This window comes from Collinsella sp. HCP28S3_B9, assembly GCF_052066095.1.
Classification (GTDB): Bacteria; Actinomycetota; Coriobacteriia; order Coriobacteriales; family Coriobacteriaceae; genus Collinsella.
The window spans coordinates 1-57,382 of record NZ_JBQHST010000008.1 but is presented as its reverse complement, the minus strand read 5'-3'; the positions used below and the strand labels follow the sequence as shown (position 1 = coordinate 57,382).

General features: G+C 60.9%; 54 protein-coding genes and 1 pseudogene (1 of these 55 cut by a window edge). 38 read left to right on the top strand and 17 right to left on the bottom strand.

Annotated features, from left to right (window positions below; translation table 11 throughout):
- On the top strand, positions 1–1,400 hold the 3' portion of the coding sequence (locus ACTNBB_RS03270; RefSeq protein WP_441057289.1) for a sensor histidine kinase. The gene continues 100 nt to the left of window position 1, outside the view; the window shows 1,400 of its 1,500 coding nt (coding positions 101–1,500); the start codon falls outside the window, past its left edge; the stop codon is at positions 1,398–1,400.
- A complete protein-coding gene (locus ACTNBB_RS03265; protein WP_427795575.1) occupies positions 1,397–2,020 on the top strand; it encodes a response regulator transcription factor in 624 nt (207 codons plus the stop codon). The genes ACTNBB_RS03270 and ACTNBB_RS03265 overlap by 4 nt, the downstream gene beginning before the upstream one ends.
- 192 nt (positions 2,021–2,212) lie before the next feature.
- On the opposite strand, the gene ACTNBB_RS03260 is transcribed toward ACTNBB_RS03265, so the two are convergent.
- From ACTNBB_RS03260 to ACTNBB_RS03245, 4 genes are all read right to left on the bottom strand, one after another.
- Positions 2,213–3,055 (bottom strand): hypothetical protein, encoded by an 843-nt coding sequence (locus tag ACTNBB_RS03260; RefSeq protein ID WP_441057291.1) that lies wholly within the window; start codon positions 3,053–3,055, stop codon positions 2,213–2,215.
- 80 nt (positions 3,056–3,135) lie between these two features.
- Complete coding sequence (locus ACTNBB_RS03255) at positions 3,136–4,377, bottom strand: SPFH domain-containing protein (RefSeq protein ID WP_441057293.1); 1,242 nt, start codon at positions 4,375–4,377, stop codon at positions 3,136–3,138.
- Positions 4,378–4,425: 48 nt separating this feature from the next.
- On the bottom strand, positions 4,426–5,748 hold the full coding sequence (locus ACTNBB_RS03250) for a hypothetical protein (RefSeq protein ID WP_441057295.1): 1,323 nt from the start codon (positions 5,746–5,748) through the stop codon (positions 4,426–4,428).
- A gap of 24 nt (positions 5,749–5,772) precedes the next feature.
- Positions 5,773–6,510 carry a DUF4428 domain-containing protein gene (locus tag ACTNBB_RS03245; RefSeq protein WP_154518194.1) on the bottom strand — a complete coding sequence of 246 codons (738 nt, stop codon included), beginning with the start codon at positions 6,508–6,510 and terminating at the stop codon, positions 5,773–5,775.
- 489 nt (positions 6,511–6,999) lie between these two features.
- Between ACTNBB_RS03245 and ACTNBB_RS03240 the strand changes: the two genes are divergently transcribed.
- The 4 genes and pseudogenes from ACTNBB_RS03240 (at position 7,000) to ACTNBB_RS03225 (ending at position 10,839) form a co-directional block, all read left to right on the top strand.
- A complete protein-coding gene (locus tag ACTNBB_RS03240; protein WP_441057297.1) occupies positions 7,000–8,544 on the top strand; it encodes a LuxR C-terminal-related transcriptional regulator in 1,545 nt (514 codons plus the stop codon).
- 121 nt (positions 8,545–8,665) lie between these two features.
- Positions 8,666–9,349 (top strand): orotate phosphoribosyltransferase, encoded by a 684-nt coding sequence (pyrE, locus tag ACTNBB_RS03235; protein ID WP_441057299.1) that lies wholly within the window; start codon positions 8,666–8,668, stop codon positions 9,347–9,349.
- A 284-nt stretch (positions 9,350–9,633) separates the two neighbouring features.
- Positions 9,634–10,038, top strand: a pseudogene (locus ACTNBB_RS03230) (family 1 glycosylhydrolase); the annotation flags it as partial.
- 264 nt (positions 10,039–10,302) lie between these two features.
- A complete protein-coding gene (locus tag ACTNBB_RS03225) occupies positions 10,303–10,839 on the top strand; it encodes a PTS sugar transporter subunit IIA (RefSeq protein WP_441015348.1) in 537 nt (178 codons plus the stop codon).
- Positions 10,840–11,003: 164 nt separating this feature from the next.
- Here ACTNBB_RS03225 and ACTNBB_RS03220 read toward each other — a convergent pair whose 3' ends face one another.
- From ACTNBB_RS03220 to trxA, 9 genes are all read right to left on the bottom strand, one after another.
- Positions 11,004–11,705, bottom strand: a complete 702-nt coding sequence (locus ACTNBB_RS03220) for a hypothetical protein (RefSeq protein WP_441071026.1) — start codon at positions 11,703–11,705, stop codon at positions 11,004–11,006.
- 72 nt (positions 11,706–11,777) lie between these two features.
- Positions 11,778–12,446, bottom strand: coding sequence for an HAD family hydrolase (locus ACTNBB_RS03215; RefSeq protein ID WP_229770728.1), 669 nt, complete (start codon positions 12,444–12,446; stop codon positions 11,778–11,780).
- Between the two features lie 124 nt (positions 12,447–12,570).
- On the bottom strand, positions 12,571–13,605 hold the full coding sequence (gene hypE / locus ACTNBB_RS03210; protein ID WP_441057303.1) for a hydrogenase expression/formation protein HypE: 1,035 nt from the start codon (positions 13,603–13,605) through the stop codon (positions 12,571–12,573).
- 81 nt (positions 13,606–13,686) lie between these two features.
- Complete coding sequence (gene hypD / locus ACTNBB_RS03205; protein ID WP_441057305.1) at positions 13,687–14,802, bottom strand: hydrogenase formation protein HypD; 1,116 nt, start codon at positions 14,800–14,802, stop codon at positions 13,687–13,689.
- Positions 14,802–15,062 carry a HypC/HybG/HupF family hydrogenase formation chaperone gene (locus ACTNBB_RS03200; protein WP_427727316.1) on the bottom strand — a complete coding sequence of 87 codons (261 nt, stop codon included), beginning with the start codon at positions 15,060–15,062 and terminating at the stop codon, positions 14,802–14,804. Before ACTNBB_RS03200 ends, hypD begins: the two co-directional genes overlap by 1 nt.
- Before the next feature lie 134 nt (positions 15,063–15,196).
- Positions 15,197–17,860, bottom strand: coding sequence for a carbamoyltransferase HypF (gene hypF / locus ACTNBB_RS03195; protein ID WP_441057306.1), 2,664 nt, complete (start codon positions 17,858–17,860; stop codon positions 15,197–15,199).
- 117 nt (positions 17,861–17,977) lie between these two features.
- The gene (nikR, locus tag ACTNBB_RS03190) at positions 17,978–18,484 is read right to left on the bottom strand and encodes a nickel-responsive transcriptional regulator NikR (RefSeq protein ID WP_427795236.1); all 507 of its coding nucleotides are present in this window, start codon (positions 18,482–18,484) and stop codon (positions 17,978–17,980) included.
- Between the two features lies 1 nt (position 18,485).
- The gene (locus tag ACTNBB_RS03185) at positions 18,486–18,734 is read right to left on the bottom strand and encodes a hypothetical protein (protein WP_006235225.1); all 249 of its coding nucleotides are present in this window, start codon (positions 18,732–18,734) and stop codon (positions 18,486–18,488) included.
- Between the two features lie 219 nt (positions 18,735–18,953).
- Positions 18,954–19,274 carry a thioredoxin gene (trxA, locus tag ACTNBB_RS03180; protein WP_154518161.1) on the bottom strand — a complete coding sequence of 107 codons (321 nt, stop codon included), beginning with the start codon at positions 19,272–19,274 and terminating at the stop codon, positions 18,954–18,956.
- Positions 19,275–19,410: 136 nt separating this feature from the next.
- Here trxA and ACTNBB_RS03175 point away from each other — a divergent pair, with 136 nt between their 5' ends.
- On the top strand, positions 19,411–19,986 hold the full coding sequence (locus tag ACTNBB_RS03175) for a hypothetical protein (protein ID WP_154518158.1): 576 nt from the start codon (positions 19,411–19,413) through the stop codon (positions 19,984–19,986).
- A 60-nt stretch (positions 19,987–20,046) separates the two neighbouring features.
- On the opposite strand, the gene ACTNBB_RS03170 is transcribed toward ACTNBB_RS03175, so the two are convergent.
- Together ACTNBB_RS03170 and ACTNBB_RS03165 are read right to left on the bottom strand one after the other, a co-directional pair.
- Positions 20,047–21,324, bottom strand: a complete 1,278-nt coding sequence (locus ACTNBB_RS03170; RefSeq protein WP_441057307.1) for a sensor histidine kinase — start codon at positions 21,322–21,324, stop codon at positions 20,047–20,049.
- The gene (locus ACTNBB_RS03165; RefSeq protein ID WP_441057309.1) at positions 21,324–22,046 is read right to left on the bottom strand and encodes a LytR/AlgR family response regulator transcription factor; all 723 of its coding nucleotides are present in this window, start codon (positions 22,044–22,046) and stop codon (positions 21,324–21,326) included. The genes ACTNBB_RS03170 and ACTNBB_RS03165 overlap by 1 nt, the downstream gene beginning before the upstream one ends.
- 292 nt (positions 22,047–22,338) lie before the next feature.
- Here ACTNBB_RS03165 and nadA point away from each other — a divergent pair, with 292 nt between their 5' ends.
- From nadA to ACTNBB_RS03145, 4 genes are read left to right on the top strand one after another with little or no spacing between them, the layout of a single operon-like run.
- Complete coding sequence (gene nadA / locus ACTNBB_RS03160) at positions 22,339–23,364, top strand: quinolinate synthase NadA (RefSeq protein WP_441057311.1); 1,026 nt, start codon at positions 22,339–22,341, stop codon at positions 23,362–23,364.
- Positions 23,365–23,420: 56 nt separating this feature from the next.
- Complete coding sequence (locus tag ACTNBB_RS03155) at positions 23,421–24,797, top strand: L-aspartate oxidase (protein WP_441057313.1); 1,377 nt, start codon at positions 23,421–23,423, stop codon at positions 24,795–24,797.
- A 3-nt stretch (positions 24,798–24,800) separates the two neighbouring features.
- The gene (gene nadC, locus ACTNBB_RS03150; RefSeq protein ID WP_427794080.1) at positions 24,801–25,661 is read left to right on the top strand and encodes a carboxylating nicotinate-nucleotide diphosphorylase; all 861 of its coding nucleotides are present in this window, start codon (positions 24,801–24,803) and stop codon (positions 25,659–25,661) included.
- Positions 25,661–26,206, top strand: a complete 546-nt coding sequence (locus tag ACTNBB_RS03145; RefSeq protein WP_441057315.1) for a transcription repressor NadR — start codon at positions 25,661–25,663, stop codon at positions 26,204–26,206. Before nadC ends, ACTNBB_RS03145 begins: the two co-directional genes overlap by 1 nt.
- A 237-nt stretch (positions 26,207–26,443) precedes the next feature.
- Here ACTNBB_RS03145 and ACTNBB_RS03140 read toward each other — a convergent pair whose 3' ends face one another.
- Positions 26,444–26,695, bottom strand: a complete 252-nt coding sequence (locus ACTNBB_RS03140; RefSeq protein ID WP_158564522.1) for an indolepyruvate ferredoxin oxidoreductase subunit alpha — start codon at positions 26,693–26,695, stop codon at positions 26,444–26,446.
- Positions 26,696–27,285: 590 nt separating this feature from the next.
- Here ACTNBB_RS03140 and dnaK point away from each other — a divergent pair.
- From dnaK to ACTNBB_RS03020, 24 genes are all read left to right on the top strand, one after another.
- A complete protein-coding gene (dnaK, locus tag ACTNBB_RS03135; RefSeq protein ID WP_154518137.1) occupies positions 27,286–29,178 on the top strand; it encodes a molecular chaperone DnaK in 1,893 nt (630 codons plus the stop codon).
- 2 nt (positions 29,179–29,180) lie between these two features.
- The gene (locus tag ACTNBB_RS03130) at positions 29,181–30,023 is read left to right on the top strand and encodes a nucleotide exchange factor GrpE (RefSeq protein WP_441057317.1); all 843 of its coding nucleotides are present in this window, start codon (positions 29,181–29,183) and stop codon (positions 30,021–30,023) included.
- Between the two features lie 107 nt (positions 30,024–30,130).
- Positions 30,131–31,096, top strand: a complete 966-nt coding sequence (locus tag ACTNBB_RS03125; RefSeq protein ID WP_154518131.1) for a DnaJ C-terminal domain-containing protein — start codon at positions 30,131–30,133, stop codon at positions 31,094–31,096.
- A 72-nt stretch (positions 31,097–31,168) separates the two neighbouring features.
- Entirely contained in the window at positions 31,169–31,585 is a 417-nt protein-coding gene (locus ACTNBB_RS03120; protein ID WP_427719306.1) for a heat shock protein transcriptional repressor HspR, read from the top strand.
- A gap of 337 nt (positions 31,586–31,922) precedes the next feature.
- The gene (locus ACTNBB_RS03115; RefSeq protein ID WP_441041446.1) at positions 31,923–32,849 is read left to right on the top strand and encodes a transporter substrate-binding domain-containing protein; all 927 of its coding nucleotides are present in this window, start codon (positions 31,923–31,925) and stop codon (positions 32,847–32,849) included.
- Positions 32,850–32,858: 9 nt separating this feature from the next.
- Complete coding sequence (locus ACTNBB_RS03110; RefSeq protein WP_441057440.1) at positions 32,859–34,007, top strand: amino acid ABC transporter permease; 1,149 nt, start codon at positions 32,859–32,861, stop codon at positions 34,005–34,007.
- Between the two features lie 22 nt (positions 34,008–34,029).
- Entirely contained in the window at positions 34,030–34,815 is a 786-nt protein-coding gene (locus tag ACTNBB_RS03105) for an amino acid ABC transporter ATP-binding protein (RefSeq protein ID WP_427794051.1), read from the top strand.
- 72 nt (positions 34,816–34,887) lie between these two features.
- On the top strand, positions 34,888–36,315 hold the full coding sequence (locus ACTNBB_RS03100; protein WP_441057438.1) for a M20/M25/M40 family metallo-hydrolase: 1,428 nt from the start codon (positions 34,888–34,890) through the stop codon (positions 36,313–36,315).
- Positions 36,316–36,614: 299 nt separating this feature from the next.
- On the top strand, positions 36,615–37,682 hold the full coding sequence (gene prfA, locus ACTNBB_RS03095) for a peptide chain release factor 1 (RefSeq protein WP_154518366.1): 1,068 nt from the start codon (positions 36,615–36,617) through the stop codon (positions 37,680–37,682).
- A 631-nt stretch (positions 37,683–38,313) separates the two neighbouring features.
- Positions 38,314–39,564: a N5-glutamine methyltransferase family protein gene (locus tag ACTNBB_RS03090; protein WP_441031993.1), complete on the top strand. Its 1,251-nt coding sequence runs from the start codon at positions 38,314–38,316 to the stop codon at positions 39,562–39,564.
- 209 nt (positions 39,565–39,773) lie between these two features.
- A complete protein-coding gene (locus ACTNBB_RS03085; protein ID WP_441057436.1) occupies positions 39,774–40,526 on the top strand; it encodes an L-threonylcarbamoyladenylate synthase in 753 nt (250 codons plus the stop codon).
- A 3-nt stretch (positions 40,527–40,529) separates the two neighbouring features.
- A complete protein-coding gene (glpK, locus tag ACTNBB_RS03080) occupies positions 40,530–42,071 on the top strand; it encodes a glycerol kinase GlpK (RefSeq protein WP_427796111.1) in 1,542 nt (513 codons plus the stop codon).
- A gap of 121 nt (positions 42,072–42,192) precedes the next feature.
- Positions 42,193–42,840, top strand: a complete 648-nt coding sequence (upp, locus tag ACTNBB_RS03075; RefSeq protein ID WP_040359658.1) for a uracil phosphoribosyltransferase — start codon at positions 42,193–42,195, stop codon at positions 42,838–42,840.
- A 281-nt stretch (positions 42,841–43,121) separates the two neighbouring features.
- A complete protein-coding gene (locus tag ACTNBB_RS03070) occupies positions 43,122–43,433 on the top strand; it encodes a hypothetical protein (RefSeq protein ID WP_441071024.1) in 312 nt (103 codons plus the stop codon).
- A gap of 3 nt (positions 43,434–43,436) precedes the next feature.
- Entirely contained in the window at positions 43,437–44,240 is an 804-nt protein-coding gene (atpB, locus tag ACTNBB_RS03065; RefSeq protein WP_271737353.1) for a F0F1 ATP synthase subunit A, read from the top strand.
- Positions 44,241–44,364: 124 nt separating this feature from the next.
- Positions 44,365–44,559 carry an ATP synthase subunit C gene (locus ACTNBB_RS03060; RefSeq protein ID WP_022094262.1) on the top strand — a complete coding sequence of 65 codons (195 nt, stop codon included), beginning with the start codon at positions 44,365–44,367 and terminating at the stop codon, positions 44,557–44,559.
- A 15-nt stretch (positions 44,560–44,574) separates the two neighbouring features.
- On the top strand, positions 44,575–45,177 hold the full coding sequence (gene atpF / locus ACTNBB_RS03055; RefSeq protein ID WP_117716380.1) for a F0F1 ATP synthase subunit B: 603 nt from the start codon (positions 44,575–44,577) through the stop codon (positions 45,175–45,177).
- Positions 45,167–45,643 (top strand): F0F1 ATP synthase subunit delta, encoded by a 477-nt coding sequence (locus ACTNBB_RS03050; RefSeq protein ID WP_154518375.1) that lies wholly within the window; start codon positions 45,167–45,169, stop codon positions 45,641–45,643. The genes atpF and ACTNBB_RS03050 overlap by 11 nt, the downstream gene beginning before the upstream one ends.
- The gene (gene atpA, locus ACTNBB_RS03045) at positions 45,643–47,241 is read left to right on the top strand and encodes a F0F1 ATP synthase subunit alpha (RefSeq protein ID WP_154518378.1); all 1,599 of its coding nucleotides are present in this window, start codon (positions 45,643–45,645) and stop codon (positions 47,239–47,241) included. Before ACTNBB_RS03050 ends, atpA begins: the two co-directional genes overlap by 1 nt.
- A 5-nt stretch (positions 47,242–47,246) precedes the next feature.
- Entirely contained in the window at positions 47,247–48,155 is a 909-nt protein-coding gene (atpG, locus tag ACTNBB_RS03040) for an ATP synthase F1 subunit gamma (RefSeq protein ID WP_427747818.1), read from the top strand.
- Positions 48,155–49,609 (top strand): F0F1 ATP synthase subunit beta, encoded by a 1,455-nt coding sequence (gene atpD, locus ACTNBB_RS03035; protein WP_055286334.1) that lies wholly within the window; start codon positions 48,155–48,157, stop codon positions 49,607–49,609. Before atpG ends, atpD begins: the two co-directional genes overlap by 1 nt.
- Positions 49,610–49,612: 3 nt before the next feature.
- The gene (gene atpC, locus ACTNBB_RS03030) at positions 49,613–50,005 is read left to right on the top strand and encodes an ATP synthase F1 subunit epsilon (RefSeq protein WP_441057431.1); all 393 of its coding nucleotides are present in this window, start codon (positions 49,613–49,615) and stop codon (positions 50,003–50,005) included.
- Between the two features lie 88 nt (positions 50,006–50,093).
- Positions 50,094–51,377 carry a UDP-N-acetylglucosamine 1-carboxyvinyltransferase gene (murA, locus tag ACTNBB_RS03025; protein ID WP_441057429.1) on the top strand — a complete coding sequence of 428 codons (1,284 nt, stop codon included), beginning with the start codon at positions 50,094–50,096 and terminating at the stop codon, positions 51,375–51,377.
- 12 nt (positions 51,378–51,389) lie between these two features.
- Positions 51,390–52,643, top strand: a complete 1,254-nt coding sequence (locus ACTNBB_RS03020; protein WP_441057427.1) for an LCP family protein — start codon at positions 51,390–51,392, stop codon at positions 52,641–52,643.
- A gap of 255 nt (positions 52,644–52,898) precedes the next feature.
- Here ACTNBB_RS03020 and pepT read toward each other — a convergent pair whose 3' ends face one another.
- The gene (pepT, locus tag ACTNBB_RS03015; RefSeq protein ID WP_427719695.1) at positions 52,899–54,146 is read right to left on the bottom strand and encodes a peptidase T; all 1,248 of its coding nucleotides are present in this window, start codon (positions 54,144–54,146) and stop codon (positions 52,899–52,901) included.
- A gap of 120 nt (positions 54,147–54,266) precedes the next feature.
- Between pepT and ACTNBB_RS03010 the strand changes: the two genes are divergently transcribed.
- The 3 genes from ACTNBB_RS03010 (at position 54,267) to ACTNBB_RS03000 (ending at position 57,171) form a co-directional block, all read left to right on the top strand.
- Positions 54,267–54,689, top strand: a complete 423-nt coding sequence (locus ACTNBB_RS03010) for a metal-dependent transcriptional regulator (RefSeq protein WP_154518396.1) — start codon at positions 54,267–54,269, stop codon at positions 54,687–54,689.
- Positions 54,690–54,701: 12 nt separating this feature from the next.
- Entirely contained in the window at positions 54,702–55,595 is an 894-nt protein-coding gene (locus ACTNBB_RS03005; protein ID WP_154518399.1) for a homocysteine S-methyltransferase family protein, read from the top strand.
- Between the two features lie 175 nt (positions 55,596–55,770).
- Positions 55,771–57,171 (top strand): phosphoglucomutase/phosphomannomutase family protein, encoded by a 1,401-nt coding sequence (locus ACTNBB_RS03000; protein ID WP_441057425.1) that lies wholly within the window; start codon positions 55,771–55,773, stop codon positions 57,169–57,171.
- The last annotated feature ends 211 nt before the right edge of the window (positions 57,172–57,382 follow it).

Below are 57,382 nucleotides of genomic sequence, written 5' to 3'. Positions count from 1 at the left end.
CATCGCGCCGCTCGTCCTATAACCGTAAGGTGATTTGCGCCTACGAGGCGAGTCTTGTGCTTCACCTGATGATTTCGGCGCTCATCTTGTTCACGTCGTCTGGCTCGTATCTGGTGGCGCCGCTTGACGTTTGCGCCAGGGCAATGGGCGGAGCGTTGTGGCTCAATGCCGCAATCTTTGCCTATGGCGTGGTACTTATGGTGCACTATCGTCGTCCCGTCATGCTGGTCGAGCTGTTGCTTGTTGTCGCCGTTACACCACCGGTGGTTTTTGCCATGGGCTCGGCGTGGACCGCTGTCCTTATCGCAGAGGGAGCGTTCTTCCTGTTCCGTTCCATCGCGGCGCTCTTGATGGACGTCCGTAACCGCCAAGAGGATATCACCATGTTCTCGACGATCGAGACCATCAGCGTGATTCCCGTGGGCATCCTGTATCTAGACCCGAGGGGCCGTCCGCTGCTCATGAACCGCTGCATGCGCAAAAACCTCGTAGAGCTCCATATGCCCACCGACCTGGGCGACATGAGCAGCACATGGAACGACCTGCGCAAACTGAGCATGCAAATGCCCGAAAGCAGCGCTAATCGCGCCCATATCGACCTTGATCGCTTTGGTAGGGATCGCTCCGTGGTCGAGATCTCTCCTTCCGAGATTCGTCTGTTCGTGCGTGACTCCGTTACGGTCTCGAGCCATCCGTTCGAGCGCGTCGTCGGCCTGGACGTGACGGAATACGCACACGCCTACGACCGTCTGGCGCAAGCCAACCACCTGCTTGAGCGTGCTGGCCAAGAGCTCCAGGCCCAGATCGAAGAAGCCAAAAAGGTTGCCGACAATGCGGCCTACCTACGTATGCGTGCCCGCGTTCACGATGTGATCGGCCAGCGCCTGTCCATTCTTCATCGCTATTTGGAGGAGGGACGTCTGGATGATGAGTCGCTCGAGCAGATTGACCCGTTGCTGCGCTCAATCGCCGCCGATTTGCGCAGTGGCGGTGCCAGCGAGCCTGCAGAGCAGCTGAGCGATATCGTCCACGCCTTTGGCTTGGTGAGTGTGCAGATCGATGTTGAGGGTGCGCTGCCTGAGGACGCGCGTGTCGCCGCCGCATTTTTGCAGATTATCCGCGAGGCCTCGACCAATGCCACCAGGCATGCGCAGGCGCATCGGGTCCACGTGCGCCTGTGGCAGGAGGGGACGAATGCTAGCGCCGTCGCGCGCATGACGATTTCTAACGACGGGTCCCCGGCCCCCGTATCGTATCGCGAGGGAACGGGTATCCCAGGTATGAGGCATGTCGCGCAAGATTTGGGCGGCGGCCTGGAAGTCCACGCCGCCCAGCCCTTTACGCTTGCGGTGTCCATCCCGCTGAGCCCCAACGCCACGGTCCAAAGGAGAAGTTCATGATCCGCGTGTTAATTGTCGAAGATCAGGCCATTCTGCGCGAAAGCCTGGCGCGCTCCGTTGGCGACCAGCCCGATATGACCGTCGTCGCCGCGATCGCCGATGCCTCCGAGGCCTTGGGTGTCGCGCTCAAGGAGCACCCGGACATGATACTGATGGACGTGTGCACCGAACACGATTCAAACGGCATCGTGGCGGCGGCGCGCATCAAGGAGCAGCTGCCCGAGTGCCGCGTCATCATCATGACCGGCATGCCCGAGATCACCTTTGTCGATCAGGCTCGCGAGGCGGGCGTCGATAGCTTTGTGTACAAGAACGTTGGTATCGACGAGCTGTTCGCCGTGATGCGCTCCACGCTGGCTGGCTACTGCACGTTTCCCAAGCCGCCCGAAAGCATTTTTTCGGGCACGGCGGCACTCGACGATGTCGAGCTGTCGATTTTGCGCCTTGCCTGCGAGGGCAAAAGCCGCCGCGAGATCGCGGCCGAGCTGTTTATGAGTGAGGGTACCATCAAGCGTCGCATCTCGGAGATTCTGAGCAAGACCGGCTACGACAACATCATGCGTCTTGCCGTGCGCGCGGTAACGGAGGGCAGCATCGTCCCCAACATGGAGCGCCCGTAATCGACGCGCTCGCCGTGTTCCGGCGCCGTAAAGATAGGCCGCCCGCCGTTTTGCATCAGAAAACGACGGTCGGCCTGCTTGTGCGGCTGTGCTGTCGGCATAAAAACGACGGGGCCGCAGGATCAACTCCTGCGGCCCCGCCTGGCAAGTGCGCGGATGCGTCCGCCAATCCGCGGCTGATGTTACGTGCCGCTACGCGATGGTTGCGGTGTAGGAGGCGACGTCCTCGTAGGAATCGGTCAGGTAGGCGTCGATGCCGATGGTCGTGTTGACCAGGTCGTTAAGGCTGTCAAGCTCGCCGCTCGAGAACGTGAATTCCTCGGTGGCGTTGGTGCCGGGCATCAGGTTAGCCGAGAACCAGGGTTCCTTCATGGTGCCGTTGACGTTGGTCTTGCCGGAGGGAGCGTAGAAGGTCAGGTCCTTGTCGCTCTTGTTGGTGATGTTGACGACAAAGCCGATGTCGCCCCATTCGTCCTTGAACTTCTCGGTGATGGTGATGGTGCACAGATCGTCATCGGCGACGGTGACGGCGGGGGAGATTTCGACGCTCTGGACGTCGTCGTCTTCGACGGCCTCATCGATCTCCTCTTCCTTCTCGGCCGCCTCGCGATCCTTTTTTATCGTACCGGACAGATCCTTGTCGGACTTCGTAAAGATAAGCTTGTCGCCTTCCACCTCGAGGACGAGCTTGCCGTCCTTGAGTTTCATGTCCTGCGAATCGCCGTCGGCGGTGATGGTTGCAGTGGTGGCGTCCTTGGCCTCCCATTTCAGGTCGGCGACCTCAAGGAACATGTCGAGGACGCCCGTGCCGTCTTCGTCGAGGATCAGGATACAGTTGAGGCCCCACTCCTTGAGCATATCCATGTACTCATCGGTGAGCTCTTCGCCCTCCAGGGTTCCACCCGAGAGTTCCCAGCTGCCGACGAAGTTGGCCTTGGGGTCCTTGCCGCCGCCGCTGCAGCCCGTCAGGGCAAAGGCGAGCGCCAGGACGCATGTCAGAAATGCGAGTACGGACTTTTTGAACGTTGTCTTCATGGTGTCCTCCTTTATCGAACGAAACCCATAGAAGCAAATGCGGGGGTGGCGGACCCCCCGCCAATTACCAGATAGAGGGGCTAGGGCCTGGGCGTTCCACAGTTGCTGCAGAACTTGCCGCCGTTTTCGCTGCCGCAGTTGGGGCAGAACCACTTGGTCGGTGCCGGGGCGGGTGCGGGACTGCCACACTCGGGGCAGAACTTGCCGGTGTTGGTGGCACCGCAACTGCAGGTCCACGTGCCGGCCGCGGGGGCAGCGGCAGGAGTCGGTGCGGGGGCGGGTGCCGGAGCCGGCTGTGGGGTGGCCTGCTGCTGTGCCTGGCCGGCGGCGAACAGCTGGCTGGCGTTCATGCCGCCCATGCCGCCCGCCATACCCATGCCCATAAAGCCGGCCATCGCGCCGTTGGGGTTGGCGGCTGCCGCGCGCATCGCATCGCTCTGGGCGCTGGCGATGTTGGCGGCTGCCATGGTGGGATCGCGCATGACCGCGGCCTTCTGCAGGTCCTTGATCATTTGCTCGTCTTCTTGCGAGGCGGCGATGGAGTTGACGCCAAAGCTCACGATCTCGACGCCGCGCAGGTCGCGCCAGTCGGCGGAGAGAACCTCGTTGAGCGCGCGGGCGAGCTCGGTGGTGTGGCCGGGGATAGCGCTGTAGCGGATGCCCATCTCCGAGATCTTGGCAAAGGCGGGTTGCAGAGCGGTGAGCAGCTCGGACTTAAGCTGGCTATCGATCTTATCGCGCGTGTAGCTATCGGTCACGTTGCCGCACACGTTGGTGTAGAACAGCAGCGGGTTGGTGATGCGGTACGAATACTCGCCGTTGCAGCGAACGGAGATGTCGACATCCAGGCCAATGTTGTTATCGACCACGCGGAAGGGCACAGGCGAGGCGGTGCCGTACTTGTTGCCGATGATCTCCTTGGTGTTGATGAAGTAGACGCGCTGGTCTTTGCCCGCGTCGCCGCCAAAGGTAAAACGGCTGCCGATATTGGCGAACGTCTCCTTGATGGAGTCGCCCAGGTTGCCGCTAAAGACGCTCGGCTCGCTGCCGGTGTCAAAGACAAACTCGCCGGGCTCCAGCGCGACCTCGATGATCTTGCCGTTTTGCACCACGAGCATGCCCTGGCCGTCGTTGACGGCGATGACCGAGCCGTTGGAGATGACGTTGTCCTCGCCGCGCGTGTTGGAGCTGCGGCCGCCGGTGCGCTTGCTGCCCTTGCAGGCCAAGACGTCAGCGGGCATCGATTCGCAATAGATATATTCCTTCCACTGGTCGGCCATGACGCCGCCGGCAGCACCCAATCCAGCTTTCAAGAGTCCCATGGTGATCTTCCTTTCTCGTCAAAGGCCGGGTGGTATTGGTCAGAATGGCTAATCGTCCTTGTTGTCCTTCATGACAACGGTGGTCTCGGTGTGGCTGAAGGTGTCGTGCTTCTCGGTCAAGTCGAGCTCGCCGCAGTAGCAATCGGCGTGGGTGGCCTCGTTGGCCGTCTTGAGCTGGCCTACCAGCAGCACGTCTCCGATGATTACGATGATCAGCGGTGCGACGATGTTGATGAGGATGCCCTCGATATCAAAGGTAAGGTAGTCCGGATCGAAGGCGTTCTCGCCCATAAAGAGAATCTGGGAGAGGACAAACCCGATTACAAAGAACAGCACCGAGGCGATGGCGAGCTTGGGCTTGGAGCAGGGCAGCTCGCCGACCATGCGGCCGGTTTGGCCGTTCATGGCAAACAGGTAACTCTTGCCGTTCCACGAGGTGGAAAGCATCCACACGGGGAACAGAGCGTAGTTGCTGTCTTCCCAGGCGTAGTCGAGCTGCTTGCTTTCGACCGTGGCATCGTCATATTCGTCGACGACGGTCTCGCGCAGGGCCGAAATCGTACTTTCTTCCATACGACGCTCGGCGCGCGCCTTGCAGGTCTCGCAATCCTCATCGTAGCGGTTGGCGATGTAGCCGGGCATATACGCGACCGAGAACGGGCGCAGCGCATCGTAGTCAAACGGCTCGATGGCATCCATATGGCCGTCGGGCATCTTGGACGATCCGTCGACGGGCACGCGCTCAAACGAGATTTTGCCCTTACGGTAGGCGTCGTAGTGGTCGGTGGTCGTGACGGTGCGGTCGGATTCCTCGGTCACGGTCTCGTTGGTCGCATCAAAGTGCACTTCGCCGTCCACACGGGCGCCGTAGAGCCAAAACGGCACGTAAACGCCTTGGACCTCGTCGATGTGGTTGCCGGTGACAAAGCTCTTGGGCAGCAGGATTTTGCCCTTGTAGTGCTCTTTGAGTGCTGCCATGACATCATCGCGCCCGAGCTTAAACGGAATCACCAGGTCGGGTGAGAAGTCGCCCGAGAGCTGGCCGGGCGCCACGGCGGAGTTGCCGCAGTATGGGCAGGTGGTAACGGCGACGGTGCCGTCCGAGACCAGCTCGGCGCCGCACGACGAGCAGATGTAGCCGGCGTTTTGGGCCAGATCCTGCACGGCATCGTCGACAGCAGGTTTGGGGGCCGCGGCTGCGGCATCGGCTTTGGCATCTGCCTTGTCCTGGCGCTCGCGATAGAGGGCCTCGACTTCCTCGACTTCAAAACGCGAATCGCAGTAGTCGCAGACAAGCTTTTGTTCGGCACTGGCAAAGTGAAGGGGGCCGCCACACGCGGGGCACTGATAGTTGACACTCTCGAAGGCCATGATCGGTCCTTTCCGTGCCGGAGGCTATGCGCCGATGGCGCCGCCGCAGTATTCGCAGCGTCCACTGGCATCGGGAATGGTGGTTGCACCGCAGAAGGGGCAGGTGACCGCGGTCTTGGGGGCCTTGGCGGCCACGACGCTGTCGCGTGTCTCCTGACGCAGCTGTACCAGCGCATCGCGGACTTCGGTTGCCTGGCGCTTGGCCTCGCGATATTCGATGGAGCCACGCTGATCGATGGTGGAGTCGTTCACGCGCAGGTTGATCTCGGTAAAGTACGGCGTGTTGACGTGGATGGTCAGGTTAAAGTCGTAATCCAGGTCGTAGCGCGGCGGGTTGTAGCTCTCGCGCTCGCCGTCCTTGGTCTCGCGATAGATCTCGGTGCGATGCTCGTCGATATCCATATCGCAGCCGAGTACCTGTGAGAACTCGATGATGTCGGGATTGGCGTCGCGCCAGCGGCTCTGCGAAGTGATGATCAGCAGGCCCGCGTCCTCATCGAGCATGATGTTGGTGCGTCCGGCAGAGAGCGTGCGCGTGGGGTTGAACGAGGCCAGGCGCTCGGCGTTGGCCTCGCGGTAGGCGAGTTGCTCGCGGATATCGTCCGCGGTGCTGGAGCGCCAACCACTAAAGAAGGGGGAGAGCTTGCCTGCGCACTCTTTGCACAGGTAGCCTTCGTTGATTTTGGTCTTTCCCAAAATCCCCAGTTCGGTACCGCAAATCGCGCACTCTTTCTTCTCGAACATCTTGTCAAAGAAGCCCATGGCTGCCTCCCATCAACAGGTAGCGTGTGTCACTTTTGATGATGGGTGAGCGCGCGATCTTTCACGATACCCAGACGGCTCAACGAGTCTCCACAACTGGGACACATGGCCCATTTTCGGCCACTCATTGGCCACTCATTGGGGACGTACTTAAATGAGTGGCAGTTGGGGATGCTCCATGCCGAATGTGGGCGCCGCCCCTGCTACGCCACGGTCACGGCAACCTGGGCGTAGCGGCTGCAGGGGCGCTCGGCGCGCGTCTGCACAGAAGGTACTCCTCATTGGGGACGTACTTAAATGAGTACAGTTGGAGACACTCCTAGCCGAGCTAGAGGTCTCGCGTGTCCCTTCTGGTCCATGCGGCTCAAAATCGCGGCGTGATGTGGACGGTGGGCTCGAAATGAGCGGCATTTCGAGCCTGGCTTCGATATTGAGACTGGTTCTGTTTTAAAATAGATTTCCAGACAATTGAGCGGCTGGGGGTTAACCATGAGAGGCACGGGAGACACAACCGCATGTCTGCGTCGGGGCATTCAGGAGATTATATGCCTGGCTCTGTTCTTCTTCACGTTTTTGGCGTGCGAGTATCTCTTTGATGTGCGCATGGCCGAGTTCGTGTCTCCGAACGAGGTCGTTATTTATGAGAGCCTTGTCCTCGGCGCAAGTGTGATTGGCTTTCTTGTGCGTCCCGTTCTGTACTATCGCCGTCCCCATGCCATCGATGCAACGAGTGACGTTACGGGTGTTTTGCTGGTGGCGGCATTCCTGCTGTTGATTATGGCGGTTCGGACTGAGGTGGTAATCGCCGGCGGTTTGGTGGCGTGCTGCGCGCTGGGCTACTGCGGATCGACTGCCCATGCAAACTTTGCGCGGCGCTTTGCGCGGACGCCCTGCTTGGCGCGCGCCGCCGCACTTTCTTACGCCATGGGCGTTCTGGTGCAGGTCTTCAACCATATGGTGATACCTGCCGGCATTCCTCAGCAGGCTGTTCTGGTCGTCGGTGCGATCGCGCAGGTGGCGTTGCTTCACGGTGCCCGACGCGCCAAACTGCGCGATGAGTCCGATCCCAACTTTGAACCCAGTGCTGCCGGGCTTTCGGTAGATGCTTTGGAATATGGCGCCAAGTGGCATGACGAGCCCGAGACAAAGGCGGCATTCCGCCGCGCCGTAGTTCGCCTGACCGTGGCGACGGCGTATCTTTCCGGCGTATTCGCCGCTCTCAACGCGGGCCTCACAACCCTGCATGCTACCGGAGCCGTTGATTTGGGTGATTGGCCGCGCCTGCTGCTTGTTGCGAGTTCGTTGGCCGCCGGCGCCCTATTTGACCTGAGCGGCCGTTCGTATATGAATATCGGCATGACATGTGTCGCCATGCTGTCCACGCTTTCGTTCTTTGTGCTCATCGTCGATGGCAATGGCGGTAACGAGCTTGCTGCCACGATCATCTTTTATCTGGGCTCGGGCTTCTTTGTGGTGTTCTTTACCACAAAATTCGCGGCTATCTCGCTCTATGCGCACTGGTCATATTTTTGGCCGTGCATGGGTCGCGTCGTCAATAACGTGTGCTCGATGCTCGTGACGGCGCCGGCGGTAGCGATTATCTCGAGTCAAAACGTGCTGGCTGCAGTCGGCGCGGCACTCGTGATGTTTGTGGGTATTGCGATTACGCTGTTGGGACAGTTGGGGCAACGGGCCGATGATGCCGTGATGCAGGACGGGCTGGCGCTTGCTGCCGACAATCTTGGTGGAGATCTTGCGCCCGCATGTTCCGACCCCGCGCTTGTGGAGGCAGCGGAGCCCACGCCCGATGAACGCCTCGATGCCTTCGTCACCACCTTTGGGCTTACAGAGCGCGAGCGCGATATTCTTGAGGCCTTGGTCGTTTCGGATCGGAGCGTTCAGGACATTGCCGCAACGCTTTTCCTTTCGCGCTCTACGCTCTACCGCCACATTTCCTCGATCAACAGAAAGACCGGTACCGCCTCGCGTGTGGCCCTTATCAACTTCTTCTGGTCCTGGGCACCCAAGGACTAGCGTATGAGCCGCCGCCCAGTTCCTTACTCTAACGGGGGGATGTGGCTCCAAAGCGCACCCGCATCGACGCTTCGCCTGCGCTAAACTGGAGAGCACGTACGCGATTACGAGAGGAGCCCGCATGGAGGCTTACAAGCAAGAGTTCATCAAGTTTATGGTTGAGTCCGACGTCCTTAAGTTCGGCAGCTTTACGCTCAAGAGCGGCCGTCAGTCCCCGTTCTTTATGAACGCCGGCGCTTACGTGACGGGCTATCAGCTCAAGAAGCTGGGCGAGTATTACGCCCAGGCCATCCACGATAACTTTGGCGACGACTTTGATGTGCTGTTTGGACCGGCCTACAAGGGTATTCCGCTGGCCGTCGTGACCGCGATTGCCTACCACGAGCTGTACGGCAAGGAGGTCAAGTACTGCTGCGACCGCAAGGAGGCCAAGGACCACGGTGCCGATAAGGGCAACCTGCTGGGTTATGAGCCCAAGGACGGCGACCGCGTGGTCATGGTCGAGGACGTTACTACCAGCGGCAAGTCCATCGACGAGACCTATCCCAAGGTTAAGGCTGCCGCCGACGTCGAAATCAAGGGCCTGATTGTGTCCCTCAACCGCATGGAGGTCGGTAAGGGTGGCGTGACCACCGCTCAGAAGGAGATCGAGGCAAAGTACGGTTTCCCCGTCGCGAGCATCGTCTCCATGGCCGAGGTCGTCGAGACCCTCTACAACCACGAGATCGATGGCAAGGTCGTCATCGATGACGAGCTTAAGGCCGCCATCGACGCCTACTACGAGCAGTATGGAGCACAGGAGTAGTTACGGCGTTGTACCAAACGCCGTAACCGGCCGACGCTGCGCGCCGCCCAGGGAGACAATTTGTCATTCAAAAGGCGAGGCATGACCAGAAGGTCAATGCCTCGCCTTTTTCATGCCAACTTGTTCTCCCTGGACGTCGCTCGCTGTCCGTCCTCTACTTGCGGCGTTGTCTTGCTCCGGATGCGGCCCGCTCGCTGCCGTTGCCAGAGTAGCCATTGGGGACGTTCTTAAACGACTAGTCGTTGGGGACATTCTTGTTTGACTAGTCGTTTAAGAACGTCCCCACCGACTGGGGCTGGCAGATCGATCCGCTGGGCCTGCGCATCGCCCTCAACGAGATTTACGCCCGCTACGAGATTCCGCTGATGGTGGTCGAGAACGGCATGGGCGCCTACGACGAGGTCGAGGAGGACGGCTCCATCCATGACCCGTATCGCATCGCCTACCTGCAGAGCCACATCAAGGCCATGGGCGAGGCCATTGCCGATGGCGTTGACCTGATAGCCTACACCTGGTGGGGTCCCATCGACCTGGTTTCCGCCGGCACTGGCGAGATGCGCAAGCGCTACGGCTTCATTCACGTCGATAAGTACGACGACGGCACCGGTACCTACGAGCGCCGCCGCAAGGACAGCTTCTTCGCATACCAGAAGATCATCAAGTCCAACGGCACCGAGGGCTTGGAATAATTGAGCCCCGGCGTTCCGCCGAACGCCGGACCGGCCGCCGACTACGTGACCACCGACGTCGATGACGACGGCATCTGGAACGCTTTTGTTCACCCGGGGCTTATCGAGGCTTAATCGACAATATGAGTGCCACTGGGGAAAAGGTTTTGGAAGGGCTTGGAAGGGCTTGTGATTCGGGCCCTTGCCTTAGCATTTTGGCCATTTGGCACTATAATCACCATAGGTATGCGCATAACGTTGCGCTTAATCAAGAGGAGAAAACGTATGGGTCTGTTTGATATGTTCAAGAAGAAGGCTGAGCCCGTGGCTGCCGCTGCTCCGGCCTCCATTTCTGCTTCTGCCGGCGCCGACGTGCTGTGTTCGCCCGTCAAGGGCAAGGTCATCAAGATGGCCGACGTGCCCGATCCCGTCTTTGCTGGCGAGGTTTTGGGCAAGGGCTGCGCCGTGTGGCCCGAGGACGACCTGGTCTACGCTCCCTCCGACGGCAAGGTGACCGTCACCATGGGTCACGCCGTGGGCCTGCAGTCCGATAGCGGCATCGAGGTTCTGGTGCACGTTGGCGTCGATACCGTCAACATGAATGGCGACGGCTTCGAGGGCTTCGTCAAGGCCGACGACGTCGTGAAGGCCGGCCAGCCCTTGCTCAAGATCGACCGCGCCAAGATCGCTGCCGCCGGTTACAAGGACTGCGTCGTCGTGGCCGTGTCCAACACCGCCGAGTTTGCCGATGTCGAGCTCGCCGTCGAGGCCGAGTCTGCCGTCGCCGCCGGTGACGCCATCGTTAAGGTCGTCCGCAAGTAGTCTGCGGCATCCAGAAGATGCACAAGGGTGGTCGGGTTATCCGGCCACCCTTTTTTAGTAGGCCGAGTAGGCGCATTTTATTGCAGGGGGCTTGCTTTATGGGCCATTCACTCGTCAAATTGAGCCGCCTACGCTTTTGCGACGTAGGGGGTTGAACGGAGCCGCTAATATGGACCTACTGTTACGACGTGCGCTGCGCGGGAAACGCAGCGCCGCTTGTTTGGAGGAATGTCATGAAAAAGAAGCTGCTGCTTGCGCCCCTGATGGCTGCCCTGGTCGCGTGCGTGGTTTTGCTTTCCGGCTGCGGAGGGCCTTCGGTGGAGGAGCTCATCACCGACGACCTTACGAGTCAGTTTGACGAGATCAAGAACGGCGGCGATGATTTCCTCTCCGGCCTGGAAGAGGCTTCGGGCGACGAGTTTGAGCAGCTGGGCATCGATCCCGAGGAGTATGCCAAGAGCTATCTCGAGGGTTTTGATTACAAGATCGGTGATGTGACGGTCGATGAGGACAAGGGCACCGCGACCGCCGAGGTCACCATCACCTGCAAGTCCATGAACAAGATCGTCGAAGATTTCGCCACCCAGTATCAGGAGAAGATCGCCGCACTCGATACGATGCCTTCCGAGGACGAGCTGTACAAGATGGCCGGCCAGGTGATGGTCGACGTGACCAAGGCCGCTAAGACCAAGGACACCAAGGTCACCTTTAAGTATTCCGCCAACGAGGATAACGAGTGGTCTGCCGACGAATCCGCAACCACCGATATTATGATTGCTTTTTTCAAATTTTTGGTTGGGGGTTTTAACCAACCGCCGCAACTGCTCGACGCTGCGTGGGCACCAGAGCGACAACTTGTCATTCAAAGAGGACGGCATGACCAGAAGGTCTATGCCGTCCTCTTTTCATGCCAATTTGTTCGCTCTGGTGCCCGCTCGCTACTCGCCCAGCACCAGCGCCGCGAGCTCTGCCTGGCTGTCCACCACGTAGTCGGCGCCGGCGGCTTCCAGCTCTGCGCGGCCGCGGAAGCCCCAGCTGACGCCTGCGCTCTTAAGACCGGCGTTGTGGCCGGTCAGGATATCGACATTGGAATCGCCTACGTAGAGCGTGGTCGCCGGGTCGGCGCCCAGCTCTTCCATCACATGCAGCGTGACGGGTGCCTCGGGCTTAGGCGGAAACGCATCGACACGGCCCTGTACCAGCGCAAAGCGCTCGGAACCAAAATACTTCTCGATAAGCGGGGCCGCCGAGACGTGGTCCTTGTTAGTGAGCACGGCAAGCTGCACACCCGCGGCACGCAAGCGGTCGAGCATCTCGATCGTGCCGGCATAGGGGGCGGTGTGGTCCTCCTTGTGCTCGCCGTAATAAGCCCTAAACTCGGCAAGCGTCTGCTCAAACATACGGCCGTCGCCCGCGTACTCGGCGGGCATAAAGCGCTCAACCAGCTTGAGCATACCGTTTCCCACCTTGTAGCGGTACTCGTCAACGGCAAACGTGGGCCAGCCGTGCGCCTCGCAGGTATGGTTGCCGGCGGCTGCCAGGTCCTCGAGCGTGTTGAGGATGGTGCCGTCCAGATCAAAGATCACATGGGAAAAAGCTGCTGCCATGAAAGCTCCCGTCGTTGGGTTTCAAAACGCACCCCATAATACTGGGCTTACGCGTTGGGTGTGCTTGGAATCTGAACATCTCCAGGGATATCAGGTGACATCGCGCCACTCATGAGATTCCGCCCTAGCAAATTCTCGGCAGCTGCTCTCCCACGAGCATGTCGAGGATGCGGGTAGAGCCCCAGCCGGTGCGCACGCGCACGGCGGGACGGGAGCCCTCGGCAAGTGGCAGCACGCGACCGATGATGGCGGCATTCTCGCCGTAGCGGGCGACGCGCATGGCGGCTAGAGCCGCATCGCCTTGCTCGGCCGGCACCACGGCGACCATCTTGCCCTCGTTTGCTACCTGCAGCACATCGTAGCCGAGCATCTCACATGCCGCCTGCACGTCGGGGCGCACGGGCACGGCATCCTCGTCGATCTCCATGGCAACACCGCTGGCCTGGGCAAACTCGTTGAGTGTGGATGCCAGGCCGCCGCGCGTGGGGTCGCGAAAGCAACGCGTGCCGGGCGCTGCGGCCAAAACGTCGGCAATCAGGTGGTTGAGCGGCGCGGCATCGCTTTCGATCGTGCTCGAAAACGCCAGGCCCTCGCGCTGGCTCATGATGGCGATGCCGTGGTCGCCGAGTGTGCCCGACACCAGGATGACATCGCCAGGCTGGCAGTTTGCACCGCTGAGCGCCACATCCGCAGGCACTTCGCCCACGCCGGCGGTATTGATGTAGACGCCGTCGGCCCCGCCGCGCTCAACAACTTTGGTGTCGCCGGTGATGATCGCTACGCCCGCCTCGCGCGCCGTCTCGGCCATGGTCTGCACAATCTGGCGGAGCTTATCCATGGGATAGCCCTCTTCGAGGATAAAACCGCACGATAGGTAGCGCACGTTGGCGCCCGAGGTCGCGACATCGTTGACGGTTCCGCACACGGCGAGACGGCCGATGTTGCCACCGGGGAAGAACTGCGGCGAGACTACAAAGCTGTCGGTCGACATGGCGATGCGCCCGCTCGCGGGCAGCGCGGCGACGCCGGCGTCGTTGCCTTCGAGCAACTCGGGCGTCCCAAAGGCATCCAAAAAGACCTCATCGATGATGCGTTTCATCATCTGACCGCCGGAGCCATGGCCCAAAAGGATGGTGCTATCGGTGATGCTATGGGACATATCCAAAACTCCAATCGTGGGTGGAATTATATGGGTGAGGCGCAGCGTCGACCAGTCCGCCGCTCGTTAGAACGGCGGAACCTAATAGTCGCGGTAGCGGTAGTACGCCGCGCAGCTGCCTTCGGAGCTCACCATGCACGGGCCGACGGGGTGCTCGGGCGTGCAGGTGCGGCCAAAGAGCGGGCAGCCGCTCGGCGTAATGGCCCCGCGCAGCACGTCGCCGCAGCGGCACCCACGCGGCTCGACCGTCGCCTCAACGGGCACGTCAAAGCGGGTACGGGCATCAAAGCGCGAGAACTCAGGGCGGATGGAAAGGCCCGAGTTGGCAATCGGCCCCAGCCCGCGCCATGTGGTGTCGCATGGCTCAAACACCTGCTCGACCAGCTGTCGCGCCACGGGGTTGCCGTCTGCGTTGACGCCGCGACGGTAGGCGTTGTCGATCGCGGGCCTGCCCTCGACAGCCATCTGGACCAGCATGCAGATGCCTTGCAGGATATCGACCGGTTCAAATCCCGTGACCACGCCCGGGGTATCGAACTCGTCGACCAAAAAGCTAAAGGGCGCCAAGCCCGTGATAGTGGCGACGTGGCCCGGCAAGATAAAGCCGTCGATGGCGGTCTCGGGATCGTTGGCGATGGCGCGCAACGCCGGCGGCGTGGTCTTGTGGGCGCAATAGACCGAAAAGTTCAAAAGCCCGCGCGCCTCGGCCTCCAAGATGGCAGCGGCGATGGTGGGCGTCGTAGTCTCAAAGCCCACGCCCATAAAAATGACCGGGCGTTCGGGATTTTGCTCGGCAATGTCGAGCGCATCGAGCGGGGAGTAGACGATGCGGATATCGCGCCCTGCCGCCTTTTGCGCAGCGAGCGAGGTGGACGATCCGGGCACGCGCATCATGTCGCCAAAGGTGGTGATGATGGCGCCGTCTATGTTGGCGAGCGCGATCGCGTGGTCGATGTCACGGTTGGCGGTAACGCAGACGGGGCAGCCCGGGCCGCTTAGCAGCTTGAGCCCGGCCGGCATAATGGAGCGAAAGCCATAGCGGCCGATGCTCACGGTGTGCGTGCCGCAGACTTCCATAAGGTTGATGGTACGGTCGCCGACAAGACCGCGAATGCGTTCGATGAGCTCGCGAGCCAGCTTGGGGTCGCGAAATGCCGAAAAGTCGATACCGGAGCGCACCGGCTGTCCGGCCGCCACTAGTATGCCTCGGCCGGGTTGCTGGCCAGTTGGTCTTCTTCGGCCAGTTCGGTCATGGCGTTAACGAGCTCGAGTGTTTCTTGCGCTTCCTGCTCGTCGACGATCTGGATGCCAAAGCCGGCGTGTACGAGAATATAGTCGCCAACCTGCGCCGTCGGCACGAGTCGCAGCGACACCGGACGCTCGACGCCCATCATATCGACGGTGGCCTTGAGGCCGTCGTCGCGTTTGACTACTTTACCGGGGACGGCAAGGCACATATTGTTCCCCTTTTATACGTTTTGCGCTGGATAGGCGCTCAATAATCCATCAGTTGATGGTAGCGCTCGCGGGGTTCGTGGGCAAACGCGTTACGCCTGTGAGACGGCTGGGCACAGCGGTGTGCGAGAGCGAGCTACTGCGATGCGATCTGCGCAAGACGAGCGCTTGCGACCGCCGCCTGACCGTAGGCGATGCAGCCGTCATTGACGGGCACGGTATGGGGGATAAGGACAGTAAGACCTGCGCTTTTGAGCTCGCGGGTGAGGAGCTGGAGCAGAAGTCGGTTCATGAACACGCCGCCCGAGAGCGCGACGGTGTCGATGCTCTCGCACGCGCAGATCTCGCTGGCGATGCGTGCCGAGGAGCGCGCGACGGCGACATGGAAGTCGAGTGCGAGCCTGTCGGCGGGCACACTGGCTCTGGTTCCCTCCAAAAGCGCCGCAAAAAGTGAGCTGGGGCTCAGGACGAGAGACCTGCTCGAGGTTGCTTGGACAGTTAGTTCAGATTTGTACTTTTTAGAGTGGTAATGGGTGGTATAGATCGTCTGCGAGGGCCCCGAATGGGTTGATTTGGGGTATCCGGCGGGTGAATTAACCGCAAATGAGGTGCCTGGAGAGCCCTCTTCGGGGTAATCTGAGCCAAAACCGTTGGTTAGAGGGTCTGTTTTTAATACAAATCTGAACAAACTGTCCAGTCGCAATGGGTCAGATGCGGAACAGCCGTCTTTATCGCCGGGAACATGGGTAATTTTGCTGCCGAGCGCGCGCCAGGCGGCGGCTTCGAGTTCGATGGCGGGCTCGCCTTCGTAGGTTGCCTGCCCGCAAATGCCCAAAACTGCAGCGGCGGCGTCAAAGAGACGCCCCATACTGCTCGTGCGTGGGCTGTTGATGTTCCGCTCGATCATCGTTGCCGTCACGCTGCGTGTTTGCTCGTCTAGGCCGTCCAAGAACCGCTCGGCCCCCGGATGTTCAAGCAGGCCGAGCTCACTGAGCAGGGCAAAGGCGTTGCGGCGGGCGTCGCGCACGGAGGCCGCCCCGCCGGGGAGCGTCCAGGTGCGCAAATGCGCGGCGCGCTCAAAGCCGCCAAGGCTGGCAACAAGAAACTCGCCGCCCCAAATGGTCCCATCGGTGCCGGCGCCGGTGCCGTCAAAGGCGATGCCAAGGACGCGCGCGTCGGTTGTAAGCTGGCCCGCGGCAATCGCCTCTGCCATTACGCTCGCGATGTGCGCATGATGGTGCTGCACCTCGACGAGCGGCAGATTGCATTTTCGCGCCTGCTCGCGCGCCCACTGGCTCGATAGATAGCTGGGGTGTAGATCGCAGGCCAAGGCGGCGGGCGCCAAGTCAAAGAGATCTTGCAAGCGCGTGCGCGCGGCGTTCCAGGCATCGAAGGTCCCGCCGTTTTCGATACCGCCGATATGCTGCGACACAAAACAGGTTGCCTCGCCGTTCGTCCCTTCACGCGTGAGCGCAATCGTGGCCTTTTGTTGTGGCCCGCAGGCGAGCACGCAGGACGGAGCGCCGTCGAGCGCCGGCAACGGCAGCGGCTGGGGTGCATATCCGCGAGCGCGGCGAACGGGCATGGCGACCCCACCGACCACGCGCACCACGGAATCATCGTAGCGCGAGAGAATCGCACGGTCGTTGCCAAGTAGCGCGTCAGCGATGCCGGCGGCAACAAGGTGCTCCCATGCAAGGGTATCATCGGTCTCGATAGGTTCCTCGCTCAGGTTTCCGCTGGTCATGACGAGCGCGTGCATGCCGCGGGCTTCTGCCGCGGCAAGCAACAGATGCTGAAGCGGGGTGTAGGGGAGCATAACGCCGAGCTCGGGTAGATCGTGCGCGACGGATGGCGCGAGCGCGAGCGCGTTGGGGGAGCCGCCGCTCTCGCAAACGGCACGTCGGCGCAGCAGCACGATGGGGCGAATGCTGCCGGCCAGCAGGCCGCGCTCAACGTCGTTGACATGGCACAGGCGTTCAACATCTGCAAGGTTGCGTACCATAACGGCAAGCGGTTTGTTGCTGCGGCGTTTGCGGCGGCGAAGCTCGGCTACCGTCTTCTCGTTGGAGGCGTCGCATACCAAGTGAAATCCGCCCAGACCCTTGATGGCGACGATACCGCCGTTGGCCAACAGCTCAACACAGCGGTCGATAATGGCGTCGCTGGTCTTGCGCGTGGTGCCGACGGTCAGCGACGCGGCGGCTTCGCCGGCCTCGCGCCACGTAATGTGCGGCCCGCAATCAAAGCAGGCATCGGGCTGCGCGTGAAACCGCCGGTCAAGCGGGTCGTCATACTCTGCGGCACAGGTGGGGCACATGGGAAAGCAATCCATCGAGGTGGCCGCTCGGTCATAGGGCAGCGACCGGATGATGGTAAAGCGCGGTCCGCAGTTGGTGCAGTTGATAAAGGGATAGTGAAAGCGTCGGTCGGCGGGGTCGAACAGCTCGTGCAGGCAGTCGTCGCACGTGGCGATGTCGGGCGAGACGAGCGTCGTGTGGGCGGTTTGATCCTGCGATGCCACAATGCGAAAGCCCCGCTCGTTGGCGGCGTCCCAGTCGCCGGGCGCTAGGTCCATAACCTCGACATGCTCCACACGAGCCGCCGCAGGCGCATGCTCGGAAAGCGCGGCGACAAATTCGTCGAGCGCCTCGCTTAGGGCGTGCGCCTCGATATGCACGCCATCGCCCGCGTTAAGCACCCATCCGCAAATGCCATGCGCCATGGCCTCGCGATACACAAATGGCCGCATGCCAACGCCCTGCACAATGCCCGTCACATGAATATGCACATGTCGCATGTGGCTCCCCCTCGTCAAAACCGACCAAAAAGGGACAGGTTTATTTTGGTAGGTAAAACGTTAAACCTGCCAAAACAAACCTGTCCCTTCTTGGCAGGTGCGCCGCGCAAAGACCCGCTACAGCCCCAGGCTCTGCTCGGTGGCGGCGCAGGTGAGCTCGCCGTGTTTAACGCCGCGCAGGCCCAGCAGACGGTCAGCCAGCTCGTAGACACGCTCGCCGCGACCCTTGAGCGCCAGAATCTCCAAGCAGTTGTGGTGGTCCAGATGCACGTGCATGGTCGAGACAATCTCGTCGGTGTAGTCGTGCTGCACCTCGTCCAGACGGCGCGTCAGATCGCCGGTATGGTGGTCATAGATCATGGTGAGCGACCCGATGACCTGCTCGTCGGGCGTTCGCATCTGCTCCTTGGCAATGGAGGCGCGAATCAGGTCGCGCACGGCCTCGGAGCGGTTGGCAACGTCGCCGCGGCGCGCGATTTGCTCGTCAAAGCGGCGCAACAGGTCGTCGGGAGCGGTGACCGAAAAACGGACCAGCTCGGAGGCGGAGCCGCTGCAACGGCAGCCCACGTCGCCGGTCGGCCCGTGCGGATGCTCGTGCTCGCAGGCGTGCTCGTGCTCGGCCACGCTACACCAGCTTTACGGAGCCAACGGAGTTATGGTCGGCCTCGATGGCCTCCTCGTAGCCCTCGAGTGCGTCGTGCGCCTCGTGGAGTGCCGCCATGGCGGCCTCGAGCTTGGCGCCAATGCGCTCCATGTCAAAGTTCTCGGTCGCATGCAGCAGCTGATGGCTCCACTCGTGAGCGAGCTCGATCGTGTCGTCGACCTGCTTGACGCTCATGGCAAGCTGGCTCATGTTCATTCCGACGTCATGCATGGGAATCTCCTTTTGTACGGGTCTAATCAGTGGTTCAGATTCTACTACGCCCGCTTTACGCATCGCCGCATAAGAAAACGGGTGCGAGTCCGTCTGACCCGCACCCGTTCACTGGGGGCTGTTTGTGATTACCATACTATCCGTGGTCGCGGGCGCAACACCCGGCTCTCCGGCGAGCGGCACAAAACCACTCATGGACGGCAACACATGACCGGCGTATTACAGGTGCTTCTCAAGCAGCGCCTGCAGCCTGGCCTTGGGCAGCGCACCGACGGAGCGGTCGATTTCCTCGCCGTTCTTAAAGACAACCAGCGTGGGGATGCTCATAACGCCAAACTTCATGGCCAGGTCCTGATTGTCGTCGACGTTGCATTTGGCGACGGTAATCTTGCCGGCCAGCTCGTCGGCCACTTCGTCAACAATGGGCGAGAGCGAACGGCAGGGACCGCACCACGGTGCCCAAAAATCAACCAGCACGGGAAGACTGCCGTTAACGACGGAATCGAAATTCTCGGGGGTAATCTGCTTAATGTCAGCCATGGTGACCTCCATAGTGCGACGCGGCTCGGCCGCGTAAAACTCAGTACGACCGTGCTTATACCCAACGGCCCTCAATGCAACCACTCGCGGGCGGCTCTTTTATATAATGGTGGGCATACAAACGATTGGAGAGCGCATGCCCACGTCACAAAGCCAGAAAAAAGAAGCCATCGCCCAGGCGACCGAGCAGGAGCTCGCATCGCTCGCGGGCCGCGGCGTGCGTATCGCGGGCAACGCGTGCTCGCCAATTGTGCTGGTAAAAGGTGATTTAGACGATGCCGAGCGTGCAGGTGGCGAGTTGGCTGCCGGTCCAGACGGCGCCGCGTTGCGTAAGGCGCTCGGCGCCATCGGTTACGCGCCCGAGGATTTCTGCGTGTTGGCAAGTGTTGCCGGCGCGGGCGACGGGGCGGTTGCGATAGGCGAGGACCTGCCGTGCGAGCTGTTCCGCGAGGCGCTCGAGGCCTTGGATCCCGAGGCGGTCCTGCTGCTGGACGATCGCGCGGCCGATACCATGCGCGAGACCTACGCAGACATGCTCGTGGCGATCGACGACTTTGATACCGCCATGCTCAAGCCCGGCTTGGTCGCCCACGTGCAGGGTCGTCGCGTACTCGCGCTCGACGGCTTTGAGGCCGCGCTGACCGACAAGGCCGCCAAGCAGCGCATGTGGGCCTACATCAAGCAGCTGACCCCGGCCGCCGCGCCGCTGTAGCGGACTGGCGCCGGCAAGGCGGTCCTGATGGGTCGAGCGCGGCGCCGACTTGTCGCGCCCTTACATCACTGCGCGAAACTCAAACCGATCGCCGTGAATGCGAAACTGGCAGTTGCCGTTCATGCGCTCGACGGCAAGCTTAATGCTCCTGGTTCCAAAGCCGTGTCCGGTGTGCTCGGCCACGGGCATGCCGTCGACCATGCGCGGCGGGCGCCCAAACGTGTTGGAGACCAAAAGTAGCAGTTGTCCGTCCTCGCAACGCAGGTCCAGATCGACAAATCGATTGCCCTGGGGAGCGGCGCTTGCGGCGACGATGGCGTTGTCCAGGGCGTTTGAGAGTACGCTAAACAGATCGACGTCGGCTACATGGACGCTCTCGGGCACGGCGGCGCGCAAATCGGCGCTGATGCCGTTTCGGTTGATATCGGAGCTAAATGACGAAAGCACGATATTGACCGTGTCGTTGGCGCAGTAGCGGCGCACAGCGGTGCGGTCGTTTGTCTCGCAGAGCTCGTCGATGCGTTCGAGCGCCTCGTCGATGCGGCCCTCCTCGATCAAAGCCGCAAGGCCGCGCAGGAAGTGTCGCATGTCGTGGCGGAGAACCGAAAGCTCACGTCCAGATTGGCGCCAGGCCTCGAGCTCCTTGATGGCTGCGCTGTCGCGGGTCGCGAGCATCCAGCGCTCGCGCTCGGCGATTTCCTTTGCCTCGTATTCGCGCAGATACACAGTAAGAAACATGAGGTAGAACGCGCAAAGCGCAAACGCCAAAAACTCAACCGTCACCACGGAGCCCGAGTGGAAGAGCGTGGTGTAGACGTTGGTGGCGTAGTCAAAGATGTAATAGACGAGCGGCAGGATGAGCAGAATCTCGAGCTCGGTGGGGGTTTTAACCGCCAGGCGCGGACCGATGTCGCTGGCCCAATGCAGCAGGATTGCAAAGACGACGGCCGTGGTGATAATGCGTGCCGCGTAGTACGCGATTTGCGAGTCGGTGGCGGCGAGCGCGGCGATGCCCATCCAGTTGCTGAACTGGCAGCTCAGATAAGCACTGGTGACGCCCAGCATAACGAGCAGCGGGCTCAGGCGATAGCGCGCGCACAGGTAGATGACGAGCGGCAGATGCACGACGAGCGGATATACCTGACGGGCGAAAAGCTCGCCGCCGACGGCATTGGCGAGGCCGAATGCGCATCCGGTTACGGCGCCGACCATCACCAGCTCAAGCGCATGACGCCGGTTGATCTCGATACCGCAGAGCGCCGCCGAGGCAAAAACGCCAAAAAGCAGGGTCGTTGCGTGGTGGATTGCCCAAAGTACCATCTCGGCCGCAGGGAGCATTAGCGCCTCCCGCTCTCGAACCGTGCCGCAAAGTAGGCATCCTGGAAACCCTGCTTGCAGCTGCGCGCCAGCGGGATGCAAGCGCCCGAGCGCATGACGATATCCGTGCGGTTGAAGTGGTCGATATTGCGCAGGTTGACCTGGTAGCTACGGTGACATTTAAAGAAGTTCGCGTTTTTGGTCAGCTGGTCCTCGATGTTGCGGAACGGCTCGAGCGCTTCGATGTCGCGCCCGTCGCGCAGGTGGAATACCACGTGCTTGTTACGGGCCTCGGCGTATTCGATATCGGACAGGCGCAGAGCATGGTATCCAAAGGACGTTTTGGTCACGAGCTCATCGGTCGCGTCAGGTCGCATGCTCGAAAGCTCGTCGAGCAGTTGCGCCAGGCGTTCGTACGTTACGGGCTTGAGTAGGTAGTCGAAGGCGCGGACCTCATAGGACTCCAGCGCGAACTCGGGCGATGAGGTGAGGAACACCAGACGCACGGCTGTATCGGATTGGCGCAACTCCCGCGCGGTGTCCATGCCGTTGACGAGCGGCATGATCATGTCGAGCAGAATGATGTCGGCGCGCGATGCGGCATGGCGGGCCAGCAGGTCCTCGCCGCGCGTGACGAGTGCAACGGCGACTGCCGTGCCCGTCTCGGTCGACCAGCGGTCGATCATCCGGTGCAGTCTATCTAGAAAAGCGACGTCGTCGTCGCAGGCGATGATCTTGAGCATTCGGGCCCCCTTAGTAGTTCGATTTTGCCACATTGGGTGCGCACTGCCCGCGGAGGAACACCCCATTTGCGCCCCACGGTGCGCAACTCGCGCCGAGCAGTATTGCGGTGGCGAAAGATGCCTCCTGCGCTATCGAGAGCTCGACTATCCTCAGCTTGCCAGTTCGAAAATGGATCCGCCCCAAGATTGATTCCTTATTCCAACTTTACACCTGGCTTTACAGCTGTCTTGTCAGCTGTAAAGCCAGGTGTCATACTAAAGCCCCAAGATTCGCCAAAAGAGAGGGGCCTTGATGGCACAGAGCGCGAACATGGATGCATCGGAGCTTGCACGCGATATCGCGGCCGGCCTGGCATCGGCAACGACGGCAACGGAGCGCGCGGCACTGGTGCCCGCAGAGCTCGTCGAGGCCATTCATCAGCTAAAAACCCAACGTGACGCAGTGATCCTGGCGCACTATTATGTGGCGCCCGAGGTCCAGGCCGTTGCCGATTACGTCGGCGACAGCTTCTACCTGGCAAAGCTCGCCAAGAGCCTGCCGCAGCAGACTATCGTGCTGTGCGGCGTGGAGTTTATGGGCGAGAGCGCCAAGCTGCTCAATCCCACCAAGACCGTGCTGCTGCCCGAGCCGGGCGCGGACTGTCCCATGGCGCATATGGTCAAGCGCGAGACGGTCGACGCGGCGCGCGCCGAATATGGCGACGACCTGGCCGTGGTGTGTTACGTCAACTCGACGGTCGAGATCAAGAGCTGGAGTGACGTGTGCGTCACCAGCTCTAACGCCGTCAAGATCGTCTCCGAGCTGCCGCAGCAGCACATCTTGTTCATTCCCGACCAGAACCTGGGCCGCTTTGTGGCCGAGCAGGTGCCCCAAAAGCACGTCATCCTCAACAACGGCTACTGCCCGCGCCATCACATCATCACCGTCGAGCAGATCGTCGACGCACAGGAGGCGCACCCCGACGCTCTCGTGCTGGCGCACCCCGAGTGCAAGGCCGACGTCCTGGCCGAGGCCGACTACATCGGCTCCACTGCCGGCATCATCAAGTATGCCGAGGAGTCGGACGCGAGCGAGTTCATCATCGTGACGGTCCGCGGCGTGCTCTACGAGCTTGAGCGCCGCTGCCAGGGCACCGACAAAAAGTTCTACTTCCCCGCGGTACAGACCACCTGCGTCAACATGGATCTCATCACGCTCGGAAAGCTCGTGCGCTGCCTGGAGACGGGCGAGGGCGAGGTGCAGATCGGCGTGTCGGATGAGGCCGCCGACCAGGCCAAGCTCACGCTCGACCGCATGCTCGAATACGCGGCGCGCTAAGCCAATGTGACATGAGGGACCATCCCTTATGTCACATTACAAGGGAGAGGATTCCTGTGGAAACCAAACAATGCCCCGACATGGAGTGCGACGTCGTCATTGCCGGTTGCGGCGTGGCGGGCCTATACGCGGCCCTCAATCTGCCGACGAGCACGCGCGTGATCATGCTCTCCAAGGGCGCTGTCGACGAGTGCGATTCGATGCTCGCGCAGGGCGGTATCTGCGTGCTTCCCGAAGGCTCTGACTACGACGCCTTCTTTGAGGACACTATGCACGCCGGCCACTACGATAACCGCCGCGAGAGCGTCGACATCATGATCCGCTCGAGCCGCTCGGTCATCAACGACCTGCTGGCCATGGGCGTGGACTTTGAGCGCAAGGCCGACGGCAGCCTCGACTTTACCCGCGAGGGTGCGCACAGCCGCCCGCGTATTGCCTTCCATGCCGACATTACGGGCAAGGAGATCACGACCAAGCTCCTCCAGGCCGTTCGCAAGCTGGATAACGTGCAGATTTTGGAGCACGTGGCCATGACCGACATCCTGACGGGCGAGCGTGATGGCGCCACGGCGTGCCTCGGCGTCGTCGCCGTTCCCGTGGACGAGGACAACTCGGTTCGCCCCGCCGACGAGCTGGCAAATGCCGCCGATGGCGTGCATGCCGGCGAGCCGTTTAAGATCCATGCCCGCCACACGCTGTGGGCGACAGGCGGCATCGGCGGTGTATACGACCACTCGACCAACTACCCGCAGCTCACGGGCGATGCCTGCTACATCGCTCAGGAGCATGGCATTAAGATGGAGCACCTGGACTACGTGCAGATTCACCCCACGGGACTGTTCTCGCCGCAGCCGGGCCGCACCTTCCTGATCAGCGAGAGCTGCCGCGGCGAGGGCGCGATTTTGCTCAACGCCGCCGGCGAGCGTTTTACCGACGAGTTGCAGCCGCGCGACGTTGTCGCCGCCGCCATCCGCGAGCAGATGAAGCAGGATGGTACCGAGCACGAGTGGCTGAGCTTTGCCCCCGTTGAGCGCGACGTGGTGACCGGACACTTTGCCAACATTCGCGCACGCTGCCTGGAGGACGGCCGCGACATCTTGGACGAGCCCATTCCCGTCACACCCACGCAGCACTACTTTATGGGCGGCGTGTGGGTCGACAAGGACGGCCGCACCTCGATGCCCGAGCTCTACGCCGCCGGCGAGACGGCCTGCAACGGCGTTCACGGCAAGAACCGCCTTGCATCAAACAGCCTGCTCGAGGCGCTGGTCTGGGGTCGTCGCGCCGCGTGGCACATGCGTACCGGCCAGTCGCTCGCCGTGGAGCAGGCGGGCGAGCCCGCGCTCGATGGCCGTCATCGCGCCCTGAGCGCCGACACCCTGGCAATCGATGATTTGGCCCGTGCCGCCGGCACGCAGGCCGTGGAGGAGTAGACCATGAACCCCATTACCATGAAGCTCGTCGTCGATGATCTGATTCTGCAGGCTCTGCGCGAGGACATTACGTTTGAGGATGTGAGCACGGCGAGCGTGTGCCCCACGGCGCGTCCCGCCACGGTGGAGCTCATCGCCAAGGCCGATGGCATCATCGCGGGCCTGGATGTGTTCGCTCGTACCTTTGAGCTGCTGGATTCGCAGAGCTCGGTGCTGTTTGACGTTGCCGATGGCGACGAGGTGCACGCCGGCGACCATGTGGGCCAGGTACGCGGCGATGCACGCGTGCTGCTTTCGGGCGAGCGCGTGGCGCTCAACTACCTGCAGCGCATGAGCGGTATCGCTACCTATACGCACCAGATGGCTGCGGCGCTCGAGGGCACCAAGACCGTGCTCGTCGACACGCGCAAGACCACGCCGGGTATGCGCGTCTTCGAGAAGGCCGCGGTCGAGATCGGCGGCGGCAGCAACCACCGCTACAATCTGTCGACGGCCGTCATGCTCAAGGACAACCACATCGACGCCGCCGGTGGCGTGACGCGTGCGATCGAGATGGCGCGCGCCCATGCATCGTTTACCGCGACGGTCGAGATCGAGTGCGAGAACCTGGACATGGTGCGCGAGGCCGTGGAGGCGGGCGCCGACATCATCATGCTCGACAACATGACCCACGATGACATGGCTGCCGCGATTGAGCTTATTGCCGGTCGCGCCAAGACCGAGTGTTCGGGCAACGTGGATGCCGGCAATATCCGTGCGCTTGCCGACCTGGGCGTTGACTTTATTAGCTCGGGGGCGTTGACGCACTCTGCGCCGATTCTCGACCTCTCGCTTAAGCACCTGCGTCTGCTGGACGGTAAATAATGGACGCCCGCAAGCGTCGCCGTGCCATTATGGGCGTGCTCGAGCGAGCCAAAGACCCCGTCTCCGGCAGTACGCTTGCTCGCGAGGTGGGTGTGAGCCGCCAGGTTGTCGTGCAAGACATCGCCCTGCTGCGCGCCGATGGGCACGATATCGTGGCGACCAATCGCGGCTACGTGCTGCAGGAGGCCCCCAGCAGCCCCGCCGTGCCCACGCGCCTGGTCAAGGTTCGCCATAGCATGGAGCAGGCAGGCGATGAGCTCACGAGTATCGTCGACGCCGGAGGCGCCGTGCTCAACGTGATCGTCAATCACCGCGTGTACGGTAAGATCACGGCCGACCTGGACATCCGCAATCGTCGCGATGTTGAGCGCTACCTGCACGATATCGAGAGCGGCAAAAGCTTTCCACTACTAACGGTGACGAGCGGCTATCACTTCCATCGCATCGCGGCAGAGGATGAGCATAGCCTCGACGAGATCGAGGCTATGCTCAAGGAGAAGGGCTATCTGGCAGACCTGATGCCCTACGAAGACGATCTATCGTAGCCGATGCTGCAAACGCCCCTAAGCGGCAATCTGACGTTCAATCGTCGGTCGCGTACAAAAGTACGCTTCCCTCCTCTTTCACGTCACCTTGCTTGCTTAGGGGCGTTTTCGCTGACTTATGCTCAACCTGCGACGGTGCCAAATTAGCTATCCGCACAAAAAAGAGGCCTCTGCGGCGATGCGGAGGCCTCCTTTTTTGTGCACGGTGTACTTGTGAGTGTGCAAGTGGGGGAGTTGTTACTCCTCGACGATCTCGGTGATCGCGCCGGCGGGGCAAGCGTCCTGGCAAGCGCCACAGGCGACGCAGGAGTCCTCGTCAGCAACGGTAGCGACGTCCTGGAGCTCCAGAACGCCAGCGGGGCAGGAGTCGACGCAAACGCCACAAGCGATGCACTCGTCGGCATCAATTACGGGATGAGCCATGGTAGTTTCCTCTCTGTTGACCGACGCTACAGGCGATGCGCGCCGGTTTGATTCGGGCAAAAACATACCACGTGAGCGACCGTTTGCAATACCCTCTGGCCGGCATCTTCATACCATTCGCCGAGTATGCCAAGGCTTACTAAGAAACGCACAGGTGAGGCTGGTGAGCTGTGCAGATGTTAGCTAAAGGTGACTCGAATTATTGAGCAATTGAGTGGGCTTTCGGAAACCATATCTCGTTATCTGGTCGAAAAACGGGTCGCAGTTTCCGGTTGGGCCCGCTAGCGGAAACTACGACCCGGTATCAGCTCTCAAAACGGGATATGGTTTCCGGTTGAGCCTTCAGACGGAAACTACGACCCGGAATCCACGCTCAAACCGGGACGAGCTTTCCGTAAAGCAGCCCCAGGCACCCCCGGCCCAAACCTCAGCCATCTCTACATAGATCTCGAGAGATTTGCCGAGAACTCAATCAGCGCATCTACCTGCGCATTCGAGAACCTAAACTCTAAGTGATAAGAAATCTTATATGAATTGACTTAGATTTTGTATATTCCGGTCCATAAGGGGATACACTACATCCTGAAAGACAAACCGAAAGACCGCTTGGCAGACCGCCGAGTCGGTGCAAACGCACAAGAGAGAGGGAATTTCTAATGGGCAAGATTCTTGGTATCGACCTTGGTACTACTAACTCCGCAATGGCCGTTCTCGAGGGCGGTTCTCCGACCATCATCGTGAACGCCGAGGGCGACCGCACCACCCCGTCTGTCGTGGGCTTCCGTGCCGACGGCGATCGCGTCGTGGGCAAGGCCGCTAAGAACCAGGCGGTCACCAACCCCAAGAACACCGTGTTCTCCATCAAGCGCTTCATGGGCCGCAAGTACTCCGAGTGCACCTCCGAGCTCAAGACCGTGCCGTATGAGGTCAAGGAGGGCCAGGGTGGCCGTGCCGTCGTCGACATCGAGGGCAAGGAATACACCGCCGAGCAGGTGAGCGCCATGACGCTCGCAAAGATGAAGGCCGACGCCGAGAAGTATCTGGGCGAGACCGTCACCGACGCCGTCATCACCGTCCCGGCCTACTTCAACGACGCCCAGCGTCAGGCCACCAAGGACGCCGGTAAGATCGCCGGCCTCAACGTTAAGCGTATCGTCAACGAGCCGACCGCTGCCGCTTTGGCCTATGGCCTGGACAAGCAGGGCTCCGACCAGCGCATCCTGGTCTTCGACCTGGGCGGCGGTACCTTCGACGTCTCCATCCTCGACCTCGCCGATGGCGTGTTTGAGGTTCTGTCCACCTCGGGCGACAACCACCTGGGCGGCGACGACTGGGATCAGCGCGTCATCGACTGGATGGCCGATAAGTTCCAGCAGGAGAACGGTGTCGACTTGCGTCAGGACCCCATGGCCCTGCAGCGTCTGAAGGAGGCCGCCGAGAACGCCAAGAAGGAGCTCTCCGCCGCCCAGCAGTCCACTATCAACCTGCCGTTCATCACCATGAACCAGTCCGGCCCGCTGCACCTCAACTACACGTTGACCCGCGCCGAGTTCGAGAAGATCACCCGCGACCTGCTCGAGCGCTGCAAGCAGCCTGTCACCAACGCCCTGCGCGACGCTAACCTTAAGCTCTCCGATCTGACCGAGGTCATCCTCGTCGGCGGCTCCACCCGTATGCCTGCCGTCCAGGAGCTCGTCAAGACCATGACCGGCAAGCAGCCCAACATGTCCGTGAACCCCGACGAGGTCGTTGCCGACGGCGCTGCCGTCCAGGGCGGCGTGCTCACCGGCGACGTCGAGGGCATCCTGCTGCTCGACGTTACCCCGCTGTCGCTGGGCGTCGAGACCATGGGCGGCATCATGACCAAGATGATCGACCGCAACACCACGATTCCGACCTCCAAGACCGAGGTCTACTCCACCGCTGCCGACAACCAGACCAGCGTCGAGATCAACGTGCTCCAGGGCGAGCGCGAACTTGCCCGCGACAACAAGTCGCTCGGTAAGTTCCAGCTGACCGGTATCCCGGCTGCCCGCCGCGGCGTGCCGCAGATCGAGGTTACCTTCGACATCGACGCCAACGGCATCGTCAAGGTCTCCGCTAAGGACAAGGGCACCGGCAAGGAGCAGCAGATCACCATCTCCGGCTCCACCGCTCTGTCCGACGAAGAAGTCGATCGTATGGTCAAGGACGCCGAGGCTCATGCCGAGGAGGACAAGAAGCAGAAGGAAGAGGTCGAGGTCCGCAACCAGACCGACAGCCTGTGCTACTCCACCGAGCAGACCCTCAACGAGCTGGGCGACAAGGTTTCCGCCGACGTGAAGTCCAAGGCCGAGGCCGCTATCGCCGATGCCAAGAAGGCGCTCGAGGGCTCTGACGTCGAGGCCATCAAGGCCGCTGGCGAGTCCCTGCAGTCCGTGGCCTACGAGCTGGCTCAGGTTGTCTACGCCGACGCTCAGCAGCAGACCGACGGTGCCGCCGGCGCCCAGCCTGCCGACGATGACGTCGTCGACGCCGACTACGAGGTTGTGGACGACGAGGACAAGTAATCATGTCCGCCCGTAAAGCTCGCACGGAGGCGGCTGCCGTTGGAGCCGCCCCCGTTGACTCTGAGGAGAAGGACGTGAAGATTCCCGTAGAGGCCGTCGACGATACCGAGGCCAACGAGGCCGAGGCTGCCGAGGCTGTCGAGAACCAGGTAGAGGATTCCAACAAGGAGGCGACGATGACCGAGGACGAGATGGTGGAAGCCGCTATCCGCGCCGGTGAGGAAGCCGCCGAAAACGACTTTAAGCTCAAGTTCGAGCAGGCCCAGAAGGAGCTTGCCGACGTTCGCAATGAGCTCGATGCTGCGGCAGAGGCTCAGAAGGCTGCCGAGGACAAGGCGAAGGACGCCACCGAGCGCACCGCCCGTCTGCAGGCCGACTGGGAGAACTTCCGTCGCCGCACCGCCAGCGAGCGTATCGCCGAGCGTGAGCGTGCGACAGAGAAGCTCGTCACTGCGCTGCTGCCGGTGGTCGACGATATCGAGCGCGCGATCGACCATGCCCGCAGCCAAGAGCTTTCCGACGACTTTAAGCAGTTCGTCGACGGCGTCGACGCGGTGCATGCCAAGCTACTCGATGTGTTTGCGCACGAGGGCGTTGAGCCCATCGACCCCAAGGGCGAGGCGTTCGATCCGCTCGAGCACCAGGCTGTGGGTCGTGTCGAGGACTCGTCGCAGTACGACGAGACCGTCAACGACGTGTACCAGAAGGGCTACCGCATGGCGGACCGCATCCTGCGTTCCGCGATGGTGACGGTGACCTACGGTGGCGAAAAGCGCCCCGCACCGGAGCCCGAAACGGCGCCCGAGGATGCTGCGGCCGATACGGCCGAGAGCACCGAGGAGTAATTGAGAAGGGCCCCGGGGCAACACCCGGGGCCCTTTCTGGCCTAGTGCCATATGAAAGCATGAGCCGCCGCCCGCTGGGCGACGGATAAAACAGGAGAGGAGCTACGATGGCTGCAGGCAAAACCTTCTATGACATCCTGGGCGTATCCAAGAGCGCCTCCGACAAAGAGATCAAGAGCGCGTTTCGCAAGCTCGCGCAAAAATATCACCCCGACGCCGGCGGCGACGAGGCCAAGTTCAAGGAGATCAGCGAGGCCTACGAGACGCTTTCGGACGAGAAGAAGCGCAAAGAGTACGACCAGATGCTCATGTTTGGCGGCATGCCGGGCGCAGGCGGCGCGTATGGCGGCGGCTACGGTGCCGGCGCGGGTGCCAGCGGCTGGGGAGACATCTTCGACAGCATCTTTAGCGGCAACGGCGCCTGGGGCAGCGATTGGGGCTCGGGCTTTGCCGGGGCTGCGGGCGCTGCCGGTGCCGGCGCGGGTCGCAGCCGCGCTCGCAAGGGCGGCGACCTGTCGCTGACCGTCGATGTGACGGCCGAGGACGCGTTTCGCGGCGTGACGCACAAGGTCACCTATCGCATTCCCTCGACAGGCGAGCAGCAGACCATTACGGTCTCGGTGCCCGCGGGCGCGGTCGACGGCGGCAAGCTACGCTACAAGCGTCGCGGCGAATATGGCGTCGCCGGTGGCGAGCGCGGCGACCTGGTCGTGACCACGCATGTGGAGGAACACCCGCTGTTTAAGCGCAAAGGCGCCGACGTGACCATGGAGGTACCGGTCTCGGTCTACGAGGCGGCGCTCGGCTGCACGGTGGACGTGCCCACGCCCGGCGGTGCGACGGTCCGTTTGAAAGTGCCTGCGGGTACCCAGACGGGCAAGAAGTTCCGCTTTAAGGAGATGGGGGCGCCCGACGTTAAGCACCGTGGCCGTACGGGCGCGCTGCTCGTCGAGATCAAGGTACAGGTTCCCACGAACCTATCCGATGACGAGCGCGATGCCATGACCAAGCTGCGCGAGGCCGACACGCGCGACTACCGCGAGAAGGTCAACCGTTACAAGGCGACGTTCTAGGGCGGTCGCGGTACACGCCCACGCCCGCGGGCTTATGATGGACGATAACGAGACGGAAAGGGGTCAGGTAGCATGGCCGAGGACAATAGGAACAAACCGCTGTACATGATCAGCGTGGCGGCCGAGCTGACCGGCATGCATCCGCAGACTCTGCGCGTCTACGAGTCCAAGGGCCTGGTGAACCCCCAGCGCTCGGGCGGCAACACGCGCCTGTATTCGCGTGCCGATATCGAGCGCCTGGAGCTCATCAACCAGCTGACCGACGAGGGCATCAACCTTGCCGGTGTGGTGCGCATCCTCGATATGAAGGAGCGTGCCGAGGAGCGCGAGCGCGAGAACGAAAAGCTCCGCGCCCGCATGCGCCAGCTCGAGGACGAGCTGCACGAGTACAAGATGCAGAAGAAGATCACCTCCCTGGCCCCGCGCGATGGCTCGGTTAATCCCGAACAGGTCATGCGCAAGCTACTGGGAGCCGGCGGGGATCTCTAGGTTCCGCCGTTCTAACGAACGGCGGACCGGTCGACGCTGCGCGCCACCCAGAGCGACAATTTGTCATTCAAAAGGCAAGGCATGACCAGAAGGTCTATGCCTTGCCTTTTTCATGCCAACTTGTTCGCTCTGGGTGGCGCTCGCTGGCATTGCCGAATCATCGACGTCCCCAACGACTGTCCCCGATGACTACTTGTTTGACCAGTCGTTTAAGAACGTCCCCAACGGCTACCAATCGTTTTCTGTTTGTTAATTTGTATATATGCATCTGCTGGAGGTAACGCTGAGCGGTATCCTGTTAAGTCGTTAGCATACGATTCAACAGGGAAGGCAGATTATGCATTCTCCCCATCAGCGCGACGTGCATCCACAGCCGGTGTGCAGCCGTCGCATCTTCTTGGGTAGCGCTCTTGCCGCGAGCGCTTCCGTCGTCGCCGGCGCGCTCGCCGGCTGTCAGCGCCCGTCCACGCTCAAGGTGGTTCAGCCCACGACGGGCGGCGGTCGCGACGACCTGTCCGATTCCGTGATCGGCAAGGATAAGATCCGCATCGGCATGGAGGCGGCCTACGCCCCGTACAACTGGCAGGTTTCCGAAGCCAGTGAGTACACCATCCCCATCGACAACGTACAGGGCGCCTATGCCGATGGCTACGACGTGCAGATCGCCAAGATCGTCTGCAAGGCCCTCGGTGGCGAGCCCGTTGCCGTCAAGCAGAGCTTCTCGGGCCTTATCGATTCGCTCAACAACGGCCAGATCGACCTCATCATCGCCGGTATGAGCGCCACGCCCGAGCGTGAGGAGTCGGTCGGCTTCTCCGACCCGTACTTTATTGGCTACTTTGGCCTGTTCGTAAAAGAGGGTTCCCCCTACCAAAACGCCACCAAGCTCAGTGACTTCAGCGGCGCCACGGTGCTCGGCCAAAAGGACACCATGCTCGATACCGTCATCGACGAGATCCCGGGCGTCGTTCACAAAAACCCGGTCGACTCCGTCCCCACGGTGTTCTCGAACCTGCTGCAGGGCACCTGCGACGCCGTGACGTACAACACCGAAAACGAAAAGGGCTACATGGCCCAAAATCCCGGTATCGTCCCCATTCATTTTGCCGAGGGCGAGGGCTTTAAGCAGGAGGTCGCGGCAAACGTCGGCTGCCGCAAGGGCTCGGACAAGCTGCTTAAGCTCATCGACAAGACGCTCAAGGGCGTCAGCCAGGAGGAGCGCGACCAGATGTGGGACGCGTGCCTCGACCGTCAGCCGGCATAGGGAGGCAGCATGAAAGCCATCAATCGTCTGGTCTCCTTTATCAAAGCCGACCATCGTTATGTGTACCTGGGCACGAGCGTCATCGCGGCGCTCGGACTGGCGTTTAGCCAGCGCAACCCCACGCCGCTGAGCTTCCTGGCCCCCACGGGCGTGTTCCAAGATTGCCTTTGGGCGATCCTGTGGGCGTGGCTCGTCGTGTCGACGGCGGCATTCGTCACCAAGCTTATGCACTGGAGCGACTATCGCGAAAAGTCGCCGTTCGCATCCGAGCGTTTCCGTCGTGCAGCACGCTTGGGCAGCTATGTCGTGGTCGCCATCGCGGTGGTCTTTTTCGTGGATCGCTGCGTCATGTCGTTTATCGACTTGGTGCAGGTGAGCATTGTCTCGGATTCCAACCCCAGCGACTTTTTGTCGAGCCTGGTCTATATGACCTACAAGAGCGGCGACTTCTTTATCCGCGGCATCGAGATTACCATCGCACTTGCGACCTTCGGTACCGTTATCGCCTTTTTCCTGGCACTGCTCTTTGTGTTTTTGCGCATTCAGACCTTCGATCGCGTGGACAACGACCTGGTGCGCTTCTTTAAGAGCATCGGCCGCGGCTTTACGACCGTCTACTCCACCATCGTGCGCGGTACGCCCATGATGGTCCAGGGCCTGCTCATCTATTACGCGGGCTTCACCGTTTTGCGCGGCATGGGCTTCGAGACCGCCCAGGCCAACCAGATTTGGAGTACCTTCACCGCCGGCCTCGTCACCATCTCGCTCAACTCCACCGCCTACATGATGGAGGTCCTGCGCGGCGGCATCGAGTCCATCGATCCCGGTCAGGCCGAGGCGGCGCGCTCGCTGGGTCTGTCGCAGTGGCAGGCTATGCGTAAAGTCGTGTTTCCCCAGGGCATTAAAAACGCGATTCCGGCGCTCACCAACGAGCTCATCATCAACATCAAGGACTCGTCGGTGCTCTCGGTCATCGGCGTGTTCGACCTCATGTACGCCACTACCACCGTCGCCGGCGTGTACTACCGCCAGATGGAGGTCTACTGCGTGGCACTCGTGGTCTACCTAATCCTGACGCTCGTGGCGAGCCGCCTGCTCGAGGCCTTTGGCAAAAAGCTCGGCGCCGAGGCCCCGGCCACGCTGCCCAGCTCCAACTAGGCTCAAGACGAGGAGAATCATCATGGCAGATACCGCCACTACCGGCGCTGCGGCCGCCGCACAGACCAATGAGCCGCTCATCCGCGTCGAGGGCCTGCACAAGAGCTTCGGCTCGCTCGAGGTGCTCAAGGGCATCGACCTGTCCGTTAACCCCGGCGAGGTCGTTACCATTATCGGCGCTTCGGGTTCGGGCAAATCGACCTTTCTGCGCTGCCTCAACCTGCTCGAGACCCCGGACGCGGGCCATATCTGGTTCCATGGCCAGGACCTCACGGCCGAGCGCTGCAACATTAACAAGCTGCGTGAGGACATCGGCATGGTGTTCCAGGGCTTCAACCTGTTTAACAACATGGACGTGCTCGATAACTGCACGCTTGCGCCCGTCACGCTCAAAAAGATGACCAAGGCCGAGGCCGAAAAGGTCGCGCTGGAGCATCTGACGAGCGTGGGACTCGAAAAGTTCGCGCACGCCGCCGTGGGTCGCCTGTCCGGTGGTCAAAAGCAGCGCGTGGCCATCGCTCGTGCCCTATGCATGAATCCGCAGATCATGCTGTTTGACGAGCCGACCTCCGCACTCGACCCCGAGATCGTGGGAGAGGTGCTCGAGGTCATGCGCAAGCTCGCTGCCGACGGCATGACCATGGTCGTCGTCACGCACGAGATGGCCTTTGCCCGCACCGTGTCCGATCGCGTGGTCTTTATGGACAAGGGCGTGGTCCTCGAGGACGCCGCGCCGGCGGAGCTCTTTGGCAACCCCAAGCACCAGCGTACCCGCGAGTTCCTCTCGCGCTATCTCGAGGACAAATAACCAACCGCAAATGTTTGCATGGCAGGGCCGTTCCGGTGGGGCGGCCCTCGTCATCACAATCGAAAGGATGTCATGGCCGAGGTTTGGCGCTTCTTTGCGCATGAGGATGATTTTGCCGATTTGGACGAAGTTGGCGCGTGCGAGCGCCTGGGGCGCGTGCTGTCGTTTCCGACCGTTTCGAGTATGGATGCCGAGGCGGTGAACTGGCAGCCGTTCGATGACCTGCGCGCCTATATGCAGCAGGCGTGGCCACATGTGTTCGCGGCGGGCGAGGTCGAACTCATCGACCACTCGCTGCTGGTGACACTTGGCGGTTCCGACCCTGCCCTCAAGCCCGTTATGCTCATGGGCCACATGGACGTGGTTCCCGTGGTGCCCGGCACCGAGGCCGACTGGACGCATGCCCCCTTTAGCGGTCACGTGGACGACACCTACATTTGGGGTCGCGGCGCTATCGACATGAAAGACCAGGTCGCAGGTATTCTCGAGGCGGTTGAGTATGCGTTGGTGCACGGCTGGGAGCACGAGCGGACGCTGCTGCTCGCCTTTGGCCAGGACGAGGAAACCACGCAGTATGGAGCGGGGGCCATCGGCCGCGTGCTCGAGGAGCGCGGCGTTGAACTTGAATACCTGATCGACGAGGGTGACTACCGTATTGTTTCGGCTGCCGAGTACGGCGCGGGCGAGGGCTGGCTTATGCATGCCGACCTTGCCGAGAAAGGCTATGCCGATATCGTGCTCAAGACGAAGAGCGAAGGCGGACATTCGTCCAACCCCTACGGCGGCACATCGCTCGAGGTATTGAGCCGCGCTATCGCCGCAATCTGCGATATCGAGTGGCCGACGCGCGTGACCGATCTGCTTGCCGCGCAGCTTGTCGAGTTGGGGCTCTACACGGCGGATGAGATTGCCGCCAACGGAGGCGTCATTGTTCGCGACTGCCTCGCCAGCAACAAGCTCTATCCGCTCGTGACCACTACCTGTGCGCCCACGCAGATTGAGGGCGGCAGCACTGGCGCTAACGTGATGCCGCAGGATATGTGGGCCAATATTAACTTCCGCATGCTTGAGGGCACGGGCGTGGCTGATGTTGTTGACCGTTGCCGCGAGGCCGTTGCCGCGGCGGGCCTCACCGGGCGCGTGGAGGTCGAACTTGGCCCCGGCAGCTCCGAGCCTTCGCCGTCCCCACGTGTTGGCGGACCGGGGCTCGAGGCCGTTCGCACTATTGCCGCCCGCTACTTTCGTGATCCAAAGGGGGCGGAGGAAAACGTACCGAATGCGGCGGGCGGGGCTGCTGTCGGCATTGTGCCCTCAACTGTGATAGGTGCCACCGATGCGGCTAACTATCAGCGTATTTGCTCTGAATGCATTCGCTTTTCGGCGTTTGTGGTCGACGATGACGAGTGCGATCGCGGTGTCCACGGCACCAACGAGCGCATTACCCGCCGTGCCTACCTCCAGGGTGTCCGCTTTTTCATCGCTCTGCTTCAAACGCTCTAGAATGTGATAAAGCGACAGTCCCTTTGTTAGCCGTTGTAGTCGTTGGGGACGTTCTTAAACGACTCGTCGTTAAGGAACGTCCCCAACGACTACGTCCACTCATTCCGTGCGGGTTATATGCAGGTTTGCCTGCGCACGCTATCATATATAGGTTAGACCGCAACTATGTACCCTATACGCGAAGGGATGCGCATGTATCTGAAAATCGACATGTTCTAGCTGGGCTTACCCCGCAACGGCGCCATGCGCCCCATCAATTCCGCCGATTTTCACCTTCACGCATATAAAGGAGTTCCGCCATGCGCGACAAGCTCGAAAAGATCATCAAGGCCTACGAGGAGCTCGAGAAGAAGCTTTCCGACCCGGCCGTCGCCTCCGACATCAAGGAGTTCACGCGTCTCAACAAGGAGTACGCGCACCAGTCCGACCTCATTGCCGCTGCGCGCGAGTACATCGGCGCGCTCGACGACATCGAGGCTGCCAAAGAAATGCTCCGTGACACTACCGATGCCGACGAGAAGGAGATGCTCCAGATGGACATCTCCGAGAACGAGGACAAGCTTCCCCAGCTCGAGGAAGACATCAAGTACATGCTCATCCCGAGTGACCCCAATGACGACAAGAACACCATCGTCGAGATCCGCTCCGCCGCAGGTGGCGACGAGGCGGCCATTTTCGCCGGTGACCTGTACAAGATGTACCAACGCTTCTGCGAGTCGCGTGGCTGGAAGACCACCGTGCTCGACTCCAGCCCCAGCGAGGCCGGCGGTTTTAAGTCCATCGAGTTCAAGGTCGAGGGCGACCGTGTCTACTCCGTCATGAAGTTCGAGTCCGGCGTGCACCGTGTCCAGCGCGTTCCCAAGACCGAGTCCCAGGGCCGCATCCAGACCTCCACGGCAACTGTCGCCGTGCTTCCCGAGGCCGAGGAGATCGACGTTCAGATCAACCAGTCCGACCTGCGCATCGATACCTACTGTGCCTCTGGTCCTGGCGGTCAGTGCGTTAACACCACCTACTCCGCCGTGCGCATTACCCACCTGCCCACCAATACCGTGGTGCAGTCGCAGGAGCAGCGTTCCCAGATTCAAAACCGTGAGGTCTGCATGCAGATGCTGCGTGCCCGTCTGTACGAGATGGAACTCGAGAAGCAGCAGGCCGAGCTCGGCGCCGAGCGCCAGAGCCAGATTGGCCACGGAAACCGTTCCGAGAAGATCCGTACTTACAACCAGCCCCAGGACCGCGTGACCGACCACCGTATCGGTTTCAACTCCACCTACAACGGCGTCCTTCTGGGCGACCAACTCGGTGCCGTCATCGAGGCGCTTGCCGCCGCCGAGCGTGCCGAGAAGCTGGCACAGGCCGTGTAGTAGGTTCCGCCGTTCTACCGAACGGCGGACCGGCCGACGCTGCGCGGGCCGCACCTGTACAATCTGACGTTCAACTTCAAGGGCGCGACCAGAAGGTCAGCGCCCTTTCGTTCCACGTCACCTTGTCTCAAATGCGACCCGCTCGCTGTCCGTCCTCTACCTGCGGCGGGTAGTCATTGGGGACTTATGCTCAACCTGCGGCGCCTTAGATGTAGTCATTGGGGACGTTCTTAAATGACTAGGTTGGGTAAATTACTTTTCGAGTTTATTTAATCTACTTTGTTGGAAATTGACCTGTCTACCTGCTTAAAGTAATTAACAACCTTCATCTGCTATTGAAAATATTGCTCGAAAAATCGTCCAAGAAGTCGCGGGGCCCTTTTTGGTGCGTCGCACGTCAAGTGATTTGGCAAGTTCTTGGTTAGATATTGGTCAGTTTTGGGGCAACCTTGCCAAAAGCTTGACGAATGCAAATCTAGACGTCGGCGAATGAACACTTTGAGCGAGCCCGGTGCAAAATTCTGGGCTGATTCTCGATAATCGCTTCCAATCGTCTCTCGCCGCGTGCCGCCCTCGCGTACAATCTGCTCCGACATTCGCGCGCCGCCCGGCGCTTAAGAGGGGAGGACCCATGGCAAACGAGATCTGGACCATCAGGCGTTGTCTCGAGTGGACCAAGGAGTACCTAGCCGAGCGCGGCGAAGAGCACCCCCGTCTTTCTGCCGAGTGGCTGTTGTGCGCCGCCACGGGCCTAGCGCGCATCGACTTATATATGCGTATGGACGACACGCTCGATGCAGCGCAGCTCGAGACCATGCACGCGGCGGTTGTCCGTCGCGCCAAGGGCGAGCCGCTGCAGTACATCACCGGCAGCACGCAGTTCCGCATGATCGACGTCGCGTGCGCCCCCGGCGTGCTCATTCCACGTCCCGAGACCGAGATGCTCGTCGAGGAAGTCCTCAATTATCTGGATGCCGAGGTTCTGAGCCCCGAGGCTGCCACCCGCCAGCGCGTAGAGTTGCCATGGAACGACGAGGTCGAGCAGGCGCGTAAAGCCGAAGTCGCATTGGCTGACGAACGCGCGACTGCCGAGCGCCGTGCCGCCAACCTCACGGCTGCCGATGAGGCGGCGTTGGGCGGAGACGTGCTGGGCAGCCGAGCTTATGCCGAGGAGCTGGCCGATCGTGAGGCCGAGGAAGCCGCCGCGCAGGCAGCTGAGGCCGAGACCGCGGAAGTCGCTGAGCCCGAGCTCGACGAATACGGCATTGCCATCGAAGGCGTCGAACAAGAGACGGCCCTAGTGCAGGATGCCGCCGCGTCTGTGCCTGCCGACCCCCGCATTGCCCGCGTTCTCGAGGTCGGCTGCGGCACAGGCTGCATTTCGCTCTCCCTTGCTTGGGAGCGTCGCGGCCATGTCGCCTGCACCGCTACCGATATCGAGCCGCGCGCCATCGACCTGGCCACCAAAAACCGCGATGCACTCGGGCTGACGTCCGATGAGGTCGCCTTCAGCCTCACGAACCTGGTGAGCTCTATCCCCCGCGAGGAGTGGGGCACCTTCGACGTGCTCGTTTCCAACCCGCCTTATATCCCGACTGACGTCATGCGCTCGCTGCCGCACGAGGTCAAGGACTTTGAGCCCGATTTGGCGCTCGAGGGCGGAGCCGATGGCCTTGATATCTTCCGCCGCCTGCTCAATGCGGCGCCCTATATGCTGCGCGCCGGCGGCCTGTTTGCCTGCGAGCTCTATGAGGGTGCCCTCGACGCCGCGGCCGAGCTCTGCCGCCAGGCGGGTCTTTCGGACGTACGCATCGTCCGTGACCTCACCGATCGTCCCCGCATCGTTCGAGCTATCGTCACCGAGCCCAAACAACGTCAGTAAAGTACGAAGCGTATTGGCGGCGCGGCGGCGGGAGCGCTGCGCCGGAAATGTAAAGAGGCTTGTCACGGCTCAATTACCCCTCACTTTCACCGACTGCTATAGCCGCTCACCAAACCAACATGCGCTGTGGACAAATAGGTTAAACGTTTCGTGCGAGAATGCCCCTCAGTAAACAAACTTTCACCAGAGCGTAAGGGGCTGGCATACACATGCAGACGGTCTATCGGGTATTCGAGGGAGCTCGCGAGCCGCATCGGCTCGCCGTCGAGCGTACGGCCGAGGTGCTCGGCCGTGGCGGCCTGGCCCTGATCCCGACCGAGACCGTCTATGGCGTCGCTGTGGCAGTCAACGCCTTCTCGGACGCCGTGCCCCAAGATACAAGCGAATCACTGCCGTGGCCGCGCGATCCGCAGGCTGCCGTCAACGGCGCCGCGGTGCCCGCGCTCGGTACCGGCTACCGTCGCATCTTTACCCTCAAGCAGCGTGAGCTCACCCAAACGGTCGCCTGGCTGGTCGATGATGCCGAGGCCCTCGACCGCTACGGCGTGGATATCCCAGAAGAGGCACGCATACTTGCCCGACGATGCTGGCCGGGCGCCCTGACTATTGTGGTCAAGGCGGCTCCCTGCGTGCCGACCTTTATGCGTGCCGCCGACGACACGGTGGCTCTTCGCGCGTCGGCATCGCCCGTGGTACAGGCGCTCATCTGCACCTGTGGCAGCCCACTTGCCTGTACGAGCGCCAATACACACGGCGCGCCCGCGCCGGCAAGCTTTGCCGACGTTGAAGACCGCATTCTAGAAGGGGTCGACGTGGCCGTCGACGCGGGCGAGACGCCGTGCCGCGACGCTTCGACCATCGTGTCGTTCCAGCACGGCGGGCTCCAGATCCTGCGCCAAGGCGCACTTCCCGCGTCAGAGATTGAGCGGGTCCTGTCCGACCCGATGCATAGAAAGGTGTAAGCGATGTCGTTGAATCTGGGCAGTCTGGGCATGGAAGATGCCTCGTTTGACTTTGGCGGTTCCTACATCATGGCGCTCGACTGCGGCACCACCTCGGTACTTGCGACCATCGTCGACGAGTACGGCTGCATCGTCGCCCAAGCGCGCCGCAGCGTCAAAACCAGCTTCCCGCGTCCCGGCTGGGTGGAGCAAGACCCCATGGCGGTCCTTGCCAGCCAGATTGCGGTCATGATGGAGGTTCAGTTTAAGAGCGGGATTCATTCCGATCGCATCGCCGCCATCGGCATCTCCAATCAGCGTGAGACCACGGTGGTCTGGGACCGCGTGAGCGGCCAGCCCATCTATAACGCCATCGTATGGCAGTGCCGTCGCACCGCGTCTCTGATCGATAATTTGGTTGAGCAGGGCGCAGAAGAGCTGGTGCGCTCCCGCACGGGGCTTACGCTCGACCCGTATTTCTCGGCCTCCAAGGTGCAGTGGATTCTCGACAACGTCGACGGCGCACGCGAGAGCGCGGCGGCGGGCGACCTCATGTTCGGCACCATCGACACCTGGCTCATCTACAACCTCACCGGCAGCCAGGTCTTTGCCACCGACTACACCAATGCCAGCCGCACGGCACTCTTTAATATCCATACGCTCGATTGGGACGACGACCTGCTGGCGCTCTTTGACGTTCCACGTTCCATGATGCCCGAGGTTCGTTGGAGCTCGGGCGACTACGGCCGCGTCGCGAGCGACATCATGACCAACATGCCACCCATCATGGGCGTGGCGGGCGACCAGCAGGCGTCGCTGTTCGGCCACTGCTGTTTCCATCCCGGCCAGACCAAAAACACCTATGGTACTGGTTGCTTTATGCTCATGAACACCGGCGACGAGGTCGTCGAATCCAAGAACGGTCTGGTCTCCACCATCGGTATCGCCGCGGACGGCAAGATCAGCTATGCACTCGAGGGTTCCATCTTTGCCGCCGGCTCCACCATGAACTGGCTTCGCAACAACATGGGCATCATCTCGAACGTGAGCGAGTCTGCACAACTCGCCGCTTCGATTAACGACAACGAGGGCTGCTACTTCGTTCCCGCCTTTGCGGGTTTGGGCGCCCCCTGGTGGGACCCGCGTGCCCGCGGTATCGTGTGCGGTCTGACCGGCGCCTCGAGCCGTGCGACCATCGTACGTGCCGCCTGCGAATCCATGGCGTATCAGAGCTACGACGTGCTGCGCGCCATGGAGCAGGACGTGGGGCTTTCGATCGAACGCCTGTCTGTCGATGGCGGCGCGTCGCGCAACGAGTTCATCATGCAATTCCAGGCCGACCTGCTGGATATCCCCGTGCTGCAATGCGAGACGGTGGAGACCACGGCAATCGGTGCCGCGTACTTGGCGGGCCTTGCCGTCGGCTATTGGGAAGACCTGGAAGAGCTGGAGCAAAATGCCCAGATTGTTAGGACCTTCCTTCCCCACATGTCCGCCGAGCGCCGCGAGCAAAACCTTGCGGGCTGGCGCGATGCGGTCAAGCGCTCGCTCAGTACCGCACAGTAGGGCTGCGACGGGCCACTCGATACAGCAAACCGCTAAACTTGTGTATGGCGCGCGGCGGCAACATCGCTGCGCGCCTTGTCAGCAAGGCCATTTTGTGGCCGCAACGAAAGGGGCAAGACCCATGACCGTCACCTACGATGCGTCCCGTGTGACGCTTGTCGATCATCCGCTCGTTCAGCACAAGCTGTCGATCCTGCGCGACAAAAACACCGGCACCAATCAGTTCCGCCAGCTCGTGCGCGAACTCGCGCTTTTTGACGGCTACGAGGCCATGCGCGACCTGCCTATGGAAGACGTCGAGGTCGAGACTCCCATCACTACCGCCACGTTCAAACAGCTCGCCGGCAAGAAACTCGCCATCGTGCCCATCCTGCGTGCGGGCCTTGGCATGGTCGACGGCATCCTCGACCTGGTGCCCTCCGCTCGCGTGGGACACATCGGTATGGAGCGCGACGAGGTTACCCACGAACCGCATGAGTATTACTGCAAAATGCCCAAGGATATCGACCAGCGCATCTGCCTGGTTGTCGACCCCATGCTCGCCACGGGCGGTTCGGCCGAGATGGCCATCAGCTACCTGCGCGAGCGCGGTGTCAAGGACATCCGCATGCTGTGCATCGTCGCGGCCCCCGAGGGCCTCAAGTCGCTGACCGAGAAAGACCCAGATGTGCATATCTATACCTGCGCCATCGACGACCATCTCAACGAGGCTGCCTACATCGTTCCCGGCCTCGGCGACGCCGGCGACCGCATCTACGGTACGCTCTAGTCGCTGGGCTAAGACGGCCACGGCTGCAAATACGAAGAAACGGTGCGCGCGGACGAACAAAAGGCGACCGCGCGCACTTCTGTTAACGGACGTTTTGCCCTGCAGGGTTCGAGAAAAACGTATTACCGTACCTGCGGCATAAAGATGGTCTTAAGAAAACGAACAGGTGCGTATTAACCGATGCTTTTTCGGTTGTACTTTAGCGATTGGCTCGTACAATAGTCACCAATGTTTGGCGGGAACTGTTCTGTGAAGCGTTAAAAAAGAAAGTGAGGACGCCAGTGTTTCAGATAGCCGATCTGCTCGCTATCGTTGCAGGCGCCATCGCGGGCGCGGTCGCCTTTCTTCCCTTTGTTTTTACGCTCAAGCCGGTTCTTGACGATAAACAGAATGCGGACATGCTCAAGGGTATGGTGAGTCTGGCGGTCTCGGCAATCGCCCTGCTTGCCTTTACCTTGGTTGTGTTTGTGTTGTTCGGAGAGGCATTTCGCATGTTCCTCCTGGGCGAGGCGATCGGCTTCGTGGCCTTTATGGCCGCCTGTACGGTTCGTGTCGCCAAGGCGCTGCGAGATCCTCATGAGGTCGAAAGGTAAGTCGTGGAAATTTTTGAAAAGCTGCCTGATGAGATTAATCATCTGGTCAGCGAGTTCAGCTCCACCCCCGTCGTGGGCGATCTGAGCTGCGGCATCACGCAGTACTCGTTTTGGCTGATCGTCTCCACGATCGTGCTCCTGATCGTCCTGGCCGTGTTCAAGAAGAAGCAGGCCCTGGTTCCCAAGGGCTTCTTCGTCAACGGTTTCGAGTACATCATCGAGTACGTCGAGAACGATATCGGCAAGGGCGTCGTGGGTGAGAACTGGAAGAAGCACTTCCCGTTCTTGTGCTCGCTTTTCCTGTTCATCCTGATCAACAACATGATCGGCCTGATCCCGGGAATGAAGCCCGGCACCGGCGCAATCGGCTCCACCGCCGCGCTCGCCATCTTCGCCTTCGTGTACTTCATCTACTACGGATGCAAGGCTCACGGCGTGATCGGCTACATCAAGAGCCTCGCCCCGCAGGGCGTGAGCTTCCCGATGAACGTCCTTGTGTGGGTCGTCGAGCTTTTCTCGACCTTCCTGCGCCTCATCACGCTCGCCGTCCGTCTGTTCTGCAACATGTTCGCAGGACACGTGGTCATGGGCTCGTTCGCCATCATGGCGAGCATGTTCATGCAGCCGCTGCTTCAGCAGGTTTCCGCGGCCCACGCCGTCGGCGCCCTGCCTTCGCTGGCCTGGCTTGCCATCCTCATCCTGATCTATGCGATCGAGCTTGTGGTCGGCGCCATCCAGGCTTACGTCTTCACGGTCCTTACCGCCGTGTATGTCTCCGAGGCAGAGGAGGTCGCGGAGGAGGAGTAGTCTTCCGTTCGCGCCTTAAAGGTAAGGCAATTCGTTAAACCGCCGGTGCCCGTACCCATGGAGCCCGGCAGTTATAAAAAGGTTATCCTGCGTGAAATAAGACACGCACGACAAAGGAGGAATCGTGGGAGTTATCGGTTACGGTCTCGGTGTTATCGGCGCTGGTCTTGCTATCGGCCTGTCTGCTCTGGGTGCTACGGGTGCTATGGCCCGTCAGCCTGAGGTCCAGGGCCGCGTGTTCACCGTCTTCATCATGGGCTCCGCCTTCGGCGAGGCTCTGGCTCTGATCGGCTTCGTTGTCGCGCTGATCGTTAAATAGCACGGAGCGTCAAGTATGAATCTTTCATCCCAGAAGAGCGCGATCGCACTCTCCGCGTCCGCGGCCGCGCTGCTCATGCCGGTTTCCGCGTTCGCCGAGGACGGCGCTGCCGGTGCGGACATCCTCATCCCTAAGATGGCGGAGTTCATCCCGGCGCTTATCGCCTTCCTGATCATCTGGATCGTGCTGGCCAAGGTCGCCCTGCCGGGCATCATGAAGACCATGGAGGAGCGCGGCAAGAAGATCGAGGAAAGCCTCGACGAGGCCGAGAAGACCAAGCAGGAGGCTATCGCCAAGCGCGCTGAGTCCGACTCGATCGTCACCGACGCCCGTCGTCAGGCTGCCGACATTGTTCTCGAGGCCCGTAAGGACGCCGAGTCCGAGCGCGCCCGTATCATCGAGGCTGCTCACAAGGAGGCCGAGGAGATCATCGCCAAGGCCCATACGACCGTCGAGGACGAGCGCAAGTCCATCTACGCCGGTGCCGCGAGCTCCATCGCCGACCTGTCCGTTGCCGTCGCCACCAAGATCGTGGGCGAGGCGCTCGAGGACGAGACCGAGCAGAAGAAGCTCATCGAGCGCTACATCCAGGAAGCAGGTAGCCTGAATGCCGACTAGCCGCTATCAGGACAAGGTGCTCGAGACCTACGCGCGCTCCCTCATGGAAGCCGCCAAGGCCGAGAACCATGTGTTCGAGGACCTCGAGATGATCGAGCGCCTGGCTTCCGCCAGCCCCGAGATCATTGCCGTGCTCGACACCATGTCCAAGCGCGACCAGCTCGACCTTCTTCCCAAGGTGGCAGCTGCCTTTAAGCATGTTGCCGAGGAAGACGAGGATGTAGTGGGCGTGACCGTCACCACGGCGATCCCGCTCGACGACGAGCTGCGTCAAACCATCACTAAGAAATGCGAGCAGGACTTCGGCCGCAAGGTATTCCTTATCGAGCAGGTCGATCCGTCTATCGTGGGCGGCCTGGTGCTCGAGGCCCGCGGCGAGCGTCGTGACATTTCCGTCAAGACGCAGCTGCGCATCGCGCAGGAGACCCTCGCAAACTCTGCTAATTCGTACGGAGGTGAAGCCTAATGTCCGAAACCCTCAATGCCCAGGATATCGCCAAGAAACTGCAGGAGCAGCTCACGAACCTCTCCGCGACGGTCGATACGCATGAGGTTTCAACGGTCGACGAGGTAGGCGACGGCATTGCGCGCGTCTCCGGCCTCAAGAGCGCCATGGCAGGCGAGCTTCTGGAGTTCAAGAGCTCCGATACCGGTGAGACCGTCTTCGGCCTTGCCCAGAACCTTGACCGTGACGAGGTCGGCGCCGTTCTGTTTGGTGCCGTCGACTCCATCAAGGAAGGCGACGAGTGCCGCACCACTGGCCGCATTATGGATATCCCCGTGAGCCGTGCCATGCTCGGCCGCGTCGTCAATCCGCTCGGCCAGCCCATCGACGGTTTGGGTGACATTGTCGCCACGCACCGTCGTCCCATCGAGTTCAAGGCCCCCGGCGTCATTGACCGTACCCCGGTGTGCGAGCCGGTTCAGACCGGCCTGTTGGCTATCGACTCCATGGTGCCTATCGGCCGCGGCCAGCGCGAGCTTATCATCGGCGACCGTAAGACCGGTAAGACCGCCATTGCCATCGACGCTATCCTCAACCAGCGTGGCAAGGGCATGGTCTGCATCTACGTCGCTATCGGCCAGAAGGCCTCCACGGTTGCCAACATCCGCGAGACCCTCGCTCAGCACGGTGCACTCGACTACACCATCATCGTTTCGGCCACCGCTGCCGATTCCGCCCCTATGCAGTACATCGCGCCTATGGCCGGTGCCGCTATCGGCGAGTTCTTCATGTACAACGGCGAGGACGGCAAGCCCGCCAGCGAGACTAACCCCGGCGGCCACGTGCTCGTCATCTACGACGACCTGTCCAAGCAGGCTGTGGCCTACCGTCAGATGTCACTGACGCTGCATCGTCCGCCCGGACGCGAGGCCTATCCTGGCGACATCTTCTACCTGCACTCTCGTCTGCTCGAGCGTGCCGTCAAGATGTCCAAGAAGAACGGTTACGGCTCCATGACGGCTCTGCCGATCATCGAGACCCAGGACGGCGACGTCTCGGCCTACATTCCGACCAACGTCATTTCCATTACCGATGGTCAGATCTACCTGCAGTCCGAGCTCTTCTTCCAGGGCCAGCGCCCGGCAGTCGATGTGGGCATCTCCGTGTCCCGCGTCGGTGGCGACGCACAGACCAAGGCTATGAAGCAGGTCGCCGGCAACCTCCGTCTGGACCTCGCTTCGTACCAGGAGCTCGCCGGCTTTACGCAGTTCGGCTCCGACCTCGACGAGGCCACGCAAAAGCAGCTTACCCACGGCGCTCGCATGACTGAGCTCCTTAAGCAGTCGCGCTACAAGCCGTTCGAGGTTTCCGAGCAGATCGTTGCGTTGTTCGCTGGCAACGAGGGTTTCCTGGATGACCTGGAGATCGCCGACGTGCTGCCTTTCCGCGCCGAGCTCATTGAGTACATGGACAACGGTTTTGGCTCGCTGCTCGACAAGGTTCGCGCCAAGAAGATCGACGATGACACCAAGGCTGAGCTCCTGCGCGTCATCGGCGACTTTAAGCAGCAGTTCATGGCCAAGCACCATGCCGATACGACTGGATCAGAGGAGAACTAAGCCCTATGGCCAACCTTCGCGACATTAAGAAGCGAATCTCCTCGGTTACCACGACCAAGCAGATCACGCGCACGATGGAGATGGTCTCTACGGCCAAGATCCGTCGTGCCCTCGATCGCTCCAAGCAGGCCGAACCCTATAAGGAGGCGCTGACCGACGTCATGTTGACGGTCGCCGGCGACGCCTCCTGTTCGGGCACCGATCCCATGCTGCAGAAGCATGAGAGCGTCAAGCATGGCCTGATTGTCGTTATCGCCTCGGACCGCGGCCTTGCCGGCGGTTTCAATACGACGGTGGAGCGCACGGCCGAAAAGCTCGCCGCTTCTTGGGCGAACGACGGCATCGAGTGCGAGATCATCGCGTGTGGGCGCAAACCGGCCACGTATTTCCGTGACCGCGCAAACGTCATCATGCACTTTGAGGGCAACTCCTCTGAGCCCGATTTCAATCAGGCCCGCATGATCTCCTCTCATATCTGCGATGCGTATCGTGCCGGTGAGCTTGACCGTGTCGAGCTTGTCTACCACCACGCCAAGAACCGCGTGGATCAGGAGCTTCGCGTCGAGCACTTGCTGCCGCTCGATCCCGAGATGATCGCTATGGCCCACGGTCCGCGTAAGAACGAGGCCGACGCCCCTAAGCGTATCTCGTCCACATTCGAGTTCGTGCCCTCTCCCGAGCATGTTCTCGGCAAGCTTGTACCGTCGTATATCCTGACGGTCATCTACCAGGCCTTGATCGATTCGGCTGCCGCCGAGCAGGGTGCACGCCGCAAGGCGATGCACTCCGCGACGGAAAACGCCACCGCGATCATCTCGACCCTTACCCGCACGTATAGTCGCGTGCGTCAGGCTTCGATCACGACCGAGATTAACGAGATCGTCGGCGGAGCCTCAGCATTGGAGGAACAGTAATGGCTAATAACACCGTAAAGCTTGCGGTCGAGGAAGCCACCAAGAAGACGACTGCCGGTGATGGTCGCATCGTGCGTATTATCGGTCCTGTCGTCGACGTCAAGTTTGACGGCGCGGTGCCCCCGATCTACAACGCGCTCACGGTCGAGGCCGAGACCCCGATCGGTCACCTGAGCACGATCCTCGAGGTCGAGAGCCAGCTTCCGGGCGGCGTCGTCCGCACGGTCGCCATGTCCTCGACCGACGGCCTGCAGCGCGGCCTCATCGCCACCGATACCGGTGAGCCCATGAAGATGCCCGTTGGCCCCAAGACACTCGGTCGCATCTGGAACGTCATGGGCAAGCCCGTCGACGGCAAGCCCATGCCCGAGGTGGAGGAGTTCTATCCCATCCACCATGCAGCGCCCCGCTTTGACGAGCTCACTACCAAGACCGAGATTTTCGAGACCGGCATTAAGGCCGTCGACCTGCTCGAGCCCTACATCCGTGGCGGCAAAACTGGTCTGTTCGGTGGCGCCGGCGTCGGCAAGACCGTTCTGATTCAGGAGCTCATCAACAACCTCGCTCAGGAGCACGGTGGCACCTCGGTGTTTACCGGCGTCGGCGAGCGTACCCGTGAGGGTACCGACCTTTATCTCGAGATGAGCGAGTCGGGCGTTATCGACAAGACCTGCTTGGTCTATGGTCAGATGAACGAGCCGCCTGGAGCGCGTCTGCGCATCGGTCTGGCCGGCCTTACCACCGCCGAGTACTTCCGCGATCGTGGTCAGGACGTTCTGCTGTTCATCGATAACATCTTCCGCTTCTCCCAAGCCGGTTCCGAGGTTTCCGCCCTTCTGGGTCGTATGCCGTCCGCCGTTGGCTACCAGCCCACGCTGGCTACCGAGATGGGCGACCTTCAGGAGCGCATCACCTCGACCAAGACGGGCTCCATCACCTCCGTTCAGGCTGTCTACGTCCCCGCAGACGACCTGACCGACCCGGCTCCCGCCACGACGTTTACGCACCTCGATGCCACTACGGTTCTTTCGCGTAGCATTTCGTCGCTCGGCCTGTTCCCGGCCATCGACCCGCTCGCGTCTTCCTCCGACGCCCTCGATCCCTCGATCGTCGGCGAGGAGCACTACCGTGTCGCCGTTAAGGTCCAGGAGCTCCTGCAGGAGTACTCCGACCTTCAGGACATCATCGCCATTCTGGGTATGGACGAGCTGTCCGAAGAGCAGCGCCTTACGGTCAACCGCGCTCGTAAGATTCAGCAGTTCCTCTCGCAGTCCTTCCACGTCGCCGAGAAGTTCACCGGCAACCCCGGTGTCTACGTTCGCGTCGAGGATACCGTCCGCTCCTTCGCCGAGATTGTCGACGGCAAGGCCGATGACCTGCCCGAGCAGGCTTTCCGCTATGCTTCCACGATTGAGGACGTGCGCGAGCGTGCCCGCAAGATGGGGGAGAAGTAGGTTATGCGTATCCGCATCGTGTGCCCCGTGAGCTGCGCCTATGAGGGCGACGCTGCGTTTGTGTCGATTCCGTCCACGGATGGCGAGTTTGGCGTTCTGCCTGCTCACTCCAGCGAGATCTGCACGATCGACCGCGGTTACGTTCGCGTCTCCGATAAGGCCATGGGCACTGTCGACCACACGTTTGCCGTGGCCGGCGGCTATGCCCAGGTTGCGGACGATGTCGTGACCGTTCTCGCCGAGCGCGCTTGCGATTTGGCGACCGTCGACGCCGACAAGGTTAAAGCTGATATTCAAGGTTTTGAAGAGAAGCTGGGTAATTTGTCGGAGGATGATGCACGCCGCGCCTACCTCTATAATGAAATCGCATGGTGTAAGCTCATGCTTGCCCAATAGTCAAACGATTTGGCGTTCGACCATTTGCGAACACATCATGCCCGGGATGGCCCAGCCATCCCGGGCATGCTTTTTGAAAGGGTAGACCTTGGATATTATCCGTGTTGAAGGTGGCCACACCATCGGAGGCTCCGTGCCCGTTTCGGGTGCAAAGAACTCTGCACTCAAACTCATGGCGGCAACGCTTCTGGCACCGGGGAAGACGACGCTGCAGAACGTGCCCGATATCTCGGATGTCCACGTGATGGGCAAGGTGCTCAAGGGCATGGGCGCCACGATCGATGTCCTCGACGAGCACACGCTCGAGATTGATACCTCTCAGGTTGATTCCTGGGAGGCTCCCTATGAGCTCGTTGCCAAGATGCGCGCCTCCACGGCTGTGATGGGACCCCTGCTGGGCCGTTTCCATCGCGCCAAGATCGCCATGCCCGGCGGCTGCAACCTGGGCGCTCGCAAGATCGACATGCACATCTTGGGTCTTGAGGCGCTGGGCGTAGAATTCGACACTGCACACGGCTACATCAACGCCAACGCGCCCCAGGGCCTACACGGTACCACCGTCACGCTCGAATTTGCCAGCGTCGGCGCTACCGAGAACCTCATCATGGCGGCCGTGCGCGCACAAGGCACTACGGTTATCGATAATGCGGCTCGCGAGCCCGAGATCGTCGACCTTGCCAATATGCTCAACGAGATGGGCGCCAAGATTGTTGGCGCCGGCACGCCCGTCGTGACCATCGAAGGTGTGGACGAGTTGCATCCCGTTACCCATCGCGTGGTGGGCGACCGCATCGAGGCCGGCACCTTTATCGTTGCCGGTGCCCTGATGGCCGATGACCGCGGTGTCGACGTTACGGGCTTTTGCCCCATTCACTTGGGCATGGTGCTCAAGAAGATGGAGCTCATGGGTATCGAGTGTGAGCGAATCGAGAATGGCGTTCACGTGAGTCGTGTCGAGCACATCAGGCCGGTCGATATTCAGACACTTCCGTTCCCGGGCTTCCCGACGGACATGCAGGCGCAGATCATGGTGCTTTCCGCTCTTGCTGATGGCAGCTCTGTGATTACCGAGAATATCTTCGAGAACCGCTTCATGTTCGCGTCGGAGCTGGTCCGTATGGGCGCGGATATCCGCATCGAAAGCCATCACGCCATGATTCATGGCGTCAAGGGGTTCTCGGGTGCACAGGTTACCTCGCCTGATCTGCGCGGCGGCGCCGCGCTCGTCGTTGCTGGCCTTATCGCCGACGGCGTTACCGAGGTCTCGGCCATCCATCACATCAAACGTGGCTATGAGCAGTTTGTCGAAAAACTGCAGACACTTGGTGCAAACGTCGAGCACGCCACTGTTCCCGATCCCGTCATCTACTAATGCAGGTTGCCTATGTTTAATAATAAGAAGCCCTTAGCGGATACTCGAAGACCTTCAACCGGCGCACAGGCCAAGATCTACAGTCGCGATAATGTTGCACGCTACTCCGAGCGCGCTCGTCAGCGCCGCCGCGGCCAGACAATCCGTCGCGTTGCGCTTATCGCCGTGCTTGGCGTGCTGTTGAGCGCTACGACTGCCGCCGGGCTGTGGTTCGCCAGCATTATGGGCAAGCTCGGCGATTCCAATGTCATTACCGACAATCTGCGCCATATCTTGGTGGATACCGATGAGGCCAAAGATCCGTTCTACGTGCTTCTTTTGGGTACCGATGGTCGTCCGGGCGAGGACACGTATCGCGCCGATTCAATTATCTTGGCGCGCATCGACCCTACGCAAAAGCAGGCTACGCTTATATCCATTCCACGTGATACCAAGGTTGTCTATAACGGCGAAACCATGAAGGTCAACGCCTGCCATACCTATGGCGGTGCCGAGGCCATGGTTCAAGCGGTCAATGAGCTGTGCGGCGTGCAGATTTCCCACTATGCCGAGGTTAGCTTTGACGGTATGCAATCATTGATTGACTCTGTGGGCGGTATCGACATCAACGCCACCGACGATGTCGACGACCCCGAGCATCTGGACATTAAGATTACGGCAGGCCAGCAGCACATGGACGGTGCTACCGCGCTCACCTATGCCCGTTGCCGCTATACCTATGCCGACGGCGACTATACGCGCATGCGTCACCAACGCCAGGTGCTTGGTGCCCTTGCCAACCAGATTCTCAACAACTTTGATGCTACGAAGGTCTTCGACCTGGTTAATTCGCTGTCCGATATGCTTGTGACCGATATGAGCGTTCAGGACATCGTGTCTACGGTCAATGCTATGCGCGGCATGGATGTCGATGGCATCTATTCGGCGAATCTGCCTTCCTACGCAGATGAAACCACCATGATCGACGGTCAGAGCTATGTCTTTGTCTACGAGGACGAGCTTAAGGAGATGATGGCGCGCGTCGATGCCGGCAAGGATCCTAAGGGACCAAACACCATGGGCCTATCCGACGGAACCAGCTCCACAATCGGTGATTTGAGCAACCATACTTCTGACGATTACGCCTACGGTACGGCCGGTTCGTCGGAAAGCTCGGACGATTCTAGTTATTCGGGCGATTCGAGCTATTCGGACGATTCGGATTACAGCTCATATTATTACGAGGAGCCCACTGGCGACGGCAACGGTTACGAAGCCAACTACTAGGGTTGCGCGGGCTTGCCAGCCCGTGCAACGGCTCGACGTTGCGCGCCGCCCAGAGCGACAATTTGTCATTCAAAAGGCAGGGCATGACCAGAAGGTCAATGTCCTGCCTTTTTCATGCCAACTTGTTCGCTCTGGACGTCGCTCGCTGACGTTGATTCAACCAGCGATGCCGACTACTCCCCTTGCACCAAAAAATCGCCCCGTTCTCGGTTTTGAGGACGGGGCGATTTTGCTTACCTAGATTATTCGAGTTCCTTATGCGAAGCGGGCGACGAGTTCCTGCAAGACGTCGGTCATCTTAACGAGCGAGCTGACCGGGACAAACTCGTTGACGCCGTGGTAGCAGTAGCCGCCCGTCGAAAGGTTGGGACAGGGCAGGCCGCGGAACGACAGCTGTGCACCGTCGGTGCCGCCGCGAATCGGCAGCACCTGGGGCTCAACATCGCAGGCAAGGAAGGATTCCTTAGCGACATCGATCAGCTCTGGGTAGTCGCGGACAATCTCGGCCATGTTACGGTACTGGTGCTTGATCTCGACCGTTACGCGCTCCTCGCCCAGACGCTGGTTGAGCAGCGCGGCGGCAGCATCCATCAGATCGAGCTTCTGCTGGAACTTGGCGGCATCGTGATCACGGACGATATAGCGCGCCGTGGCATGGTCGACTGTGGCAGAAACGCCCTCGAGGTGATAGAAGCCCTCGTAGCCCTCGGTGTATTCCGGACGCTGCACGTAGGGAAGCAGGGCATTGAAGTCGCAGAACAGATTGCCCGCGTTAACCATGCGGCCCTTGGCGTCGCCGGGGTGAATGGACTGGCCCTCAAAGCTAACGGTAGCCTCGGCGGCGTTGAAGCACTCCCACTCAAGCTCGCCAACCGGACCGCCGTCGACTGTGTAGGCATACTTACAGCCAAAGTCCTCGATATCCAACAGCTCGGCACCGTGGCCGATTTCCTCGTCCGGGCAGAAACAAATACCAAGCGTGGGGTGGGGCAGGCTGGGGTCCTGTGCAATGCGTGCGACGAGCGCCATAATCTCGGCGACACCGGCCTTATCGTCGGCGCCCAGCAGCGTGGTGCCGTCGGTGCAAACCAGGTCCTCGCCCAAAAGGTTGTTGAGGGCGGGGAGCTTGGCGGTGCTCATGGATACGGGCTTGCCGTCGACGATGCCGCAAACCAGGTCGCCGCCCTCGTAGTGCACGATGTGCGGCGCTACGCCGGCGCCCGGTGCGACCTCGGTGGTGTCGAGGTGCGCGATCAGGCCCAGGGCGGGCTTATTCTCGGAGCCGGCGCTCGCGGGAATGTGAGCGCAGACATAGGCGTTTTCGGTTACATGGGCATCGGTTGCACCAAGCTCGCGCAATTCCTCGGCAAGCACATTGGCAAGATCAAACTGGACGGTGCTCGACGGAACCTGGTCGCAGTTGGCATCCTCGGACTGTGTGTTGATCTGGACGTAGCGCAAAAAACGCTCGAGTACGTCGGGGTTCGTGGTGGTGTTTTCCATAGAGACCGCTCCAATCTTGGTTGTCGTGTGCAACAAGAACTCTAGCACGGTATGCCGCGGCATACCGCGACGCTTGGATGGGGTAGAATCAGCCATTGAATGCAGAAGGGACGGATGTTCATGGATACGACAAATAGCTCGCGCGAGCTACATCTAACGGTGGCGAACGAAGACTACTTGGAGTGCATGGTTCGCATCGAAAGCGAGGATGGGGAGACTAATGGCGTGCGGTCGGTCGATATCGCACAGCGCCTTGGCGTTTCGAAGGCATCGGTCAACAAGGCGGTTTCGGCTCTCAAGGCATCCGAACTTGTCGAGCAGTCTCACTACGGCAAGGTTATTCTGACCAACCGTGGGCGCGAGGTCGGTTTGGCTATCTGGTATCGCCATCGCCTGATTCGCACATTTTTGGTCCAGGAGCTCGGCGTCGACTTTGAGCGCGCCGATGCCGAGGCCTGCATGATGGAGCACGCGCTTTCCGAGGACACAATGGTCCGTTGGCTCGCCTATCTCGAAAAGCAGGGAATCAGCATCGAGGAATAGCGAAACATATATATGGATACGAGTTATTACAATCGCTTCGGCGGCGAGGAGCTTATGCGCCGACTTGCCAGCGAGACGCTGCTGGCACAGGGTCCGATGGGCAGCGTGCTGCTGAGTGAATACGGTGCCGCCGATATTCCGCCGGCATTTTGGAACCTCGCCGAACCGCAGACGGTTTCTCGCATCCACCGACTGTATGCCGCCGCTGGTGCACAGGTGCTTATTACCAATACGTTCCAGGCATCGGGTTTTGCGCTCGATCGCGATGAAATCGCTCCATCTATGGCAGAGGTCAATCGCGGGGCGGTCGACGATGCCCGCCAGGCAAATCCCCAGCTATTGCTGGGGTCCATGGGGCCTATTGCGATTGAGTGGTTTGTCGAGGATTCTTCCGAGTATCGAGAGATTCGCGCAAATGCTCGCGAGCAGGCGTCCGCCCTGCTCAACGCCGGCGTCGACGGGATTCTGGTCGAGACGATCACGTCTATCCGCAATCTGCAGCCCGTGCTCGCCGGTGTCCATGATGCCGCTGATGGCATGCCCGTTCTGGTGAGCTTTGCTATTGATGACAAGGGCGACCTGCTGGGTGATGGCCTAAACATCGAAGGTGCCATCTTGTATGCCGAGAAGCACGGTGCGAGCTCGGTTGGGGTCAATTGCTGCACCCTGACAGCGGCTACCGCTGCGGTACCAAGAATGGTCAAGATAGCCACGACGCCCGTTACTGTACGTCCCAATGCGGGAAATCCGGTCCAAACGCAAGATGGGCCCGTGTGGCACGAGGACCCCGAAGCTTTCGCGCGCGCATGCGTCGAGTGGAAGCGGGCTGGCGCCGCAATGGTTGGTGGCTGTTGCGGAACCACGGCGATCACGACGGCTGCTATGGCAGACGCGCTCGATATATAGAGTCCGAAGAAAAGCACATTCGAATTACCGCCTCAACCGGGGCGGTTTTTTTGTCTATATGCGCCCTCGATGGCTTTTGCCTAAACGGTGAATGCGTGCGCCGGCGGCTTGCCGGGCGCTCGTTGCGGGTATACCACCTGCGTACCATGATCCAAACACTGCGAGGTGTCTGCGTGTGTGCGCGATAATTCATTTTGGAACTGATGGCTGGCGCGCTCGCGTCGGCGAGGATTTTAACGCTGACAATGTTGCCCGTATCGCTGATGCCGCCGGCGAGCTCTGGCAAAAGACATATCCCGGCAAGACGGTATATATCGGGTATGACACCCGTCCCCGGGCGCGCGAGTTTGCAGAACTTGCAGCTGGCGTGCTTGCGGCCCATGGCCTTGATGCCGTGCTCGCGGCCCGTTTTGTACCCACGCCTGCCATCACGTGGGCTGCCGCATACGATGGCGAGGCGTGCGGGGCGCTCATGGTGACCGGTTCACATCATCCGCAGGGCTATCTCTGTCTCAAACTGCGCATGGGCGATGGTTCCACGGCAAACCAGGACGTCATCGAAGAGCTCGAGGCAACGATGGCCGCCGAACCTCTGGGGCTCGAGGAGCAGTATCGCACGGCGGATATCATTCCCGACTATATGCGAGCGGTAGCATCGTTTGTCGATGCCGATGCCATTCGTGCCGCTCGTCTGCGCGTGGTGGTCGATCCCATGGGGGGAGCGGCTCAAGGTTATCTTGCCGATTTGCTGCGCGAGCTGGGTGTTGAGGTCCATGAGATTCATGCGGGGCAAGCATCGGATTGGGGGGATATCTGTCCCGATCCCGTAGAGCCGTGGGTGGATGCCTGCGAGCGTGCAGTTATCGAAGACGGTGCGTGTGCCGGCCTGGTGACCGATGGCGACGCTGACCGTATTGGCGCGGTCGACGAGCGCGGTAGATATATACATCCGCATCAGATCATGGCGCTCGTAATGGGCGAATTGGTTCAGTTTCGCAATTTGAAGGGGCGAGTCGTCGTCAATCTATCGTGCTCGACGCTTGTGCGTCGTGTTGCCGAGGCACTCGGTTGCCGCGTGACCGTAAAACCGGTTGGCTTCAAATATATAGCCGCCGAGATGAAAAAAGACGGGGTGCTTATGGGCGGTGAGGAGGCCGGTGGCATCGGCGTTGCCGCGCATATGCCCGAGCGTGACGGCATCCTCGCTTGCCTACTCCTGTGTGAGCTCATGGCAAAGACGGGGGCTTCGCTGGGCGTGCTGGTCGATCAGCTCGAGGCGAGTTTTGGAAAAACAAGTTATGGCCGCCGAGATTTACGACTTGAGGCAGAAGATGCCGAGTCGCTGCGCACGCTGCTTCCCGGTGTGAATCCCAAGTCGATTTGCGGCAAGGCGCCGCAGAGCGTAAGTCACATGGACGGCTTGCGTTTGGCATTTGAGGATGATACCTGGCTGTTGGTTCGCCCGAGTGGCACTGAGCCGGTGGTGCGAGTGTACGCCGAGGGCTTTTCGGTGGAGGAGCGCGACGAGTTGCTTGATGCCGGCTGCGCTTTGGCTCGGGGCGCATATCGGCTCTAGCCATGGGGCTGATCAATATAAAGATATGCTCGGCGAGTGGTAGGTAACGACTGGCAAGCGTCAGCTGCGGGTATAAATGTGTAGGAGTTGTGTGCAACCAGATTCCCGCCCCGCGGGCCCCTCCGGTCTGGCAATATATCTCCTTGCCGCGCGGCCCGGTCGGACCGGATGAGACGCGCAGGCGTGCACCTTGAGAACCGGATACTGCGAG

Coding starts and splice junctions, on each gene's coding strand:
- ACTNBB_RS03130 (WP_441057317.1), top strand. CDS start 29,181: ATGTCCGCCCGTAAAGCTCGCACGGAGGCGGCTGCCGTTGGAGCCGCC.
- ACTNBB_RS03185 (WP_006235225.1), bottom strand. CDS start 18,734: ATGCATGACGTCGGAATGAACATGAGCCAGCTTGCCATGAGCGTCAAG.
- ACTNBB_RS03170 (WP_441057307.1), bottom strand. CDS start 21,324: ATGCTCCCTGCGGCCGAGATGGTACTTTGGGCAATCCACCACGCAACG.
- ACTNBB_RS03020 (WP_441057427.1), top strand. CDS start 51,390: ATGTTTAATAATAAGAAGCCCTTAGCGGATACTCGAAGACCTTCAACC.
- ACTNBB_RS03090 (WP_441031993.1), top strand. CDS start 38,314: ATGGCAAACGAGATCTGGACCATCAGGCGTTGTCTCGAGTGGACCAAG.
- ACTNBB_RS03100 (WP_441057438.1), top strand. CDS start 34,888: ATGGCCGAGGTTTGGCGCTTCTTTGCGCATGAGGATGATTTTGCCGAT.
- pepT (WP_427719695.1), bottom strand. CDS start 54,146: ATGGAAAACACCACCACGAACCCCGACGTACTCGAGCGTTTTTTGCGC.
- atpF (WP_117716380.1), top strand. CDS start 44,575: ATGAATCTTTCATCCCAGAAGAGCGCGATCGCACTCTCCGCGTCCGCG.
- ACTNBB_RS03140 (WP_158564522.1), bottom strand. CDS start 26,695: ATGTTTTTGCCCGAATCAAACCGGCGCGCATCGCCTGTAGCGTCGGTC.
- upp (WP_040359658.1), top strand. CDS start 42,193: ATGACCGTCACCTACGATGCGTCCCGTGTGACGCTTGTCGATCATCCG.
- pyrE (WP_441057299.1), top strand. CDS start 8,666: ATGGAGGCTTACAAGCAAGAGTTCATCAAGTTTATGGTTGAGTCCGAC.
- atpA (WP_154518378.1), top strand. CDS start 45,643: ATGTCCGAAACCCTCAATGCCCAGGATATCGCCAAGAAACTGCAGGAG.
- nadA (WP_441057311.1), top strand. CDS start 22,339: ATGGCACAGAGCGCGAACATGGATGCATCGGAGCTTGCACGCGATATC.
- ACTNBB_RS03005 (WP_154518399.1), top strand. CDS start 54,702: ATGGATACGAGTTATTACAATCGCTTCGGCGGCGAGGAGCTTATGCGC.
- ACTNBB_RS03085 (WP_441057436.1), top strand. CDS start 39,774: ATGCAGACGGTCTATCGGGTATTCGAGGGAGCTCGCGAGCCGCATCGG.
- prfA (WP_154518366.1), top strand. CDS start 36,615: ATGCGCGACAAGCTCGAAAAGATCATCAAGGCCTACGAGGAGCTCGAG.
- ACTNBB_RS03175 (WP_154518158.1), top strand. CDS start 19,411: ATGCCCACGTCACAAAGCCAGAAAAAAGAAGCCATCGCCCAGGCGACC.
- atpD (WP_055286334.1), top strand. CDS start 48,155: ATGGCTAATAACACCGTAAAGCTTGCGGTCGAGGAAGCCACCAAGAAG.
- ACTNBB_RS03240 (WP_441057297.1), top strand. CDS start 7,000: ATGAGAGGCACGGGAGACACAACCGCATGTCTGCGTCGGGGCATTCAG.
- trxA (WP_154518161.1), bottom strand. CDS start 19,274: ATGGCTGACATTAAGCAGATTACCCCCGAGAATTTCGATTCCGTCGTT.
- ACTNBB_RS03010 (WP_154518396.1), top strand. CDS start 54,267: ATGGATACGACAAATAGCTCGCGCGAGCTACATCTAACGGTGGCGAAC.
- atpC (WP_441057431.1), top strand. CDS start 49,613: ATGCGTATCCGCATCGTGTGCCCCGTGAGCTGCGCCTATGAGGGCGAC.
- ACTNBB_RS03260 (WP_441057291.1), bottom strand. CDS start 3,055: ATGAAGACAACGTTCAAAAAGTCCGTACTCGCATTTCTGACATGCGTC.
- ACTNBB_RS03265 (WP_427795575.1), top strand. CDS start 1,397: ATGATCCGCGTGTTAATTGTCGAAGATCAGGCCATTCTGCGCGAAAGC.
- hypF (WP_441057306.1), bottom strand. CDS start 17,860: ATGCGACATGTGCATATTCATGTGACGGGCATTGTGCAGGGCGTTGGC.
- ACTNBB_RS03115 (WP_441041446.1), top strand. CDS start 31,923: ATGCATTCTCCCCATCAGCGCGACGTGCATCCACAGCCGGTGTGCAGC.
- ACTNBB_RS03225 (WP_441015348.1), top strand. CDS start 10,303: ATGGGTCTGTTTGATATGTTCAAGAAGAAGGCTGAGCCCGTGGCTGCC.
- ACTNBB_RS03215 (WP_229770728.1), bottom strand. CDS start 12,446: ATGGCAGCAGCTTTTTCCCATGTGATCTTTGATCTGGACGGCACCATC.
- ACTNBB_RS03255 (WP_441057293.1), bottom strand. CDS start 4,377: ATGGGACTCTTGAAAGCTGGATTGGGTGCTGCCGGCGGCGTCATGGCC.
- atpG (WP_427747818.1), top strand. CDS start 47,247: ATGGCCAACCTTCGCGACATTAAGAAGCGAATCTCCTCGGTTACCACG.
- ACTNBB_RS03125 (WP_154518131.1), top strand. CDS start 30,131: ATGGCTGCAGGCAAAACCTTCTATGACATCCTGGGCGTATCCAAGAGC.
- ACTNBB_RS03145 (WP_441057315.1), top strand. CDS start 25,661: ATGGACGCCCGCAAGCGTCGCCGTGCCATTATGGGCGTGCTCGAGCGA.
- hypE (WP_441057303.1), bottom strand. CDS start 13,605: ATGTCCCATAGCATCACCGATAGCACCATCCTTTTGGGCCATGGCTCC.
- ACTNBB_RS03105 (WP_427794051.1), top strand. CDS start 34,030: ATGGCAGATACCGCCACTACCGGCGCTGCGGCCGCCGCACAGACCAAT.
- ACTNBB_RS03200 (WP_427727316.1), bottom strand. CDS start 15,062: ATGTGCCTTGCCGTCCCCGGTAAAGTAGTCAAACGCGACGACGGCCTC.
- dnaK (WP_154518137.1), top strand. CDS start 27,286: ATGGGCAAGATTCTTGGTATCGACCTTGGTACTACTAACTCCGCAATG.
- ACTNBB_RS03050 (WP_154518375.1), top strand. CDS start 45,167: ATGCCGACTAGCCGCTATCAGGACAAGGTGCTCGAGACCTACGCGCGC.
- ACTNBB_RS03250 (WP_441057295.1), bottom strand. CDS start 5,748: ATGGCCTTCGAGAGTGTCAACTATCAGTGCCCCGCGTGTGGCGGCCCC.
- ACTNBB_RS03165 (WP_441057309.1), bottom strand. CDS start 22,046: ATGCTCAAGATCATCGCCTGCGACGACGACGTCGCTTTTCTAGATAGA.
- ACTNBB_RS03110 (WP_441057440.1), top strand. CDS start 32,859: ATGAAAGCCATCAATCGTCTGGTCTCCTTTATCAAAGCCGACCATCGT.
- nadC (WP_427794080.1), top strand. CDS start 24,801: ATGAACCCCATTACCATGAAGCTCGTCGTCGATGATCTGATTCTGCAG.
- ACTNBB_RS03120 (WP_427719306.1), top strand. CDS start 31,169: ATGGCCGAGGACAATAGGAACAAACCGCTGTACATGATCAGCGTGGCG.
- ACTNBB_RS03245 (WP_154518194.1), bottom strand. CDS start 6,510: ATGGGCTTCTTTGACAAGATGTTCGAGAAGAAAGAGTGCGCGATTTGC.
- glpK (WP_427796111.1), top strand. CDS start 40,530: ATGTCGTTGAATCTGGGCAGTCTGGGCATGGAAGATGCCTCGTTTGAC.